Genomic DNA, 54,089 nt, shown 5'->3' with positions numbered 1-54,089 from the left:
TCATCGAGGTGACTCCCATCGCTGAGCGTCGTCACGGAGTTCGTCGAAGACCGATGTCAGACGAGTCAACGCGGTTCGCACCTGCGGCAGTTCCAGGGGGTCGGGTGACCGCAGCCCTTCCGCGCGCAGGGCTGGGGTGCCGCCCAGCAGCGGGGCGGTGCACAGCCGCACGCGCGGCGCCGCGAGGCCGTCGCCGAAACGGTGACCGCCCGCCGCGGGCATGCCGAGCCGGGCGGTGAGGAAGTCCTCCAGCTCCTGCGCGTCCCCGACGCCCCGCGCGGCGAGCGCGGGGGCCAGGGGCGTGAGGTCGGCGTACAGGTGCCGGCCGCAGGACGGGGGCCGGGCCAGGGCGCCTGCGGCGACGACGGCGTGGTGCGCGGCGGCGGCCACGCGCGCGTGCAGCCGTACGGTGCCGGCGACGCGCGCGGTGACCGCTGCGGGCTCGGACAGGGCGTACGCCGCCGCGGCGGCGACGGGGGCGGCGACCCGCGCGTCGAGCGCGGTGAGCACGTCGAGCACGCGCGCGTGGAGCGCGTCCCCGTCCGCCCCCGCCGGGAAGCGGGCCGTCGCCGCCGGCCAGCCCGGCGGGAGCAGGGCACCGGCCAGGTCGGTGACGACGGTGACCCGGTCGGGCAGCATCTCGGCGGGACTGAGCAGCACGGTGTCGTGCGGGTTGTGCACGGTGTCGCGCCAGGTCTCGTCGCTGACCAGGTGCAGCCCTTCGCCCACGGCGGCTTCGAGGGTCTCGTGCAGCAGTTCCGGCGGGGTCACGGTGGCGGTGGGGTCGTCGGCGACGGAGAGCACCAGCAGGCGCGGGTCACCGCCCTCGCTACGCAGCCGGCGCACGGTCTCCAGCAGGGCGTACGGATCGGGGACGCCGCCGCCGTCGGCCGGCGTCGGCACGTGGAAGGCGCGCCTGCCGAGCAGGCGGGCGTAGGGGGCCCACCAGGCGGCGCAGGGTCTGGGCACCAGGATGTCACCGCCGAGGGCCGCGGTCAGGGCCACCAGCAGGACGGGCGCGCCGGGGGCGGCGGCCACCCGGTCGGGGGCGGCGGGCAGTCCGCGCCGGTCGCCGTGACCGCAGGCGGCGTCCAGCAGCGCGGAACCCCCGCCGACCGGCTCGGCGTCGGCGCGGGAGGCCGCCGCGGCGAGTACCGCGGACAGCTCGGGCAGGACGGGGAGCCCGTCCTCGGGTACCGGCGGCCCGAAGCGGACGGGGCCGTGGCCTTCCGGGTCCGTCCGCCGCATCCCTACCTCCGCGCAGTCCCTGGTGCCCGGGCACCGTGCCCCGGCTCCCGACTCGTACCCCGGGCGAGCCAGTACCCATCGTGCCGCGTGCCATGGATGCCGGGGCGGGTCGCGCAGTTCACGGCATGGGCGGCGGTGGCCGGGGAAGAGGGCGCGTCAGCCGTCCGTGCGGGCGGCCCGGTCCCGGTCCCGGTACAGCCGGTGCGCGGCGGCGCCGAGGGCACCCGCGATCAGCAGGCCGCCGGCGGCCAGGGCGGGCACGGAGTCGGTGAAGACACCGCCCTCACCCGCGTGGACGCCCCGGTGCACGGGCGCGTCGGCGCAGTGGGAGTCCTTCGGATCGCCCTCCCCCGGCTCGGGGCCCTTGGACGCGTGGTCCGTGGGCCCTGTGTGCTCGGGCCCTGTGTGCTCGGGCCCTGTGTGCTCGGATGCCGTGTGCTTCGGGTCCGGGGCGCTCGGCTGCGCGGTCCCCGGGGCGGTGGGTCCGCCCGCCCCGGGAGCGGGGATCTCCCCCGCGCCGCCCTCGGAGGCGGGAGCGTCCGGAATGAGTTCGTCCAGTGACGTTCCCCCGGGTACGGCCGCCCCGGGCTCCAGGGCCCCGGGTTCGAGGGCCTCCGGTTCGGGGGTCTCCGTGGCGAGTGTCTCCGGTTCGCCGGCCTCCGGTTCGGGGGTCTCCGTGATGAGCGCCTCCGGTTCGCCGGCCCCGGGTTCGCTGCTCCTCGTCTCGTGCTCCTGCCACTCCTGTCCCTCGGGTTGCGGACAGGGCGAGGAGGAGGCGGTGCCCCACGAGGACCCGCCGGCCGGGACGTCCTCCGCGAACGCGGCCGGTGCGCAGACGACGCCGATGACGGTACCGGCGACGGCGGCGAGGGACAGGGCACGGGCGGTGCGGCGCATGGTACGGGCTCCTTCGAGCGACGGCGGGGGCACGGCGATCGGCCGCGCTCCACAGCCATCACAGCCCGCCCGCCGCCCCGCCGCGCGCGGTCGGACACCATTGGCGGGACCGGACGCGCCCGAGCGGGTGACGGGCGGCTACGCCTCCCCCTCCCGCATGACCTGCTCCCGCACCCGGCCGCAGCAACGGCTGATCAGACGGGAGACGTGCATCTGCGAGAGGCCCAGTTCCTCGGCGATGCTGCTCTGCGTCATGTCGCCGAAGAAGCGCATGTGGAGAATGGCCCGTTCCCGCTCCGGCAGCGCGGCCAGCCGCTCCTTGACGGCTTCGCGGCCGACCACGGTGTCCAGCGCCGGATCGGGTGCTCCGAGGGCATCGACGAGCGAGTAGCCGTCGTCGCCACCGGGCGGTGCGGCGTCGAGGGACAGCGCGGAGAAGCTTTCCAGCGCCTCCTGCCCCGCGCGGACGTCGTCCTCGCTCAGGTCGGTGTGCTCGGCGATCTCGGCCACGGTGGGACGGCGGCCGGGTGTGGTCCCGGAGAGGTCCTGCGCGGCGTACCGGACACGGTTGCGCAGCTCCTGGACCCGGCGCGGTACGTGCAGGGCCCACATGTGGTCGCGGAAGTGCCGCTTGATCTCACCGGTGACGGTCGGCACGGCGTAGCTCTCGAAGGCGTTGCCGAGTCCGGGCTCGTACCGGTCGACCGCCTTGACCAGGCCGAGGGCGGCGACCTGGCGCAGGTCGTCGTAGGTCTCGCCGCGGCTGCGGAACCGTCCCGCGAGACGGTCGGCCATGGGCAGCCAGGCCTCGACGATCTCGTCGCGGAGCACGCCGCGCTCGGGGCCGGGCGGCAGTGCCGCCAGCCTGCGGAAGGCGGCCGCGGTGTCGGGAGCGTCGTCGTGCGGATGGCGCCTCGCGGCCGCTCGGATATGCATGGTGCCTCGCAGCTCCCTGAGGTGGGGACGGACGGTCACCGTGGCGGGCGCACCGGCCGGGGACGGGTACGTCCGGAGCGGCGTGCGCCGCTGTCACGGACGTGCCTCCGGTCCGAAGCACTGAGCCTGCGCCTGCCCCCGTTCCACCGGCCCAAACCCCTCGGCGGACCCGGCCCGGATCGCCCTCGGGCGCGGGCGGCGGCAGCAGGAGGTCCTCGTAGCGGCCCGGCGTCAGGATCACGCCGGGCATGAGCGGTGGTACGAGCACGGCGGGCACCGCCATGGCCGGTCCCTTTCACCGGAGGCACGTGGGGGGCGTGCGATGCAGGTCTCCCGCCGTCCGGCGGTCCAACCGGTGCGGTGGCGATCCGGCGTCACGACCCCGTGTCGGCCTCCGCTCCCCGGGTACGCGGTGCGCACCCCCGAAGCATCTGGAGGGAGACATGCAGCGAGGCAGTGACCGGCTCAGCGTCCACCGCGACGACGAGATGAAGCACGAACTGCAGGGCCTGCTGAGGTCCGGCCACCCCACCCGTACCGAGGAGTGGCACGACCCGGAGCCGTTCGCCGACGACGACCCGGAGGTCGCCCGCGGCCCGGTGACGCCGGGCCGCGGACCGACGTCGCTGGAGTCGGTGCGACTGGAGCTGGCCAGGATCCTGGGCCGGGGCGCGTTCCCCGCGGGTCCGCGCGAACTGATGCGGGCCCTGGACCGGCGGTACGCGCCCGACGCGCTCATCGAGGCGCTGGAGCGGTTGCCGCGCCAGGCCCGTTACGACAGCGTCCAGGAACTGGCCGAGGCGCTGACCCGGTCCCGGGAGTCGGAGACCGCGTGACCGGACCGTGGGCGCCGCGTCCGGCCGGTTCCGCGGACGACCGGGCGCGGCGGCCCACCGGCCGGCACCGGAGGGAGGGCGTTCAGTCATGGCCGAGTTCGTCAAGGACGTGATGACACCGGGCGTGGTCGCCGTGCGTCCGGACGCCTCGATCGTCGAGGCGGCGCGGCTGATGCGCAGCCAGAACATCGGCGACGTCGTGGTGGCCGACGGCCGCCGGGTCGTCGGTGTGCTCACCGACCGCGACATCACGGTCCGGGCGGTCGCCGAGGGGACGGACCCGCTCGGCGTGAGCGCCGGGTCGGTGTGCACCCCCGACCCGGTGACGCTGGCCCCGGACGATCCGGTGTCGGCGGCCGTCGCGCTGATGCGCGAGCACGCGATCCGCCGGATCCCCGTGGTCGAGGGCGGTCTGCCCGTCGGTCTGGTGAGCCTCGGCGACCTGGCCGAGGCACGGGATCCGGGATCGGCGCTGGCCGACATCAGCCGCGCGGAGCCGGACGACGGCGGCGGAGCGGAACGACAGCCACCGAAAGCAGACGAAGGGATGTAGGACCACCATGCGCATCGCATTTCTGACCGCTCCCGAGGGCGTGGAGCAGGTCGAGCTGACCGAGCCGTGGAAGGCGGCCGTGGACGCCGGTCACGAGGCCGTGCTGGTGTCGACGAGCCCGGGGACCATCCAGGCGTTCGACCACCTCGACAAGGCGGACACCTTCCCCGTGCAGGAGGTGGTCGGCGAGACGTCGGCGGCCTCCTTCGACGGGCTGGTGCTGCCGGGCGGGGTGGCCAATCCGGACTTCCTGCGGATGGACGGGAAGGCCGTGGCGTTCGTGCGGGACTTCTTCGAACGGGGCCGGCCGGTCGCCGCGATCTGCCACGCCCCCTGGACGCTCGTCGAGGCCGATGTCGTACGCGGCCGGGAGCTGACCAGCTGGCCCAGTCTGCGGACCGACATCCGCAACGCCGGCGGGACGTGGGTCGACGAGCAGGTGAAGGTCTGCGACCACGGGCCGAACAAGCTGGTCACCAGTCGCAAGCCGGACGATCTGAAGGCGTTCTGCGAGACCTTCGTGGACGTGTTCGCGACGGAAGGGGCCGGGCAGGGGGCCTGACGTCCGGATGCGGGGGCGGGCGCCGGGCCCGCCCCCGCACACAGCGCCTTTTCGGGGCCCGCGCGAACGCGGGCCCTGTTCGCGTGCGCGGGCTGACGCCGCCGCGCGGGCGGGCCGTGGGCGGGCGGGGCGTACAGGGGTCCGGGGCTCGCGGCGTCCGCGGGCCGGGGATGCGCCGGCTGCCCGGCTCGGGCGCCGGAGAGGCGCGGGGCCGGGGCCGGTGCGCGGGGGCCGGGTTCAGGTGCCCGGTGTCGTGGGGGTCGTGGTGTCCGCGGCGTCCCGTTCGCGGGCCCCCTCGCGGGTGCGGCCCGGGGCCACCGGACGGCGCGGGTTGCGGCGCAGGTACTCGCCCTCGAGCTGCGCCATGCGCTCGTTGTGGGTCCGCAGCGCGTCGTTGGAGCCGTACAGCAGCGTGTCGTGGCGCGTGCGGTGGATGGTCTCCAGCTCCTTCATGAGCTGCTGGTCGTCCAGGCGGTTCGGCTCGACTCCGGTCATCGTGGGCCCCGCTCGTCGTGTGCGTCCATGCGGCCCGGGTACCCGCCCGGTCGGCACCGGCACTACCCCGAACGGCAACCGGGAGGGAGCCATGGAACTCGCTTTCCTGCATCCACTCTACGAACGTCCCGGTCCTTGGGCCTCCGTCTACGTCGACACCTCCCGGCACGACGAGCACACCCCCCGGGAACGGCTGCTGACGGCCCGGGCCATGGCCGGGGAGCTGGCCGGCCAGGGCGCGGACGAGGCGACCTGCCGGGCGGTGCGCCACGCGCTCGAAGAACTGCGGCACTCCGCCGAACCGCACGGCCGCGCCCTGTTCGCGCGTGACGGCGAGGTGGTGCTCGATCCGCCGCTGGCCCGTTCCCCGCAGCGCGACCGGGCGCAGTGGGCGCCGCTGCCCAGGGTCGCGCCGCTGCTGGAGCTCGCCGGCGAGGATCCCGTGTGCGTGATCGCCTACGTGGACCGCAAGGGCGCGGACTTCGAGCTGCGCAGCGCCCTGGGGCGGGACGACACCGGCGGCGTCGGCGGACGCCAGTGGCCGCTGCACCGGACGGGCACCGTCGACTGGTCGGAGCGCCATTTCCAGCTGCGGGTGGAGAACACCTGGGAACACAACGCCGCGGAGATCGCCGACGCGCTCGCCGTCTGCCAGGAGGAGACCGGGGCCGATCTGCTCGTCCTCGTCGGTGACGACCGTGAGCAGCGCTCCGTTCACGAACGGCTGCCGCGGCGGCTCGACGATCTCGTGGTCGAGGCCTCGCGCGGTGCCGACAGCAGGCTGCTCGACGACGACGTCGAGCGGATCCGCGCCGGGCACATCCGCGATCGCGCCGCCGCCGAGCTGGAGCGGTTCCTCGCCGCCCGGAACCCCGACGACGAGGGCCGGGCGGGTGCCGTGGAGGGTGTGCCCGCGCTGGTCGGGGCCGCTCGCGAGCACCGGATCGACGAGCTGCTGATCCGGCCGGACGGGCCGGACGCACGCCGTGAGGTGTGGATCGGCGAGGATCCGGACCAGCTGGCGGTGCGGCGTACGGATCTGAAGGTGCTCGGTGAGCAGAACTCGTGGTCGGCGCGGGCGGACGACGCGCTGATCCGGTCGGCGGTCGCGACGGACGCGCCCGCACTGGCGGTGTCCCTCGCGCCGGGCGCGCCGCAGGACGCGCCGGTCGGCGGACTGGGTGCGCTGCTGCGCTGGAAGTGAGCCGGGGACGCCCTCCGGCGCACGGCACCGGAGGGCGTCGGGACGGGCCGGTCACCGCGCCCGTTCCACCCGGCGTTCGTCCCACACCGGCTCCGGGGTCTCCCTGACCCTGCCGTCACCGCCGAAGACCAGGAAGCGGTCGAAGGAGCGGGCGAACCAGCGGTCGTGCGTGACCGCGAGGACCGTCCCCTCGAAGGCCTCCAGGCCCTCCTGCAACGCCTCCGCCGACTCCAGGTCGAGGTTGTCCGTCGGCTCGTCGAGCAGCAGCGCCGTGACGCCCTGGAGTTCGAGCAGCAGGATCTGGAAACGGGCCTGCTGGCCGCCGGAGAGCCGCTCGAAGCCCTGCTCGGCCTGGCCGGTCAGCTCGTAGCGGCGCAGCCGGGACATGGCCGCGCCCCGGTCCTGGGCGTGCTCCTTCCACAGGATGTCCAGGAGTGTGCGCCCCTCGAGTTCGGGGTGCGCGTGCGTCTGTGCGAAGTGCCCGGGCAGGACGCGTGCGCCGAGCCGCCATTCGCCCGTGTGCGCCACGTCGTCACCGGCGAGCAGGCGCAGGAAGTGCGACTTGCCGGAGCCGTTGGAGCCGAGCACGGCGACCCGTTCCCCGTAGAACACCTCCAGGTCGAACGGCTTCATCAGGCCGGTGAGTTCGAGCCGCTCGCAGGTGAGCGCGCGCACTCCGGTACGGCCGCCCCGCAGGCGCATGGTGATGTTCTGCTCGCGCGGCGGCTCCGGCGGGGGGCCCGCCTCCTCGAACTTGCGCAGCCTGGTCCGCGCGGCCTGGTAGCGGGAGGCCATGTCGGGGCTGTTCGCCGCTGCCTGGCGCAGGTTCAGGACGAGCTTCTTGAGCTGGGCGTGCTTCTCGTCCCAGCGCCTGCGCAACTCCTCGAAGCGGGCGAAGCGTTCGCGGCGGGCCGCGTGGTAGGTCGCGAAACCACCGCCGTGCACCCAGGTGTCGGCGCCGGTGGGGCTCGGTTCGAGGGAGACGACGCGCTGGGCGGCACGGGCGAGGAGTTCGCGGTCGTGGGAGACGAACAGCACGGTCTTGCGGGTCTCCGCGAGCCGTTCCTCCAGCCAGCGTTTGCCGGGTACGTCGAGGTAGTTGTCGGGCTCGTCGAGGAGCAGGACCTGGTCGGTGCCGCGCAGCAGCGCCTCGAGGACCAGGCGTTTCTGCTCGCCTCCGGAGAGGGTGCGCACCTGGCGCCACTGCGCCTTGTCGTACGGCACGCCCAGCGCGGCCGTGGTGCACATGTCCCACAGCGTCTCGGCCTCGTAGCCGCGGGCCTCGGCCCAGTCGGAGAGGGCCTGCGCATAGCGGAGCTGGGCGGCCTCGTCGGACGGGGACGCCTGCCCGGCCGTCGAGGCACCGGGGGAGGTCATGAGGGCGTGCTCGGCGTCGTCGACGGCCCGGGCCGCCTCCCGGATACGGGGCGCGGCCACGGAGACGAGCAGGTCACGCACGGTGGTCTCGTCGCGCACCGAGCCGACGAACTGGCGCATGACGCCGAGGCCGCCGGTGACGGTGACGGATCCGCCGTGCGGCTTCAGCTCGCCGGCGAGGAGGCGCAGCAGGGTCGTCTTGCCCGCTCCGTTGGGCCCGACCAGGGCCATCACGGCGCCCTCGCCCACCCGGAAGGACACATCGCCCAGGAGGGCTCTCCCGTCGGGGAGGTAGTACTCCAGGTGTGCTGCTTCCAGGTGGCCCATGAGTGGATTCTGCGGGGTCGCCGGCGCGGCGGGCAAACCGGTTTCGGACGGGCGACCCGATGTCCAACATGCGATACGAGTATCTCATCATCCGGTCGACGCGCGTAACGTGGGGGTCCTACGGAAGTGGAAGGGGTGGGCCGGTCATGCCGGAAGCGCGGGAGACCGCCGTCTACACGCACGGACACCACGAGTCGGTGCTGCGGTCGCACACGTGGCGGACCGCCGCGAACTCGGCGGCGTACCTCCTCGGGGTGCTCGAGCCCCACATGAGGATCCTGGACATCGGGTGCGGCCCCGGTACCATCACCGCCGACCTGGCCGCACACGTCCCCGACGGCCACGTCACCGGTCTCGACCGGGAACCGGCCGTCCTGGAGCGGGCCCGGGCGGTCGCCGGCGAGCGGGGACCGGGGAACGTCGGCTTCACGGTGGGGGACGTGCACGCGCTGGACTTCCCGGACGGCACGTTCTGTGTGGTCCACGCCCACCAGGTGCTCCAGCACGTGGGAGATCCGGTACGGGCGCTGCGGGAGATGCTGCGGGTGACCCGGCCGGGCGGCTTCGTCGCCGTCCGGGACGCGGACTACGCGGCGATGACCTGGTACCCGGCGTCACCGGGCATGGAACGGTGGCGGGATCTGTACCGGCGGGTGGCCCGGTCCAACGGGGGCGAGCCGGACGCCGGGCGGCGGCTGAAGGCCTGGGCGCTCGCCGCGGGCTTCACGGACATCACCGCGACCTCGGGCACCTGGACCTTCTCGACCGCCGAGGAGCGGGCCTGGTGGAGCGGCCTGTGGGCGGACCGCACCGTGGCGTCGGCCTATGCGGGGCGCGCCGTGGACGGGGGCCACACCACCCGCGAGCAGCTGCGGGAGGCGGCCGGGGCCTGGCGGGAGTGGGGCGCGCGGGACGACGGCTGGTTCAGCGTCCTGCACGGAGAGATTCTCTGCCGCAAGGAAGCCTGATCCGCGTTGAACGGGCAACCAGAATTTCAGGAGGTTGACATTATGGTTCCCATTCTGCTCGTTCTGCTCCTGGCGCTGATCCTTTTCGGTGCCGGATTCGCGGTAGAGGTTCTCTGGTGGGTGGCCCTGGCGGTTCTGGTCGTGTGGCTGCTGGGATTCTTCATGCGCAGCACGTCGGCAGGCGGGGGCAGGGGCCGCTGGTACCGGTGGTGAGATGACGGGAATTCCCCGGGACTCAGTCCCGGGGAAGCAGCGGTCCGAGCGGCCCGAGGTCCAGATTGAGGTCCTCGGGCCGCAGTCCGTACCGGTCCCGCAATTCCGCCATACGGTCCTCGAGCAGCATGAGGGTCAGCCCGATCCGCTCCTCCTGCTCCTCGGTGAGGTCGCCCTCGTCGAACCGGCGCACCGCCTGCCGCTCCATGAGCTGGCGCAGCAGCTCCACGACCGTGAGCACCAGCTTGACCAGGTCGCGCTCGACCGTGTCGGGCTCCAGGTCGAGCCGCTTGCGCCGGCTGTCGTGCGGCTCCACGGGCCGGTCGTCCGGACGGGTCGTCAACGCGACTCCTCGAAGGGGGAGGGGACTTGTGCGTTCACCGAGCTGATGAGCGCGTTCAGATCGATACGGACCAGATCGACGTCCGCGATACGCAGCGTGACGTCACCCGTGATGACGACCCCGCCGGCCAGCAGCCGGTCGAGCAGGTCCACCAGGGCTATCTCACGGCGTTCGACGACGGTCACGGACCCTCCTCCTCCGCCGTTTCCTCACCGGCGAACGAATAGGCCGCCCAGGGGCCGGTGAGTTCGACGCGTATTCCGGGAACTCCGTCCTTCGTCCGGTCCACCTTCTCGACGAATTCCTCGGATTCCGCGCGCGGCACGAGATAGGCCGCATTGAGCACGTTGCGTCCGGAGGCGCCGGAGAGCGTGGGGTTCTGCGGCGCGTGCAGCCGGGAGTCCTCGGCGCTCTCCGCGAGGGTTTCGTGCAGCCGGGTCGCGAAGGACTCGGCCCGCTGCCAGAGGTCGTCCTGCGCCTTCGTCCGCATGCGCCGCTGTCGCAGGTAGTCCCGGCCGGACGTCGGTTTCGGGGCGGGGGCGGCGGGCCCCTGCGGGGTCTCCTCCTGCTCCAGGTAGACCTTGACGCCCCACTCCACCCGGCCCTGCAGCCGGTCCAGGGTCCGCAGGAAGCTCGCCTCACGCGCCTCGAGCATCATCCGTACACCGCTGTCGTCGCGGAACACGGTGCCCAGCCGCAGCGGCAGCGGGGTGGTGACGGTGGTGAGCGCGTCGATCACGCCCTGGTGGGCGCGGGCGACCGCGGTCAGCCAATCGAGATCCTCCAGACGCGCGCGCAGCGGTTCCTCGGCGAAATCCGCCTCGGGTACATGACTGACCACGGCCACCAGGTCGCGGTGGGGCAACAGCCGGGGCGGATCGCCTCCGACTCCGGTCAGCTGGGCCTGCAGCGGCGTCCCGAAGGGACGGCAGACCGCGTAGACGTACCGCAGTCCGGTCACGGTGTCTCCTCCTGTGCGCGGCGCGGCTCCAGCTCCTCCAGCCGGGCCAGCCGCTCACGCAGCTCGGCGTTCTCCCTGGCCAGTTCGTCACGACGGGCGCCCGAGGACAGCGCCGGGTCGGACTCCCACCAGTCGATCCCCATCTCCTTCGCCTTGTCGACCGAGGCGACGACGAGGCGGAGCTTGATGGTGAGCAGCTCGATGTCGAGCAGGTTGATGCGGATGTCGCCGGCTATCACGACGCCCTTGTCGAGCACCCTCTCCAGGATGTCAGCGAGATTGGCGCCGCCGTTCTGGCCGTACGTATCGGGAAGCCGGCTCGGGGTGGTCATCGGCGGCTCCGGCTCTCGGCGTGCTCGGCGTCAGTGTCGGCGTCGGCCTCGTACTCTTCGTCCGGGTACTCGTCCTCCTCGTACTCGTCGGCGCTTTCCTCCGGCGCCTCGTCCTCCTCGTACTCCTCGGCAGGCTCCCCGGCCTCCTCGGCCTCCGGGTCCTCCGCGTACTCGTCGGCGGCCTCCTCGTGTTCCCCGGCCTCCGGGTCCTCCGCGTACTCGTCGGTGGGCTCCTCGGCCTCCGCGTCCTCGTCGTAGGCCTCGTCCTCGCCGCCGGATGCCTCGTCCTCTTCGGCCGAGGCGTCCTCGTGGCCGCGGACGACCTCCCCGTCGCGTATCTCGCCCCGCCAGCTGTCCTCGGCCTCGCCCTTGAGGGTGATGAACCGGGCGAAGTTTTTCAGGTCGAGCCGGGCGCGGCGGCCCTGGGCGCGCCAGATGTTGCCGGTCTTCTCGAAGAGCCCCGTGGGGTAGTACTCGATGACCAGCAGGACCCTGGTGAGGCTGTCGGCGAGGCGGTGGAAGGAGACGACGCCCTTCGTCGTCCCCTTGGCGCCCTCCGAGGACCAGGCGATGCGGTCGTCGGGTATCTGCTCGGTCGTCCGGGCCCGCCAGCTGCGGCTGGACCAGAACACCTTCACCTGCCAGTCCGAGGTGGTGTCGTCGGCCCTGTCGACGCTCTTGACACCCTTGGCGAAGGTGCTGAAGTCCTGGTACCGCGTCCACTGGTCGTAGGCCGTGCGCAGCGGGACCCCGACGTCGACGTGCTCGATGATGACGGTGGGCTTGCGGCCGGCCGAGCCCTTGCGCCTCCCGCCCGGGCCCACGCCCTTCAGCGTGCCCTTCACCTTGTCCTTGGCCCGCGAGGCACCGAGTTCGACGGCGCTGCGCAGCGGGCCCTTGCCCTCGGCGAGCTTGCGGCCGCCGGCGGCGGCGAGTTCGGCGAAGCCCGGACTCCTGCCCTCGGCGATGTCGCTCAGTTTGTTCGTGGTCTCGCCGAGCTTGTGGCCGAGGCCGGTCAGCAGGCTGGCGGCCCGGGCCGCGAGGTAGTCCTGCAGTTCCGCCTTGAGCCGCTCGGCGGCCTCGCTGTGCGCCACATCGGCGAGCGGGTTCTTCGTAGTCCCGGAAGTCCCGGTCATCGCTCGCCGCCCCTCTTCGAGACCGCCTTCTTGGCAGCGGTCTTCTTCGCCGGCACGGCCTTCTTCGCCCTCGCCGTCCTCTTCTCCGGTGCCGCCCTCCTGGCCGGCGCCTTCTTGGCGGTCCTCCTGGCGGTCGCCCCGGTGGGTGCCTTCCCTGCCGTCCGCTCCGCGGGCGTTTCCTCCTCCTCTTCCTCGGCCTCGTCCTCCTGCGGGCCGGCACCCGCCGACCGGCCGCGCAGCTCGGCGGTACGGCCGTGCAGCCGGTCGGCGAGGGAGGCGAGCCGCCGCTCGACCAGGGCCCCGGAGGCCGCCTTGCCGACGCCCCGCAGGTCGCCGCGGAGCTGGTCCCCGATCTCCTTGAACTGCGGGTTGTCCCGCAGCTGCTGGGACACCAGCTCCGCGACCATGCGCGGGCCGAGGTTCAGCTTCTTGCCCGCCACCAGGCCGCCGACGGCGACCGCCAGCTTCAGTTTCCTGGTCCGTCCGAGGAGGTATCCGGCCCCGATCGCGAGGCCCAGTCCCGTGCGGTTCATCGTCGTGTCGTCCCGTCCCCTGTGCCCGCGCCGGTGCGCGTTGCGGTCTCCAGCCGGTCGAGGAGTTCGTCCTCCTGTCGGTCGAACTCCTCCTCGGTGATCTCTCCGGCCTCCAACTGCTCCTCGAGCCGGGCCAGTTCGGCCCGGACGGTGGCGGGGTCGTAGTAGATGCGCTCCGCCTCCTGGAGTACCTGCCGGATGGCCCAGGCGCTGCCGCGCACCGGTGCGAACGGCAGCAGCAGCACCTCCGAGATCAGGCCCATGCCGTCACCCCGCTCCGGCGTCCGCCCCGCCCGCCGCGGTACCCGCCGGCTCGGCCGGGCCGGGCTCGACGAAGCTGTACGGCGGGAGCGGCCCGTTCAGGCGCACCTCCAGGTGCGGCATGTCCTTGCGGACCTGCTCCACGGCGGCCAGGAACTCCTCGGCCGTCTCGCGCTTCACCAGGTAGGAGACGTTGGCGAGCCAGCCCGTGGACTCGGGGCCCACGCTCACGGCGTCGGCCGCCGGTTCCAGCGCGCGCTCCAGCGCGGTGCCGTCCTCGGCCTCCTTGTCCTTGACCGCCGCGGCGACCATCTCGCCGAGCCGGATCTTGTCGTCGTAACTGCCGCCGCCCGCCTGCCGGTTGGCCTCGGCGAGGGCGCGGATCTCGGGGCTGCCGGCCATGACGTGGTGCAGCACGGCCTCTTCGACGTGGTTGGCCTTGACGTTGTACTCGACCCGGCCGTCGAGCGCCCGCAGCCGCTCCTGGTAGTGCTCGGCGCGCTCGGCGAGGACACCGGTGACGGCCTCGTCGCCGGGCGCGACGCTGCCGAAGCGCATGGGCAGTATGCAGCCGGCCGCGCCGGCCTCGCTGAGCACGTTCTGGTGGGCGAGCAGTTCGCGGCGCTTGGGCCGCAGCCCTTCGGGGGCGTCGCTGACGAGGGCCGCCAGTTCGCCCGCCCGCAGGACGCGCACCGGGCGCGAGGGGTCGCCGACCCCGCCCATGCCCTCGGGGAGGGCGGGGTGCGAGGCGGCGGTGATGCCGTAGACGTAGGTGCTCACTCCTGCTCCTCCTTCCGGCGGGCGGTGGTGCTCTTGCGGGCGCGCGGGCGGGACTCGGTCTCGCGCTCGGAACCGCCCTCACGGGCCTGCTTGAACGCGTCGGAGATGGTCTCGGCGGCACCCGAGAGCGCCCCCTTGGACTTGCCGCGGGCACCGGACTCGGTGACCTCGCCCACGATCTCGGGCAGGCCCGGGCTCTTGCGGGGCCCGGACTCCAGGTCGAGTCGGTTGCACGCCTCGGCGAAGCGGAGATACGTGTCGACGCTGGCGACGACGACACGGACGTCGATCTTGAGGATCTCGATGCCGACCAGGGACACGCGCACGAATGCGTCGATGACGAGCCCCCTGTCCAGAACAAGCTCAAGCACGTCGTAGAGGCCGCTGCTGCCGCCTCCACCGCCGGTCTGCTGTGCCGGTACGACTGTCATGCCGGCTGTACCTCCTTCGTCTGTCGATGGTGGATGGGAATGTGGGACGTGGCCGCGGTTGCGCAGGCGTCCGCCCGGTGTCCGCGGGTGCGGTCCGGCCGGGCGGCCTAGCGGCCGCCGGGCCGGTGTGCGTCGGCCCGTCCACGCTCGTAGCGGCGGACGCGCCGGTAACCGGTGAGCTGGCCGTCGGGGTCCAGTTGCACCTGGTAACTCGCCATCAGGCTCATCGTGTCGGGCACGCGCTCGAGTTCGAGCACCTCGACCTCCAGCGCCCAGCCCTCCTCCGTCTGTTCGAAGGAAGACACGGACTCGGCTTCCATTCCGGTGAGCTCGGCGAGCTGTCCGCGCGCCTGACGCAGCACCTCCATCGGGCCCGGCCGCTTGGTGGCTGTGGTGTTGTCCGTGACGTCGTCCGTGGTGTTGTGGGAGTCGGAAGAGTTCTGGGAGTTCTGTGAACTCTGTGATTCCTTGGCGTTGTTCGTGTTCGACATGTCCACCTCCCCCTTCGTGTGGCCGCAAGTCTGTTCGCCAAACCTCCCGGTGCTCACCCGGTGCGTCACTCGGGGCCCAGGGGGCTCCGCGTCCTCAGCCCCGCAGCGCCGCCAGCCGGCGGCGCGCCGGCCCCAGGGCGCGTCCCCGACGCGGCACGCCCTCCCACGGGTCGCGGCGCGCCTGCCCGAGGGCGTCGGCGACGGTCCAGCGGCGTGCGTGCAGGTCCGGATCGTCCAGCTGGTCCCAGGAGACGGGAGCGGCGACGGGCGCGCCGGGCAGGGCGCGGACGGTGTAGGGAGCGACCGCGGTCTGCGCGTAGGCGTTGCGCTGCACGTCGAGGTAGAGCCGGTCGCCGCGGTCCTTCTTGCGGGCGGCGGTGGTGAGCCGGTCGGGGCGGGCCGCGACGAGGGTATCGGCGACGTCCCGGGCGAATGCGCGTACGCCGTCGAAGTCCTGGTCGCCGCTCAGGGGCACGATCACGTGCAGGCCTCGGGAGCCGGTGGTCATGAGCGCCGAGGGCAGGTTCAGTTCGCCCAGCAGTTCCCCCAGGAGCCGTGCCGCCCCGCGTACCGCCTCGAAGTCGTCGTCCGGGGGGTCGAGGTCGAACACCAGGCGGTCGGGACGGTCGACCCGGCCGGCGCGGGACAGCCAGCGGTGCAGGGTGATGCTCGCCCGGTCGACGAGGTGCAGGAGGGTGGCGGTGTCGTCGCACACGGTGTGCGTGACGGTGCCGCCCTCCTTGGCGACCTGGACGCGGGTGATCCAGTCCGGGTAGCCGTCCGGGGTGTTCTTCTGCATGAACGCCGGTCCGTCGATGCCGTCCGGGCGGCGGTCCAGCATCAGCGGGCGGCCCCGCAGGTGCGGCAGCATGAACGGGGCGACGGCCCGGTGGTAGTCGACGAGGTCGCCCTTGGTGTACTCCTCGGCGTGCGCGCCGCCCGGGAAGAGCACCTTGCCCGGGCGGTGGATGCGCACCGTGCGGCGGCCGGCCCGCACGGTGCGCACGCCGTCGTCGCTCACGCCACGATCGCCTCCCCCACCAGCAGCCGGGCGGCCGCCGCGATCGACTCGGCGTCGATGCCGGCGGCGTGCAGCTGCTCCTCCGGGGAGGCGGAGCCCGGCATGTTCCGGACGGCCAGGCGCACCAGGCGCGGTACCGGACGCCCGTCGGCGAAGGCGTCCAGCACCGCGTCCCCGACACCGCCCTCCGGGTGGTGGTCCTCCACGGTCACCAGGCAGCCGGTCTCCTCGGCGGCCGTGCGCAGGGTCTCCCGGTCGACCGGCTTCACCGAGTACAGGTCGATCACGCGTACGGCGATGCCCTCGCCCTCCAGGGCGTCCGCGGCGGCCAGTGCCTCGGGCACGGTGACGCCGGCGGCGACGAGGGTGAGCCGGTCGCGGCCGGAGGAGCGCAGCACCTTGCTGCCGCCGACCGGGAACTCCTCGTCGGGTCCGTAGATCACCGGGCTCTCGCCGCGCGAGGTGCGCAGGTAGCGGATGCCGTCGAGGTCGGCCATCGCGGCGACCAGCCGTGCGGTCTGGTTGGCGTCGCACGGGTACAGCACGGTCGAGCCGTGCACCGCGCGCATCATCGCCAGGTCCTCCAGACCCATCTGGCTGGGACCGTCCTGGCCGATGGCGACGCCCGCGTGCGAACCGACGAGATTGATGCCCGAGCCGCTGACCGACGCCATGCGGACGAAGTCGTGGGCGCGGGTGAGGAAGGCCGCGAAAGTGGAGGCGTACGGCGTACGGCCGCGCGCCGCGACGCCGACCGCCGCCGCCACCATCTGCTGCTCGGCGATGTAGCACTCGACGTAGCGCTCGGGGTGTTCCTTGGCGAAGAACTCCGCGCGCGTGGAGTCGCCGACCTCTCCGTCCAGGGCCACGACGTCGCCGCGCGCGCTGCCGAGGGCGGTCAGCGCCTCGCCGAAGGCGTTCCGGGTGGCCACTTCCTCGCCCTTGTCCCAGCGGGGCAGTTCGAGGTGTCCGGTGCGCCGGTCGGGCGGCGCGGTGGTGCCGGACGGCTGCCGCACCGGGATGCGCAGGTCGCGCGGGCCGCCGAGTTCGGCGATCGCCTCCTCGGCCTCCGGCAGCGGCTTGCCGTGCAGGCCCTCCCGGTCCTGGACCGCCTCGACGCCCTTGCCCTTGAGGGTGCGGGCGAGGATCGCGGTGGGCTGGCCCCTGGTGGAGGCCGCCTCCCCGTAGGCACGGTCGACGGCGTCCACGTCGTGGCCGTCCACCTCGACGGTGTGCCAGCCGAAGGCCTGGAAGCGGCGGGCGTAGGCGTCGAGGTCGTGGCCGTGCCGGGTGGGGCCGCGCTGACCGAGCCGGTTGACGTCCACGACCACCGTGAGGTTGTCCAGGTTCTCGTACGCGGCCTGCTCGGCGGCCTCCCACACGGAGCCCTCGGCCAGTTCGCTGTCCCCGCACAGCACCCACACGCGGTAGTCGGCGTGGTCCAGCCGCTTCCCGGCCAGCGCGATGCCGACGCCGACGGGGAGTCCCTGGCCGAGCGAGCCGGTGGCCGTCTCGACCCAGGGCAGCTGCCGCGGGGTGGGGTGCCCCTCGAGGCGGCTGCCGTTCTTGCGGAAGGTGAGCAGTTCCTCGTCGTCGATGGCGCCGGCGGCCTTGTAGGTGGCGTACATCAGCGGCGAGGCATGGCCCTTGGACAGGACGAAGCGGTCGTTGCCCGGGTGGTCGGGCCGCTGGAAGTCGTAGCGGAAGTGGTGCGCGAACAGGACGGCCATCAGGTCCGCGGCGGACATCGACGACGTGGGGTGCCCGGAGCCCGCGGCGGCCGCCGCGCGGACACTGTCCACACGCAGCTGCTGCCCGAGCTCGACGAGTTCACCGGTGTTCATGAGTCTCCTTCTCCTGGGTGGTCGGTGCGCTGCACGGGGCCGGGCGCGACACCCGGGCCGGGCGGCGGCTGATCGGGGGGCGGAACCACGGCGGCCTGCTCCCTCGCGGGCTCACCACCGGGCTGCTTCTTCGCGGGCTCACCGCCGGGCTGCTTCTTCGCGGGCTCACCGCCGGGCTGCTTCTTCGCGGGCTCACCGCCGGGCTGGTTCCTCGCGGGCTCACCACCGGGCTGGTTCCTCGCGGGCTCACCACCGGGCCGGTTCCTCGCGGGCTCACCGCCCCCGCCCTTGCCTGCGTCCCCCTCCCGGGACGGCCGTTCCGGTCCGGAGCCGCCCGGCACCCGGGCCAGTTCCGGGGACGATGTGTCCAGGGGAACCGACCAGGACCGTACGAGCCCCAACTGGACCGCCTGGCGCGGCAGTACCGCGTCCAGGAGCCAGTCGGCGGCCACCCGCACGCGGTTGCCCGGCATCGCCGCGAGGTGGTAGCCGCGGGTGACCGCTCCCGCCGCCGGTCCGGACAGGTTCACACCGAGCGGATTGGCGGCGGCCTTGACGCCGCCGAGGTCCACCACGAACCCCATGTCCTTGTGCCGGTAGGCGCGCCGCTCACCGTCGCCGAACGACGCGGCGATGTTCCGCGCGCACACCTTGCCCTGCCGCCAGGCGTGCTGCGCGGTCATCGGGGTGTACTGCCCGGGCTTCTCCAGGTCGGGCACCGCGGCCGCGTCACCGCAGGCGAACACCTCCGGGCGGCCCGGGACCTGCAGGTGCGGGTCGACGAGCAGCCGGCCGCGTTCCATGGGCAGCCCGAGGGACTCGGCGAGCGGGTCGGGGCGTACGCCCACGCACCACACCAGGGTGTGCGTGTCGACGAACTCCCCGTCGGTCAGCAGCACCCCGTCGTGCGTGGCCTCCTTCACCGAGGTGCCCATCCGCACGTCCACACCCCGCTCGCGCAGCACCTTGTCGGCGGTGCGGGAGAGCCGTTCGTCCAGTTCCGGCAGGACCCGGTCGGCGATGTCCAGCAGCATCCAGCGCGGTCGCACACCGGTCCGCGGGGGATTCCCACCCACCTGGGCGTCGGTGAACAGCTGCCCGTGCGCGGCGACTTCGGTGCCGGTGTAGCCGGCGCCCACCACGACGAAGGTGCACCGGGCGGCGCACCGCTCGGGGTCGTCGGTGGCCGCTGCGAGCTCCACCTGCCGGGTCACGTGGTCGCGCAGGTACAGCGCCTCGGGCAGGCCGCGGAAGCCGTGTGCGTGCTCGGCGACGCCGGGGATGGGCAGCAGCTTGTTCACGCTGCCGGCCGCGAGCACCAGCCGGTCGTAGGCGAGGGTGCCGCCCTCGCCCTCGGGGCCGGTGTAGTGCACCTGCCGCTCGTCCAGGTCGATGCGGTCGGCCTCCCCCAGCACCAGACGTACGTGCGGCAGCGTGCCGGAGAGGGACACGGTGACCCGGCGCGGCTCCAGGACGCCCGCGGCGACCTGGGGCAGCAGCGGCAGGTACAGGAAGTAGTCGGTCGGGTTCAGCAGGACGACATCGGCCCGCCCCTTCGCCAGCCGGGACAGGGTCTGGGCGGTGCGGTACCCGGCGAAGCCGGCACCGACGATCACTGTGCGGGGTCGACTCACGGTTCGCCTCCGGCGCTGTCGCGTACGTCGGGAGACTTCCGCGTCCCCCTGGTCGGGGCCGTCAAACGTCCGCCGGTTTCCGGCGGACCCCCCGGGTACCCGGTTCCGGACCCGAACCGCCCACGTCACGGAGGCGACCCCCATGCCCGAGTACGGCTATTTCCTCTCGTGCGAGCAGTACGGTCCCGCCGAGCTGGTCGAGCAGGCCCGGATGGCCGAGCAGGCCGGTTTCCAGGCCCTGTGGATCTCGGACCACTACCACCCGTGGAACGACGAGCAGGGGCAGAGCCCGTTCGTGTGGTCGGTGCTCGGCGCGCTGTCCGAGGCGGTGTCCCTGCCGGTGGGGACGGCGGTGACCTGCCCGACGGTGCGGACGCACCCGGCGGTGGTGGCGCAGGCGGCGGCCACGAGCGCGGTGATGGCGCGGGGAGAGTTCCGGCTGGGCGTGGGCACGGGCGAGGCGCTGAACGAGCACATCCTCGGTGACGCCTGGCCGCCCGCGCACGTACGGCTGGAGATGCTGGAGGAGGCCATCCAGGTGATGCGCCGGCTGTTCACCGGTGAGGAGGTCAACCACCACGGCACGCACTACACGGTGGAGAACGCCCGCCTGTACACCGTGCCGGACGAGCCCGTCCCGGTCGACATCTCCGGTTTCGGGCCGGCGGCCACCAGGCTCGCGGCCCGCGTCGGCGACGGCTACATCACGATGACGCCGGACACCTCCATGGTGGAGCAGTACCGCAGGGGCGGGGGTGGCGGAAAGCTCGTCAGCGGCGGCACCAAGGTCTGCTACGGCACCGACCGCGAGGAGTGCGTGCGCACCGTGCACCGGCTCTGGCCGAACGAGCTGCTGCCCGGGGAGCTGGGCCAGGTGCTGCCCTCGCCGAAGCACTTCGAGCAGGCGCAGACCCTGGTCACCGAGGACATGGTGCGGGAGAACCGGGTGTGCGGCGACGACGTGGACGAGCACGTCGCCGAGCTGCGCCGGTTCGCCGAGGCGGGCTTCGACCGGATCTACGTCAACCAGATCGGCCCCGATCTGCGCGGCTTCTTCGACTTCTACCGCACGAAGGTGCTGCCGCAGCTCCAGCAGGCCGGCTGAGCGCGGGAAGGACGGGCCGACGACGAGGCCGCGCCGGCCCGGCTTCTCCGTCCACACCGTGCCGGCCGACGGTGCCGAGGCGGACGGCACGCCGGCCCGGGAGTCCACAACGGTGGTGATCGCCGAGGTGTCGGCGGGCGACGCGACCGGCACCGGCTGGACGTACGGTCCCCCGGTGATCGGCGGCTTCCTGGACGGGTACCTCGCGCCGCTCGTGGAGGGAAGGAGCGCGCTGGACATCCCGGCCGTGCACGACGCCATGTGCCACTCGGTCCGCGACACCGGCGGCACGGTCGCCCCCGGAGCGGGCCCGGGTCACGGTCCGACGCTGCGGACGGAGGACGTCGCGCGGTACCGGGTCGGCTGATCCGGCGCCTCCCCGGGTCGCCGGCCTCCCGCGGACGCCAGGTCCGGTGGTGAGGTGCGTCGGGGGCGGGGTCCCGGGGCGCGTGACGCCGGCGGGCACGGGGTGGGGAGATCGTCTGCGCCTCCCCCCTGCTCCCGGCGGTCCCAACTAGGCTCCTCCCCATGGAGATTCTGGGTGCGACACTGCGCGTCTGCGTCGACGACATCGAGACCGCCATCCCCTTCTACGAGCGGCTGGCGGGCGGCCGGGCCCTCCGGTTCGAACGGGCCGGCGTCCAGGTCGCCGCGGTCGGCTGCTTCCTGTTGATGAGCGGTCCCGCGGCCGAGCTGGACGTGCTGCGCAAGGTCGCGGCGACCATCGCCGTGGGGGACGTCGAGGAGGCCGGTCAGGTGCTCGCGGAGATGGGCGCCGACATCATCGCGGGTCCGCTCCCCACGCCGGTGGGCCGCAACCTCATCGCGCGGCACCCGGACGGGGCGGTCTACGAGTACGCGGACCGCCGCGCCTGACACGTCCGTTCGGCGTGGGCCGCCTCCGCGAGGCGCACCGCCGCGGCAGCGGTTCGCCGGCCGGCCCGGTCCACAGCCGGCCGACGACCTCCTCCCCCGGCCGTCCGCCCCACCCGCCTCGCGCACATGGGCAGGGGCGCGCGCCGGTGTGCGGAGGGAGCGGCCGCCGCCGGGGACGACGGCCGGGTCACCGGCGCGCGCGGGCCGTCGTCATCTCGCTGGTGATCGCCCAGCGTTGGTGGTCGCGCCAGGCCCCGTCGATGAACAGCATGTTCGGCGAGAAGCCCTCCAGGCGGAACCCGCAGGCACGGGCCAGCGCGATGGACGCGGCGTTGGCCGGCTGCACGTTGATCTCCAGCCGGTGCAGCCGCATCGGGCCGAAGGCGTACCGCACCACCAGGTCCAGCGCCTCGCGCATCAGCCCGCGCCCCGCCGCGTGCGCGAAGGCGCCGTAGCCCAGCGCCCCGCACTGGAAGCCGCCCTCGACGATGTTGTTGATGTTGACGAATCCGGCGAGGGCGCCGTCCGCGTCCTTCTCGCACACCAGGAATCCCGCCTTGGCGGGGTCCTCGATCAGCCGTGCCGCGTACGCGGCGTACGCCGCGGCGCTGTCCGGCGGGAACAGCCAGGGGTGGTGCAGGTCCTTGCTCTGCCTGGCGCGGGCGGTGAACTCGGCGCCGTCCGCGTGGGTGAAGTGACGCAGCCCCACGCGGTGGCCTTCGGCGAGGTAGCGGGAAGCGGTGTGCGGCATCCCGCCACCCTACGACGGGCCCGGCGGCCCCGCGCGGCACCGGACCGCTCTCCGTACCCGGCACCGGGCCGCTCTCCGCACGCGACCGGCGGACGGCTCAGCTCAGCGCCGGTTCGTCCAGGGTCAGCGTGCCCGCGTCCGCGTCGAGTTCGGCCGCGACGCCGAAGGGGACGGTGAGCGCGTCCTCGCAGTGCCCGAACCCGAACTGCTCGGCCACCGGCACGCCGAGGCCGCCGAGCCGGTCGGCGAGCATCGCCCGCACCCCGTGGTACGGCTCGCACCGGGCCCAGGAGCCGAGCAGCAGCCCGCGGACCCCGTCCAGCCAGCCGGTCCGCAGGAGCTGGGTGAGGCAGCGGTCCAGGCGGTAGGTCTCCTCCCCCACGTCCTCCAGACACAGCAGCCCGCCGCGCGCGGAGGGCCGGGCGTGCGAGGTGCCGAGGCCGGCGGAGAGCAGCGAGAGGCAGCCGCCGAGCGTGACTCCGCGGGCCCGTCCCGGGACCAGCGCGGTGCCGTCGGAGTGGAGGGTGCGGACCGTCTCGGGCGTGAAGAGGGTGGACCTGAGGTGGTCCTGCGCCCGCGCGCTCTTCACGAAGTCGATGCCGGCCGCCATCGGCCCGTGCAGGGTGACGAGGCCGAGCCGGACCGCGAACGCCTCGTGCAGCGCGGTGATGTCGCTGAACCCGACGAACACCTTCGGCCCCGCCGCCCGCATCGCCGGCCAGTCCAGCAGGTCGACCATGCGCTGGGCGCCGTAGCCGCCGCGGGCGCAGAGCACCGCGTCGACGTCCGGGTCGCACCAGGCGGACTGCAGGTCGGCGGCCCGGTCGGCGTCGCTGCCCGCCAGGTAGCCGAACTCGTCGTGCCGGTCCAGCGCATGGGGGGCCACCACCGGGTCGAGGTCCCAGCCGCGCAGCACGTCGAGCCCGGCCCGGAGCCGCTCCTCGGGCACCGGGCCGCTGGGCGCGACGACGGCCACCCGGGCGCCGGGGGCCAGCCGGGCCGGCCGGCGCAGCGGCTCCGTCCCGCTCATCCGCCGAGTTCCAGGGCCGGGACGCCGGGCGGTTCCATCCCGAACACCTGGGCGTACAGCGAGAGTTCCGCTTCGAGGGCGCGCGCCATCGTCTCCGCCCGCCGGAAGCCGTGCCCCTCCCCCTCGAAGGTGAGGTACGCGTGCGGGACGTTCCGGCCTGCCAGCCGGGCCAGGAACCGCTCGCACTGCACGGGCGGGCAGATCACGTCGTCCAGCCCCTGGAGCAGCAGGAAGGGCACGGTGAGCCGGTCGGCGTGCGCGGTGGGCGAGCGCTCCGCGTAGCGCCCGGGAACCTCGGCAAGGGGGCCGATCAGGCTCTCCAGGTACTGGGACTCGAAGTCGTGCGTCTCCCCGCTGCCCCAGCCGGTGAGGTCGAGCACCGGGTAGCTGATGGTGCCGCAGGCGTAGACGTCGGTCGTGGTGAGCGAGGCGGCCGTGGTCCAGCCGCCCGCGCTGCCGCCCCGGATGGCGAGCCGCTCGCGGTCCGCGGTGCCCTCGTCGGCGAGGGCCCGCGCGACGGCGGCGCAGTCCTCGACGTCGACCACCCCCCACTGTCCGCGCAGCCGGTTGCGGTACTCGCGCCCGTAGCCGGTGGAACCGCCGTAGTTGACCTCGGCGACGCCGATGCCGCGCGAGGTGAAGTAGGCGACCTCCAGATCGAGCACCAGCGGGGCCCGGCCGGTGGGACCGCCGTGCGCCCGGATCACGTACGGGGGACGGGCGTCGGCGGGTCCGGCGCACGCGGGGTTGTGCGGCGGGTGGACGTGGGCGTGGATCTCACGGCCGTCCGGGCCGGTGAACGTGCGGGTCTCCGGCACGGGGTAGTACGCGGGGTCCACGGCGTCCTCGTGCGCGGCTCCGATCACGCGGGACCGGCCCGTCCTGGTGTCCAGTTCCACCACCTCGTGGGCGCTGCGCGGTCCGGCGCCGACGGCGACGACCCGTTCGCCGTGTGCCGCGAGGCAGGGGGCGAACTCGCTCCAGGGACCGGCCACGTCGACGACCTCGCGGGTCTCGGGGTCGAGTACGCCGAGCACGGGTGCGCCCCGGCCGTGCAGCACGGCGATCAGTCCGCTGTCCAGCGCGGCGAACCAGCGCAGACCCAGTTTCCACAGCGGCCCGCCGAACTCCTCCTCGCGCGGGCAGACCGCCTCCCCGTCCCGGTAGAGGTTCCACCAGCCGGTGCGGTCGCTGGCGTACAGCAGCCGGCCGTCGTGGGTCCAGTCGGCCTGGGCGATGGACTCCTCGGGTCCGCCGGCCACCGTACGGGCGTCGCGCAGGGTGCCGTCGGGGGCGACGTCGGCGACGAGCAGTTCGGTGCCGTCCCACGGCATGCGCGGGTGGTCCCAGCCGAGCCAGGCGGCGCGCCGCCCGTCCGGCGACAGGCGCGGCCCGGTGACGAACCGGTGCCGTCCGTCGCTCAGTTCCCGCACCGCGTCCCGGTCCTCGGCGGCGGAGCCGTCCAGCGGTACGGCGGCCAGGACGCGGCGCACGTCGCCGGGACCGTCGCCGGTGAACTCCTCCAGGACGCACCACACCTCGCCGCGCTCCGGCAGCGGGGTCGGCTCGGCCCAGCGCAGGCCCTGCCCGAGAGTGGACACGGGGGTGAGCGGGCGCGGCTCGCCGCCCGGCTCGTACCGGTACAGGCGCTGGTCGTCGAAGTTCACGAACACCACGAGCGGGCCGCCGCCGTCCGGCACGGTGCCGGCCCACGGCCGGCCGCCGTACTCGATGACCCGGCTGCGCACGTTCCACGGCGGGGGCAGGACGGACTCCTCGGTGCCGCCCGCCCGTCGCCCGCCGCCTCCCGTCCCGGCTTCGCGCCCCGGTTCCTCGACGCGCCGCCGCACCAGGGTGCGCCGGCCGCCCTCGGCGGGCCGGGGTTCGGTCCACCACACCTCGTCGCCGACGAAGCCCACGAACTCGGGGCTGCCGTCGTGGGCCGCCGCCGTGGCCGCGTCGATGGGCGAGGGCCACTCGCCGTACGCCAGGGTCCGCACCGTCTCCCCCATTCGTTCAGGCCGTCCGCAGGAACCGGTCGAGGACGCGCACCCCGAAGTGGAGCGCCTCGACGGGGACCCGCTCGTCGACGCCGTGGAAGAGGGCCTGGTAGTCGAAGCCCTCCGGCAGCTTCAAAGGGGCGAAGCCGTAGCCGGTGATGCCGAGCCGGGAGAACTGCTTGGCGTCCGTGCCGCCGGACATGCAGTACGGCACCACGTCCCCCTCGGGCGCGAACGCCTCGACGGCGGCCCGCATCCGGGCGAACGTCGGCGAGTCCACCGGCGACTGGAGCGCCACCTCGCGGTGCGCGAACTCCCAGTCGACGTCCGGCCCGGTGAGCCGGTCCAGGGTGGCGCGGAACTCTTCCTCGGCACCGGGCAGATACCGGCCGTCGACGTAGGCCACGGCCTCCCCGGGGATCACGTTGAGCTTGTAACCGGCGTCCAGCATGGTGGGGTTGGCGCTGTTGCGGACGGTCGACTCGACGAGCCTGCCGGCCGTGCCGAGCTTGTCCAGCAGCGCGTCCACATCGCTCAGGTCCGTCTCGATGCCGTACACGGCGGCGAGTTCGGTGAGCGCGGCGCGCACCGTCGGGGTGAGCCGCAGCGGCCACTCGTGCTCGCCGATGCGGGTGACGGCCGCGGCGAGGCGGGTCACCGCGTTCTCCCGGTTGACCTTGGAGCCGTGCCCGGCCCGGCCGCGCGCGGTGAGCTTCAGCCAGGCCGTGCCGCGCTCGCCGGCCGCGATCGGGTAGATCTCCCGCCCGCCGCCGTCGTGGAAGGTGAACGCGCCGGACTCGCTGATGCCTTCGGTGCAGCCTTCGAACAGGTGGGCGTGCCGGTCGGCGAGGAATCCCGAGCCGTCCTCGGCGCTGGCCTCCTCGTCGGCGGTGAACGCGATCACCACGTCGCGCCGGGGCCGGACGCCCTCGCGGGCCCAGGCCCGCACCACGGCGAGGATCATCGCGTCCATGTTCTTCATGTCGACGGCGCCGCGCCCCCAGACGACCCCGTCGCGGACCTCCCCGGAGAACGGGTGCACGCTCCAGTCGGCGGCCTCGGCCGGTACGACGTCCAGGTGCCCGTGCACCAGCAGCGCGTCGGCCGACGGGTCGCTGCCCTCCAGGCGGGCGACGACGTTGGCGCGGCCCCGGGTGCGTTCGAGGAGCACCGGCTCCAGTCCGGCCTCGGCGAGCCGCGCGGCGGCGTACTCGGCGGCGGGCCGCTCCCGGCAGTCGCCCCCGCCCCTGTTGGTCGTGTCGATCCGGATCAGGTCCGACGTGAACGTGACGACCTCGTCCATGGCCCGCTCGTCAGCCATACTGCTCCTCCACCGCGGCCGAGGCGATCGTGGTGACCGCCTTGAAGGTGCGGATCCCGTCGTACATGGTTCCGCTGGTGTACGCCACCTTCCGTTCACCGGTCCGGGTCACGCCCGGGACGACGGTGACGGCCATCGCCAGGTGCTCGGCGTCGAACTCCACCGCGACGGTGAACGGCCCGGCACCGGCCGGCTCCCGGCGCACCGCCAGCGCGGCCGCCTCCTTCGCCGCCGCGCGGATGTCGGCGGCCGTACGGGCCGGGGTGCGGCACACGGCCGCGTACCGCGACACATGGTCCTTGACGGCGACCTTGAGCGCCCCGGGCGCGTAACCGAGGGCGTCCTCGCAGGCGACGTCGTCGCCGGTGACCAGGATCACCGGCACTCCGTACTCGGCGGCCACGTGCGCGTTGAGCAGGCCTTCGCTGGCCCGTACGCCGTCGACCCACACCCCGGTGATGGAGTTGGCGAGGTAGGTGTGCGCGAGGACGCCCTCCATGCCGGCTCCGGCGTGGTAGCCGATGAACGCGATGCCGTCGACGTCACCGTGCTGCACGCCCTCGACCATGGACAGGGACTTGTGCCGGCCGGTGAGCATCTGCGCCCGCTCGTCCAGTCGCTCCAGGAGCAGGTTGCGCATGGTCCAGTGGGCCTCGTTGATGAGCACCTCGTCGGCGCCGCCGTCGAAGAAGCCCTGAACGGCGGCGTCGACGTCCGAGGTGAACATCGACCGGCACCGTTCCCACTGAGGGGTCCCCGGCAGCACGTCGGCCGGCCAGGTGACGCCGGTGGCGCCCTCCATGTCGGCGCTGATGAGGATCTTCATGCGGCACACGCTACGTGGTCCCGCCCGACCGCGGCCAGCCTGTGGACAACTCCCACCGGTCCAGACCGGTGAAGGACCCCCGGCACCGCCTCAACCCCTCTGACCTGCGCACACCGCTGGCGGCACCCTCTGCGCGGCGCGCCCCGACACGTCACCCGCCCGGCCGGACCGGCGCCGCGGGCACGGTCCGGGGCGGCCGGGCAGCAGCGCGAGGAGGACCGGCCGGACCCGGCGCGGGCCCTGACCCGGACCCGGACCGGCGACCGGTGCCGGAACCGGATCGTCCCGCGCCGGAGTGCTCCCGCCCACGTGCCGTTCCCCCAGCCGCACCGCGGGACGATCCGCACAAGGCGACAACTGCCGGCACGTGCGGCGGGTCACGGGACGGAACACAGGGGGTCCGCGGGGAGATCACGCGAACCGGTGCGGAGCCGTCTCCGCACCGGTTTCGCGCGCCTTGGACCGGGCGGGGCCCGTCTACTTCTCGACCTCGGCGGCCAGCCTGGCCAGCAGGGCGTCGTAGATGCGGGCGAGGCCCCTGGGCGCGAAGGTCCTCTCGAAGAAGCCGCCGATGCCGCCCGCGCCGTTCCAGACGGTGGTCACGACGACCCGGGAGCGGCCCTCGCCGGCCGGGGTGACCCGCCAGGTGGTGACCATGGAGGAGTTGCGGTCCTTCTCGACCAGGTCTCCGTCGGCCGGCTCGGTGACCTCCAGCAGGCAGTCGCGGACGCGCTTGCTGGTGGCCTGGAGCTTCCAGTGCACCAGGGTGCCCTCGCCGTCGCCGCCCTCGCGGACCTCGTACTCGCTGAACTGCTCGGGCAGCAGCTTCGCGCGGGTGCCGCTGTAGTCGGCGAGCGTGTCGAACACCGTCTCCGCGTCCGCCGCGACGATCCGCTCCGTAGTGGCCTCGACCTGCGCCATCGCTTTCCTCCAGGACATGGGTTCTCGGGGTCGGGGCAAGCCAACCACCCCCGTGCCCGGCCGCCCAAATCGGGGTTCCGCAAGTGACCGAGGATGACACCCGCACGATCAAGGGAACACGTGTTCTATTCTGTGCGACAGCGACACCGAGGAGGCGTCATGCGCTGGGAGAACCTCACCCAGGACCCCGGACACGGCAGGGCCGATGCCGCGCTGTTCGGCGCCGAGTCGGTGACCACCCGCACCTTCGGCACGCCGGAGTTCCACGGCATCACCTTCCACGAGATCCGGGCCCGCTCGATCGTCGACCGGGTGCCGGGGGCCTCCCGCATGCCGTTCGAGTGGACGGTGAATCCCTACCGCGGCTGCACCCACGCGTGTGTCTACTGTTTCGCGAGGAAGACGCACAGCTACCTGGACCTCGACACGGGCCTCGGCTTCGACAGCCAGATCGTGGTCAAGGTGAACGCGCCCGAGCTGCTGCGCCGCCGGCTGGCCCTGGGCAGCTGGCGGGGCGAGCACCTCGCGGTGGGCACGAACGTCGACTGCTACCAGCACGCGGAGGGACGCTACCGGCTGATGCCGGGCATCCTGGCCGCCCTGCGCGACCACGCCAACCCCTTCTCGATCCTCACCAAGGGCACGCTGATCCTGCGCGACCTCGAGCTGCTGAAGCAGGCCGCCGAGGTGACCGACGTCGGCGTCTCGGTCTCGGTCGGCTTCACCGACGAGGGGCTGTGGCGCACGGTCGAACCGGGCGCGCCGGCACCCGAGCGGCGGCTGGACGTGGTCCGCGCGCTCTCCGGGCAGGGCATCGGCTGCGGAGTCCTGATGGCGCCGGTGATCCCGTTCCTGGGCGACCGGCCGGAGCAACTGCGCGCGACCGTGCGGGCGATCGCCGCCGCGGGCGCCACCTCCGTCACGCCCCTGGTGCTGCACCTGCGGCCCGGCGCCCGCGAGTGGTTCGCGTCCTGGCTCGCACGGCACCATCCGCACCTGGCCGACCGCTACGCGCGGCTGTACGCGGAGGGTGCCTACGCCCCGAAGTGGTACCAGCGCCGGATCACCCGTCAGGTGCACGAGCTGGCCCAGGAGTACGGCATCGGCCCCACCCGCGCGGGGGCGCCGCGCCGGATCCGTGCCTGCGAACCCGCCGGGCCCCCGGTGACCGGGCCGGCCCGGCCGACGCCCCCTCAGACCCCGTCCGGCGGCTCCCTTCCGCCCGGCGACGCCGTGCGCGCACGCGCTCCGCACCGGGCACGGCCGGCACCGGGGGCTGCGTCCGACACGCCGAGGGCGCACACCTGACGCCGCCGGGCCGCCCGGGCGACGAGGGGAGGGCCGGACAGGACCGGGGCGCGTTCGAGCGCATCCGGCAGTCCAATCGGGTCAAGAACCGGGAGAAGACGTTCGCGCGGGACCGCTTTGCCGGGACGATGCCGCGTGGGCCGTGAGCCCCGCGGTCCGCAGCACCTCCGTCCTGGGAGCACCCATGAGAAAACGCGCAGCCGTGCTGTGCGGTGCCGCCGTCGTCGTGGCCGCAAGCCTCACGGCCGCGCCCGCCGAGGCCGGCGCACCCCGCTCCGCGGAGCCCTCGCACGCCGTGCGGCCCGCGTGGAGGGAGTGCGGGACCGACGACTACCCGACGCTCCAGTGCGCGTCCGTCGAGGCGCCGCTCGACCACGCCGACCCCGCCGGGCGGAAGATCACGCTGGCGCTGTCCCGTGTCCCGCACACCGCGGCGAAGTACCAGGGTCCCCTGCTGGTGAACCCGGGTGGCCCGGGCGGCAGCGGTCTGACGCTCGCCGGGTTCGTCGCGTCGTCGCTGCCCGCGGAGGTGGCGGCCCAGTACGACGTCATCGGCTTCGACCCGCGCGGGGTGGGCGCGAGCGAGCCCGCGCTGGACTGCGCGCCGGACCACTTCGATCCGGTACGCCCCGACTCCGTGCCGGCCACGCCCGCGGTGGAACGGGCCAACCTCACGCGCGTGCGGTCCTTCGCCACGGCCTGCGCCGAGAAGTACGCCGATCTGCTGCCGCACATCGACACGACCAGCGCGGTGCGCGACATGGACGTGATCCGGCGGGCGCTCGGCGCCAAGAGGATCAGCTACTTCGGCTACTCCTACGGCACCTATCTGGGCGCCGTCTACGCCAAGCTCTTCCCGGAACGGGTGCGGCGTCTGGTCCTGGACTCGGTGGTCGACCCCACCGAGGTCTGGTACGACGCCAACCTGAACCAGGACCACGCCTTCAACGACCGCCACCGCGCCTTCATGGCCTGGGTCGCCGAACACGACGCGGCGTACGGGCTCGGCACCGACCCGGAGAGGATCGAGGCCGCCTGGTACGCGATGCGCGCGGCCCTCGGCAAGAACCCGGCCGGCGGCAAGGTGGGCGCCGCCGAACTGGAGGACACCTACGTCCCGGGCGGCTACTACAACGGCTACTGGCCCTACCTCGCGGAGGCGTTCTCGGCGTACGTGAACGACGGCGACGCCGAGCCGCTGGTCGAGGCGTACGAGAACTTCGGCGCCGTCGACGCCGCGGGCGGCAACGGCTACAGCGTCTACACCGCCGTGGAGTGCCGGGACGCCGCATGGCCGCGTGACTGGCGGCAGTGGCGCAAGGACAACTGGGAGGTGTACGAGCGGGCGCCGTTCATGACCTGGAACAACGCCTGGTACAACGCGCCCTGCGCGTTCTGGCCGACCGGTTCCCTGCGGCCGGAGCGCATCCGCAACAGCAAGCTGCCCCCGGCGCTGCTGTTCCAGGCGACGCGGGACGCGGCCACGCCGTACCAGGGCGCCGTCACCGTGCACCGTCTGCTGGACCGCTCCCGCCTGGTGGTGGAGTCGGGCGGCGGCAACCACGGCATCACACTGAGCGGGAACTCCTGCCTGGACCGGCATCTGACCGCCTATCTGGCGGACGGGACCGTGCCGCGCGGGGGGCAGGGCGAGGCCGACGCGGTGTGCGCGGCGCTGCCCGGCCCCAAGCCGCGGACGTCGAAGGCGGCGCCGTCCACGGCACGCGGCTCGACGCTGCACGGTCTGCTCGGCTTCCGCGGCTGAACGGCCGGCCGGCCGCCGGGGGCGGGGCCGGCGGACCCATGGTCCAAGATGGGTCCATGGACGTTCCGATCGTGTCTCCCGCGCCCGCAGACGCGGGCGCGTCCCCGGCGGTCGTGGCCGTATGACCGGGGTTCGGCTGCGCGCCATGACCGCGGACGACTGCGCACGCGTGGCCGGGATACGGGTGCGCGGCTGGCAGCACGCCTACCGGGGCCTCGTCCCGCAGCCGTATCTCGACGGCCTCGACGTCGGGGCGGACGCCGAGCGGCACCGCACCCGCCTGCTGCGGGGCGACGGCAGCGTGGTGAACCTGGTCGCCGAGACCGAGGGCGGGGATCTCGCCGGCTGGGCCGCGTTCGGCCCGTACCGGGACGGCGATGTGCGCACCGGGGACGCCGAGTTGTACGCCCTGTACCTGCGCCCCGAGCACATCGGCCGGGGCGTGGGACGGGCCCTGCTCACCGAGGTCACCCACCGCTGCGCCGCCGCCGGCCACCGGGACATGTACCTGTGGGTCCTCAAGGACAACGCCCGTGCCCGCCGTTTCTACGAGCGCGCGGGGTTCGGCGCGGACGGCGCCGAGGAGTCCTTCGAGGTGGGCGGCACCGAGGTGCCCGAGGTGCGGTACGCCAGGACGCTCGCCGCCCGACCGCGCTAGCCGTCCTGTCCGGGGACGCGGCGCCGGGAACCCCGTTGCCGGGGGATGCGGGCCAGCGCGCGTACGGCGGCCTCGGCGAGCGCGGGGTGGGCGAGCGCCTCGGTCAGCACAGGTTCGGCGCGCGGGTCGCCGAGTTCGCCCAGGCCCTCCACGCAGGCGAGGGCGACCCGCCGGTACGGATCGTGGGGGCGCAGACGGCGCCGCAAGGTGGTGATCAGGGCGGGCACCGCCTCGGGGGCGCGCAGCTCGGTCAGCAGGCGGACCGGGTGCAGGGCGTAGGCGACGCGGAGTTCGTTGGTGGCGAGGGCGGCGGCGGCGCGGGCGGTGCGCGGGTCGCCGAGGCGGGCGAGGGCGTGGGCGGCGGCGGCACAGCGCGGCGGGTCGCGGTGGTTGAGGAGCAGCACCAGTGCCTCGAAGGCCCGCCGGTCCCCCGCCAGTCCCAGCCGGAACGCGGCCAGTTCCCGGGCCCACAGCGGCTGTCCGGGTTCGGTGAGGACGGTGGCCAGGGCGTCGGGGCCGTCCGTGGCCAGGAGACGGTCGTACGCCGCCGATCCGCCCGACTCCGTCCGTAAGCGCTCCGTGAGCGATCGCAGCTCTTCGTCCATGTCCCCGAGGTTAGGGGTCCGGCGGGCCGCCCGGGACGCACATCACGAAGCCGGGGGCTGGCGCGCTCCTTACCCGCCGGTTAAGCTCAGACGAGCGAGTTACCCACTCGCGAACCTCCTCGCGGCGGTCTGGTGACGCGGCCGTCGTGAGTCGCAGTCGGTTCGGTGCCCCGTGTACCGCAGTACGGCTCGGCCCCGGGACAGGGCAGGCCGGATCCGCCGTCGCCGCGTCGACGGCACCGGGCGTGTGCGCTCGCAGCCCGGCAGCACCCGCATCCCGCACGCACCCGGTGCGCCTTCGGCGCACCCGGGCGTGCTCCCCGTCGTCACCCTCATTCCTGGAGTCCCGCGATGGCCACTCCCCTGTCCGACACCCCTCTGTCCCCGCTGAGGACCATCGCCGTGGTCGGCCTCGGCACGATGGGCACCGGCATCGCCGAGGTCCTCGCCGGGGCGGGCCGCGACGTCGTCGGCATCGACATCAGCGAGGTCCAGGCCGCCCGGTGCGTCGCGGCCCTGGAGTCCTCGACCGCCCGCGCCGTGCGGCGCGGCCGGCTCACCGAGCGGCGGCGCGCGGACCTGCTCGCCCGCGTCACCGTCTCGACCGACCTCACGGCCGCGGCCGACGCCGATCTGGTGATCGAGGTGGCGCCGGAGTCGTACGAGGTCAAGCAGCAGATCCTCCGTGAACTGGACGGCATCGTGCGGCCGGAGACCATCCTCGCGACCGGCACCAACGCCCTGTCGGTCACCCGCCTCGCCGCCGACTCGGCCCGCCCCGAGCGGGTGCTGGGCATGCACTTCTTCAACCCCGCCCCGGCGATGAAGCTGGTCGAGGTCGTCTCCTGCGTGCTGACCGCCCCCGCGGCCGTCACCGCGGTCACCGACCTCGCCCTGGACCTGGGCAAGGAGCCCGTCGCGGTCGGCGACCGGCCCGGATTCGTCGCCGACGGGCTGCTGTTCGGCTACCTCAACCAGGCCGCCGCGATGTACGAGGCGAGCTACGCCTCCCGGGAGGACGTCGACGCCGCGATGCGGCTGGGCTGCGGGCTGCCCATGGGCCCGCTGGCGCTGCTGGACCTGATCGGCGTCGACACCGCGCGCACGGTCCTGGAGGCCATGTACGCCGAGTCACGCGACCGGCTGCACGCCCCGGCCCCGATCCTCAAGCAGCTCAGTGAGGCGGGCCTGACGGGCCGCAAGTCCGGACGCGGCTTCTACACGTACGAGGCGCCGGGCAGCGGGACGGTCGTGCGGGACGCGCTGACCCCGCCGGAGGGCGGTTCCCCCGACACCGGGCGTCCGGTGCGTTCGGTGGGCGTCGCGGGCTCCGGGACGATGGCCTCCGGCATCGCCGAGGTGTTCGCCAAGGCCGGCTACGAGGTGGTCCTGGCCGCCCGCAGCGAGGAGAAGGCGGGGGCGGCCAGGGCCCGGATCGGGAAGTCCCTGGCGCGCTCCGTCGACAAGGGCCGGCTGACCGCCGAGGCCGCCGCCCGGGCGCTGGAGCGGGTGCGTCCGACGGGCACCTACGACGACTTCGCCGACGTCGATCTCGCGGTCGAGGCGGTCACGGAGGACCTGGAGGTCAAGCGGCAGCTGTTCGCGACGCTGGACAAGGTCTGCAAGCCGGGGGCGGTCCTCGCCACCACCACCTCCTCCCTCCCGGTCGTCGCCTGCGCCCGCGCCACCTCGCGGCCGCAGGACGTGATCGGCATGCACTTCTTCAACCCCGCCCCGGCCATGAAGCTGGTCGAGGTGGTGCGCACGGTGCTGACCGCCGACGACGTGCACGCGACGGTGCGCGAGGTCTGCGGCACGATCCGCAAGCACGCCGTGGACTGCGGCGACCGGGCCGGGTTCATCGTGAACGCGCTGCTGTTCCCGTACCTCAACAACGCGATCAAGATGGTGCAGGAGCACTACGCCTCCCTGGACGACATCGACGCCGCGATGAAGCTGGGCGGCGGCTACCCGATGGGTCCCTTCGAGCTGCTGGACGTCGTCGGGCTGGACGTCTCGCTCGCCATCGAGAAGGTGCTGCACCGCGAGTTCCGCGACCCGGGACTGGCCCCGGCGCCGCTCCTCGAGCACCTGGTGGCCGCGGGCTGCCTCGGCCGCAAGACCGGCCGTGGCTTCCGCGAATACGCCAGGCGCTGAGCCGCGTCCCGGCGACCGGTTCCCCGGCGGCGCCCGGTGGGGCGGGCTGCTCGGCCCCGGCCGGTTCCCGCCCCCCGCCCGCGACGCCCCTCCCCCGCCCGCCGAGGGCGGGGGAGCCCCCGCTCATGCGCGTCGAGCTGCGCACATGCAGTACGTTCAGGGCATGTCCCAGCCCGCCAAGTCCGTACGTACACCCGCCACGACCGAGTCGCCGGAGAGCGCCGCAGGCTCCCGCGCCGCCGCCCAGCGGCTGAAAATGCGCCGGGAACTGGCGGCCGCCGCGATGGAGCTGTTCGCGACCAAGGGGTACGAGGCGACCACGGTCGACGAGATCGCGGCCACCGCCGGGGTCGCCCGCCGCACCTTCTTCCGCCACTTCCGTTCCAAGGAGGAGGCGATCTTCCCCGACCACGACGACACCCTGGTCCGCGCGGAGGCGGTGCTCAACGCCGCCCCCGCGCACGAGCATCCGCTCGACACGGTGTGCCGTGGCATCAAGGAGGTCATGAAGATGTACGCGGCCCGGCCGGAGATCTCGGTCGCCCGCTACAAGCTGACCCGCGAGGTGCCCACCCTGCGGGAGGCGGAGATCGCTTCGGTGGCCCGCTACGAGCGCCTGTTCACCCGCTACCTGCTCGGGCACTTCGACGAGCACGCGCACGACGACGACGCCAACGACGACCCGCTGCTGGCGGAGGTTGCCGCGTCCGCCGTGGTCACCGCTCACAACCACGTGCTGCGGCGCTGGCTCAGGGCCGGGGGGCAGGGCGATGTCGAGACCCAGCTGGACCACGCCTTCGCCATCGTCCGCAAGACCTTCGGCACCGGGATCATGGCCGGCCGGCGCACCGCGCCCCCCAGGCCGTCCGCGGTCTCGGCAGCCGCGCACGGCGAGGTGCTGGTGACCGTCGCCCGGACCGACGCCCCGCTGGACGAGGTCATGCGCGCCATCGAGCAGGCACTCAAGGAGCGCTGAACCAGACCGCTCCGCGTGTCGACCGCTGTGCCGACGGCCACCCCACCGGGTGGCCGTTCTGCCATGTCAGGGCCCCTTTTCGCACCGCTTCCGGGGCCCGTTCGATCGATCATCGCTCATCTGATGAGTAAAGATTTCACCTGAGCTCAATTTCTGGCACGCAGTGCCTTGCCCAGTGACACGGCGTGCCATACGTTGAAGAGGTCCGGGCGATTGTCCCGGCGGGCCCACCGCCCGCGCGTCCGGACGCCTGCGTCACAGGCACCCTTCCGCGCACACCCAGCGCCGCCGAAGCACCACCGCCGGACCGACGGCACCCGCCCGACCCCCAGCAGCACACCCGACGTAACCCTCGGCGCCCCTCCCTCAGGGCGCTCATCGCCGGAGGCAACACCGTGACCGTGAAGGACATCCTGGACGCGATCCAGTCGCCCGACTCCACGTCGGAGGACTTCGCCGCCCTGCCGCTCCCCGAGTCGTACCGCGCGATCACCGTGCACAAGGACGAGACGGAGATGTTCGCGGGCCTTCGGACCCGCGACAAGGACCCGCGCAAGTCGATCCACCTCGACGACGTGCCGCTGCCCGAGCTCGGCCCGGGCGAGGCCCTGGTGGCCGTCATGGCCTCCTCGGTCAACTACAACTCCGTGTGGACCTCGATCTTCGAGCCGGTGTCGACCTTCGGGTTCCTGGAGCGCTACGGCCGGCTCAGCGAACTCACCAGGCGGCACGACCTGCCGTACCACATCATCGGCTCCGACCTCGCGGGCGTCGTGCTGCGCACCGGCCCCGGCGTCAACGCCTGGCGGCCCGGTGACGAGGTCGTCGCGCACTGCCTGTCCGTCGAACTGGAGTCGTCCGACGGCCACAACGACACCATGCTCGACCCCGAGCAGCGCATCTGGGGCTTCGAGACCAACTTCGGCGGCCTCGCCGAGATCGCGCTCGTGAAGTCCAACCAGCTGATGCCGAAGCCGGACCACCTGAGCTGGGAGGAGGCCGCCGCACCGGGCCTGGTCAACTCCACCGCCTACCGCCAGCTGGTCTCCCGCAACGGCGCCGGCATGAAGCAGGGCGACAACGTGCTCGTCTGGGGCGCGAGCGGCGGACTGGGCTCCTACGCCACCCAGTTCGCGCTGGCCGGCGGCGCCAACCCGATCTGCGTCGTCTCCAGCGAGCAGAAGGCGGACATCTGCCGGGCGATGGGCGCCGAGGCGGTCATCGACCGCAACGCCGAGGACTACAGGTTCTGGAAGGACGAGCACACCCAGGACCCCAAGGAGTGGAAGCGCTTCGGCAAGCGCATCCGCGAACTCACCGGCGGCGAGGACGTCGACATCGTCTTCGAACACCCCGGCCGCGAGACCTTCGGCGCCAGCGTCTACGTGACCCGCAAGGGCGGCACCATCGTCACCTGCGCCTCCACCTCCGGCTACCACCACGAGTACGACAACCGCTACCTGTGGATGTCGCTGAAGCGCATCATCGGCTCGCACTTCGCCAACTACCGCGAGGCCTGGGAGGCCAACCGGCTGATCGCCAAGGGCAGGATCCACCCGACGCTGTCGAAGGTGTACTCCCTGGAGGACACCGGCCAGGCCGCCCACGACGTGCACCGCAACCTCCACCAGGGCAAAGTCGGCGTGCTGTGCATGGCACCCGAGGAGGGTCTGGGCGTGCGCGACCACGAGAAGCGCGCGAAGCACATCGACGCCATCAACCGCTTCCGGAACATCTGAGGACACCGAGGTCATAGATGACTGAGCGTCAGAAGGACCGGCCGTGGCTGATGCGCACGTACGCCGGCCACTCCACGGCCGAGGCGTCCAACGAGCTGTACCGGCGCAACCTCGCCAAGGGCCAGACGGGTCTGTCGGTCGCGTTCGACCTGCCGACGCAGACCGGTTACGACCCCGACCACGTCCTCGCCCGCGGCGAGGTCGGCCGCGTCGGGGTGCCCGTCGCCCATCTCGGCGACATGCGCCGGCTGTTCCAGGACATCCCCCTGGAGCAGATGAACACCTCGATGACGATCAACGCGACCGCCATGTGGCTGCTGGCGCTCTACCAGGTCGTCGCTGAGGAGCAGGGCGCGGACGTCACCCGGCTCCAGGGGACGACCCAGAACGACATCGTGAAGGAGTACCTGTCCCGGGGGACCCATGTCTTCCCGCCCGGGCCGTCGCTCCGCCTCACGACGGACATGATCGCGTACACGGTCTCCCGCATCCCGAAGTGGAACCCGATCAACATCTGCAGTTACCACCTGCAGGAGGCGGGCGCCACACCGGTGCAGGAGATCGCGTACGCGATGTCCACCGCGATCGCCGTACTGGACGCCGTGCGGGACTCCGGTCAGGTGCCGCGGGAGCGCATGGGCGATGTGGTCGGCCGCGTCTCCTTCTTCGTGAACGCGGGCGTCCGCTTCGTCGAGGAGATGTGCAAGATGCGCGCGTTCGGCCGCATCTGGGACCGGATCACCCGCGAGCGGTACGGCATCGAGGACCCCAGGCACCGCCGCTTCCGCTACGGCGTCCAGGTCAACTCCCTCGGCCTGACCGAGGCGCAGCCGGAGAACAACGTCCAGCGGATCGTGCTGGAGATGCTGGCCGTGACCCTCTCCAAGGACGCCCGCGCGCGTGCCGTGCAGCTGCCGGCCTGGAACGAGGCCCTCGGGCTGCCCCGCCCCTGGGACCAGCAGTGGTCGCTGCGCATCCAGCAGGTGCTCGCCTACGAGAGCGACCTGCTGGAGTACGACGACCTCTTCGAGGGCTCGAAGGTGATCGAGGCGAAGGTGGAGCAGCTCGTCGCGGACTCGTTCGCCGAGATCGGGCGGATCGAGGAGATGGGCGGCGCGCTGGCCGCCGTCGAGTCCGGCTACCTCAAGGCGCGACTGGTCGCCTCGCACGCCGAACGCCGGGCCCGGATCGAGTCGGGCGAGGAGAAGGTCATCGGGGTCAACGCCTTCGAGGGCACCGAGCCGAACCCCCTCACCGCCGACCTGGACACCGCGGTCCACACGGTCGACCCCGCGGTCGAGGCCCGCGTCGTCGCGGCGCTGCGGCACTGGCGCGACACCCGCCACCAGCCGCCCTTCAACCACCCGCGCCCCGGCAAGGCGCTGGAGAAGCTGAAGGAGGCCGCGAAGGGCACCGACAACCTGATGGAGGCCACCCTGGAGTGCGCCCGCGCCGGGGTCACGACCGGCGAGTGGGCCGGGGCGCTGCGCGAGGTGTTCGGCGAGTTCCGCGCGCCCACGGGAGTCTCCTCGGCTCCGGTGGCCCTCGCCGCCGAGGAGGGCTCGGCCCTCTGCGGGGTCCGCCGCAAGGTGGAACTGACCGCCCGTGACCTCGGCGTCGGCAAGCTGCGCTTCCTGGTCGGCAAGCCGGGTCTGGACGGGCACTCCAACGGCGCGGAGCAGATCGCCGTGCGGGCCCGCGACGCCGGGTTCGAGGTGGTCTACCAGGGCATCCGGCTCACCCCGGAGCAGATCGTGGACGCCGCCCTCGCCGAGGACGTCCACGCGGTGGGCCTGTCCGTCCTCTCCGGCTCCCACGCGCGGCTCGTGCCGGACGTGCTCGAGCGGCTCCATGTGGCCGGTGCCACAGATATACCGGTGATCGTCGGTGGCATCATCCCCAGCGGTGACGCCGAACAGCTGCGGGCCGCGGGAGTGGCCGCGGTCTTCACCCCGAAGGACTTCGACATCACCGGGATCATCGGCCGCATCGTCGACGAGATCCGCACAGCGAACAAGCTCGACCCCTTGGAGGTCCCCGCATGACCGCCCACCCGTCGCCCGCCGCCCCCGCCACGGGCGGCTCCGCCGCGCACCCCTCCTTCGACCGCCTCCGCCCCCGGCGTTCCTGCCTGGCGGTGCCGGGCTCGAACCCGCGCTTCCTGGAGAAGGCCCAGGGCCTCCCCGCGGACCAGGTCTTCCTGGACCTGGAGGACGCGTGCGCGCCGCTCGCCAAGCCCGAGGCGCGGCACACCATCGTCAAGTTCCTCAACGAGGGCGACTGGACGGGCAAGACGCGGGTCGTGCGGGTGAACGACTGGACGACCGAATGGACGTACCGGGACGTCGTGACGGTGGTCGAGGGCGCCGGCCAGAACCTCGACTGCGTCATGCTCCCGAAGGTGCAGGACGCCCGCCAGATCGTGGCGCTGGACCTCCTCCTCACCCAGATCGAGAAGACGATGGGCTTCGAGGTCGGCCGGATCGGCATCGAGGCGCAGATCGAGAACGCCCAGGGCCTGAACAACGTCAACGAGATCGCGCAGGCCTCCCCGCGGGTGGAGACCATCATCTTCGGCCCGGCCGACTTCATGGCGTCCATCAACATGAAGTCGCTGGTCGTGGGCGAGCAGCCGCCCGGCTACCCGGCGGACGCCTACCACTACATCCTGATGAAGATCCTGATGGCCGCCCGCGCCAACAACCTCCAGGCGATCGACGGCCCCTACCTCCAGATCCGCAACGTGGAGGGCTACCGCGAGGTCGCCCGGCGCGCCGCCGCCCTGGGCTTCGACGGCAAGTGGGTACTGCACCCCGGTCAGGTCGAGGCGTCCAACGAGATCTTCTCCCCCTCCCAGGAGGACTACGACCACGCCGAACTGATCCTGGACGCGTACGAGTACCACACGTCCGAGGCGGGCGGCAGGAGGGGCTCCGCGATGCTCGGCGACGAGATGATCGACGAGGCCAGCCGCAAGATGGCGTTGGTCATCGCGGGCAAGGGACGCGCCGCCGGCATGCGGCGCACCGGCACGTTCGAGATCCCGGAGGCGTGACGGCCATGCAGTTCGGACGGACCTACGAGGAGTTCGAGGTCGGGGCGACGTACAAGCACTGGCCCGGCAAGACGGTCACCGAGTACGACGACCACCTGTTCTGCCTCCTCACCATGAACCACCACCCCCTGCACATGGACAGCAACTACGCCGAGAGGAGCACGGACTTCGGCAGGAACGTGGTGGTCGGGAACTACGTCTACTCCCTCCTGCTCGGCATGTCCGTACCGGACGTCTCCGGCAAGGCGATCGCCAACCTGGAGATCGAGTCGCTGAGGCACGTGGCGCCGACCTTCCACGGGGACACCCTCTACGGCGAGACGACCGTGCTCGACAAGTGGCCGTCGAAGTCCAGGAACGACCGCGGCATCGTCCACGTCGAGACGAAGGGCCACAAGCAGGACGGCACGCTCGTGTGCGTGTTCCGCCGCAAGGTGATGGTGCCGACCCGGACGTACATCGAGGAGCGCGGCGGCGAGCAGCCGGGCCGCCCCGAGCCCAGGGAGCAGGAGAAGTAGCCATGGCCCGTCTCGCCCGGACCGCCGGTCTCACGGACGTCCAGCAGGAGATCCTGTCCACCGTCCGGGACTTCGTGGACAAGGAGATCATCCCGGTCGCGACCGAACTGGAGCACCGCGACGAATACCCGCAAGCGATCGTCGACGGCCTGAGGGAACTGGGCCTGTTCGGTCTGATGATTCCCGAGGAGTACGGGGGGCTGGGCGAGTCGCTCCTCACCTACGCGCTGTGCGTAGAGGAGATCGCCCGCGGCTGGATGTCGGTGTCCGGCATCATCAACACCCACTTCATCGTGGCGTACATGCTCAGGCAGCACGGTACGCGGGAGCAGAAGGACCACTTCCTGCCGAGGATGGCGGCCGGCGACATCCGGGGCGCCTTCTCCATGTCGGAGCCGGGGCTGGGCTCCGATGTGTCGGCCATCACGTCGAAGGCCGTGAAGGACGGCGACGCGTACGTCCTGAACGGCCAGAAGATGTGGCTCACGAACGGCGGTACGTCGTCGCTGGTCGCCGTTCTGGTACGGAGTGAGGAGGGTCACTCCGCCTCGGAGACGGCTGCCGCGCCCCACAGGTCGATGACCACCTTCCTGCTGGAGAAGGAGCCCGGTTTCGGCGAGGTCCGCCCAGGGCTCACCATTCCGGGCAAGATCGACAAGATGGGCTACAAGGGTGTCGACACCACCGAGCTCATCATGGATGACCTGCGCGTTCCCGCCGACCGGGTGCTCGGCGGGGTCACCGGCCGGGGTTTCTACCAGATGATGGACGGCGTCGAGGTCGGCCGCGTCAACGTGGCGGCACGCGGTTGCGGCGTCGCCCTGCGCGCCTTCGAACTGGGTGTCCGGTACGCCCAGCAGCGTCACACCTTCGGCAAGCCCATCGCCCAGCACCAGGCCATTCAGTTCAAGCTGGCGGAGATGGCTACCAAGGTTGAGGCCGCGCATGCGATGATGGTCAACGCAGCACGCAAAAAGGACTCGGGCGAACGAAACGACCTTGAGGCAGGGATGGCGAAGTACCTCGCCTCCGAGTACTGCAAAGAGGTCGTGGAAGACGCCTTCCGGATCCACGGCGGCTACGGCTTCTCCAAGGAGTACGAGATCGAACGCCTCTACCGGGAGGCGCCGATGCTGCTGATCGGTGAAGGCACCGCCGAGATCCAGAAAATGATCATCGGCCGGCGACTGCTCGAAGAGTATCGATTCCAGGGCTGAATGCCCGGATACGGAGTGTTTTCTTGGAGAAGAGGATCACACCCCGTACACACTCTTCGGCCGCCGACTCGACTGCCCGGCTTACCCAGTTGTCACCCGAAGCCGCTACGATCGCCGGAAAGCCGCCGTCCCCCGCAAGTGCGCGGCATCATCCGCTACGAAGGTCATCCATGCCCCACAGCCAAACCTCTGCACACCGCGACAGCCTCGCCGGCGTACGCCTCGCGCGCGGAGCATCGCCGTGGCTTTTGCCGACCGTCGCCACCGCAGCCGTCAGCCTGCTCCGCGCCCGCCGCTCGGGTGCCGCCAAGGCCGTCGCCGTTCCCGCCACCGCCCTGGCGGCGGGAATGCTGTGGTTCTTCCGCGACCCCGAGCGCGAGATCGCCCAGGGCCGGGTCATCTCGCCCGCCGACGGTGTGGTGCAGAGCATCATGCCGTGGAAGGACGGGCGCACCCGCGTCGCGATCTTCATGAGCCCGCTCAACGTGCACGTGAACCGGGCCCCGCTGGCCGGCACGGTGACGTCGGTCGAGCACGTGCCCGGTGGCTTCGTTCCCGCCTTCAACAAGGAGAGCGAGAACAACGAGCGCGTGGTGTGGCACTTCGACACCGAGCTCGGTGACATCGAGATGATCCAGATCGCCGGCGCGGTGGCCCGCCGCATCGTCCCCTACGTGCCCCGGGGCACCAAGGTCGAGCAGGGGGAGCGCATCGGTCTGATCCGGTTCGGCTCGCGCGTCGACATCTACCTGCCCGAGGGCGTGGAGGTCGCGGTCGAGGTCGGCCAGAGGACCGTGGCTGGGGTGACTCGCATTGACCATGGCTGATCCGGAGACACAGACCGGCTGGGTTCCGGAGGCCGAGGAGGCGGACGACGACGAGGAGATGCCCCTCTCGCTCCGCCTGTCGATAGCGGACACCCTCACCCTGGGCAACGCCACCTGTGGCTTCATGGCGGTGTACTTCACCACCACCGGCATCCTGATCCCGCATCTGCAGGGCAGCCAGGAGACCGGCATGGCCCGCCACAGCGCGGCCACGGCCGTCATCCTGATGCTGTGCGCGGCGGTCTTCGACCTGTTCGACGGCCTGGTGGCGCGCAAGCTGCGCTCCTCCCCCATGGGCGCGGAGCTGGACAACCTCTCGGACCTGATCAGCTTCGGTCTGGCGCCGGCGTACTTCGTGCTGGTGTACGGCATGGTCGCGGACGACGCGCACCAGAGAGTGGCCGCGGTCGGGGCGATCGTGGTGCTGCTGGCCGTGGTGCTGAGGCTGGCGAGATTCTCCTGCGTCACGGTGAAGGACGGCACCTTCCAGGGCATGCCGTCGCCGTTCGGCGCGCTGACCGTCGTCTCGATCGTGCTCCTCGAGCTGCCGTTCGTGGCGACGCTGCTGGCGATCATCGGCACGGCGTGGCTGATGGTGAGCCGGGTGGAGTACCCGAAGCCGCGGGGGCGTCTCGCGGTGGCGATGCTGTCGTGGATCGTGCTGTCGATGGGACTTCTGGCGGCATGGGCGTTCGACGCGCCGAGCGGTCAGCTGCTGCTGCAGACGGGCTGTGCGCTGCAGCTGGTGATGGGGGCGGTGATCCCGCTGTTCGCCACGGCGCGGCGGGTGAACAACTTCCGCGACAACCGGCGGGAGGCGCGGACGGCGCAGCTGCCGTAGCGCGCACCGACGAAGGAGCCCCGGACCCGGGATGGGTCCGGGGCTCCTTCGTCGGTGCGCCCGGCGCGGGCACGGGCCGGAGGGCGGGAAACGGGAAACGCCCCGCGTCAGCTGAGGAAGTCCCGGGCGAGGCGTTCCGCCGTACGCTCCAGGAGCGGCCCCGCCTCCGCGACGCACGTCGCCACGTCCGGCTCCAGATCCGTCAGCGCGTACGCCCGCCGGATCCCCGCCCGCCCCAGCACCTCCGGCGCCAGCGCCAGCCTCCCGCACACCGCGACGACCTCCTTGCCGGCCGCGCGGGCCGCCGCCGCGACGCCCGCCGGCGCCTTGCCGTGCAGCGTCTGCCCGTCCAGCGATCCCTCGCCGGTGATCACCAGATCGGCCCGCTCCAGCGCCGGCCCGAAGCCCAGCACGTCCAGCATGACCTCGATCCCCGGCCGGAACCCGGCCCCGAGCAGCAGCGCCCCGTACCCGATGCCGCCCGCCGCGCCCGCACCGGGCGCGGCGGCGTACTCGGCGGCCCTGGACCCGGCCACCCCCTCCAGCACCTTCGCGAAGTGCGCGAGCGCCGCGTCCAGCCGCTGCACGTCCTCCGGCGACGCGCCCTTCTGCGGGCCGTACACCGCCGGCGCGCCCCTCGGGCCGGTCAGCGGGTTGTCGACATCACTGGCGAGCACGAACTCGACCGAGCCGAGCCGCGGATCGAGACCGGACAGGTCGGCCGAGGCCAGCTCCGCCAGCCCCGCACCACCCGGCGCCACCGGCTCGCCGTCGGCCTTGAGGAACCGGGCGCCCAGTGCCGACAGCATGCCCGCGCCGCCGTCCGTGGTGGCGCTGCCGCCCACCCCGAACACGAGGGTGCGCGCCCCCGCGTCCAGCGCGGCCCGCAGCAGCTCACCCGAGCCGTACGTCGACGCCGTGAGCGGCGCGAAGACCCCCTCGGGCAGCCGCTGCAACCCGCTGGCCTCCGCCATCTCCACCACGGCGGTGTCACCGCGCAGCGCGTACGCCGCGCTCACCTCGTCGCCGAGGGGGCCGGCGACCCGTACCTCGCGCCGTGCGAAGCCGGCCGCGACCGCCGCGGCCACGGTGCCGTCGCCGCCGTCGGCCACCGGCAGCGCCTCGACCACCAGGTCCGGTACGACCCGGCGCAGCCCGGCCATGACCCGCTCGGCCACCTCGACGGCCGTCAGCGATCCCTTGAACTTGTCCGCGGCGACGAGCACCCGCTGTGCCGACTGCGCCGTAGGAGTGCCGCTCGTTGCAGCGTCCGCCACTTGCATTCCCCTCGCTCTGCGGGCCCCACGCGCACGCGTCGGGGCCGGTCGCGCCGCTGTGACCCTAACCCCGCGGGGCACCGTCGCCGCCATGCCGCGCCCGGCCCGTGGAACGGCGCGCCGGGGGCGCGGTACCCCGCGGAAGCGGGTACACCGGTTCCATGACCGCTGTGGGCACGGAACCGGGGCTCGCCGACCGCATCCTGGGAGGCTGGCTGGGCCGGATCGCGGGCAACATGCTCGGCAAGCCGGTGGAGCAGGGCGAGGTGTGGACGCGGGAGCGCATCGACCGCTATCTGCGGCGGACCGACGCCCTCCCGCTCACCGACTACCTGCCCGAGCCGCCGAGCGAGCGCGACAGCCTCGACATGCGCCCGGAGTGGCGCTTCTGCGTCCGCGGCCGCGTCGACGGCAGCTGCCGCGACGACGACATCGACTACGCCATCCTCGGCCTGGACCTGCTGGAGACGTACGGCTTCGCCTTCAGCACCGAGCAGGTAGGCGACCTGTGGCTGCTGCGGCTGCCGTACCTGCAGACCTTCACGGCGGAGCGGGCGGCCTACCGGAACCTCGCGAACGGCCTGCGCCCACCGCTCACCGCCACCTACGACAACCCGTACCAGGAGTGGATCGGCGCCCTCATCCGCGCCGACATCCACGGCTGGACCTCCCCGGGCGCCCCGCGCCGGGCCGCCTCGCTGGCCCGCAGGGACGCGGTGCTGTCCCACACCGGCAACGGCGTCTACGGCGCGATGTGGGCGGCGGCGCTGATCTCGGCGGCGTTCACCGCGTCCACGGTGCGGCAGGCGGTGGACGAGGCGCTGGCGGTGATTCCGGCGGGCAGCCGTCTGGCCCGCACCGTGCGCCGGGTGACCTCCCTGCACGACACCGGGCTGGCCTGGGAGGACACGCTCACGACGCTCGCGGAGGAGACGGCGGGCCTCGGCTGGATCCACACGGTCCCGAACGCGGCCGTGCTCACCGCCGGCCTGCTGTACGGCGACGGCGACTTCACCCGCACCATCGCCCTGACCGTGCGCGGCGGGCTCGACACGGACTCCAACGGCGCGACGGCGGGCTCGGTGGCGGGTGTCCTGTGCGGCGCCCCGGCCGTCCCTGACCAGTGGACGGCCCCCCTCCGGGACCGGGTGCGCAGCGCGGTCTTCGGCTTCGACGGGGTACGGATCAGCGAGCTGGCGGAACGCACCCTGCGGCTCGCGCGGACCGAGGGGTGAGGCCCCCGGGACGGGCCGGGATTCGCGGCCCGGGGCCCGGGACCGACGTCGTGGGCCGGATGGTGCACGGCGGCCGTGGCCGCGGTCCGGGACGACGACGGCCGCGCGTGTCCCGGCCCCCTCGGGACGGGGCACGCTGGACGGGCACCGGCTGCGCGCCGGCCCCCCGCGGGTCACGGGGGCCCGGGCACGCTCTTCCTGTCCGGCGACGGCGCGGGCGTCGGGCCGGCGAGACCTACAGGGACGCCCCGACGAGCAGTGCCAGATCGACGAGGCGGTTGGAGTAGCCCCACTCGTTGTCGTACCAGCCGACGACCTTGACCTGCGGGCCGGACACCCGGGTGAGCCCGGCGTCGAACACGCAGGAGGCCGGGTCGCCCACGATGTCGGTGCTGACCAGCGGAGCGTCCACGCAGGAGAGCAGGCCCTCGTACGGTCCCGAGGCCGCCGCCGCGTACGCCTCCCTCACCTCGTCCACGGTGGTGCCGCGGCGGGTGGTGACCGTGAGGTCGGTGACCGAGCCGGTCGGGACGGGGACCCGCAGGGCGTAGGCGTCCAGCTTGCCGGCGAGCTCCGGCAGGACCAGACCGATGGCCTGGGCGGCACCACTGGAGGTGGGCACGATGTTCAGGGCCGCGGCCCGGGCCCGGCGCAGGTCCTTGTGCGGGGCGTCCTGGAGGTTCTGGTCCTGCGTGTAGGCGTGGACCGTGGTCATCATGCCGCTCTCGATGCCGACGGCGTCGTGCAGCACCTTGGCCAGGAGGGCGAGGCAGTTGGTGGTGCAGGAGGCGTTGGAGATGATCGTGTGGCGCTCCGGGTCGTAGGCGGCGTCGTTGGCGCCGAGCACGATCGTGATGTCCTCGCCCTTGGCCGGTGCGGCGATCACGACCTTCCTCGCGCCTCCCTCGACATGCGCGCGCGCCTTCGCGGCGTCGGTGAAGACACCGGTGGACTCGATCACGATGTCCACGCCGAGGTCGCCCCAGGGCAGGGCTCCGGGGTCGCGCTCGGCGAGGACCTTGACCTCCCGGCCCCCCACGCGGATCGCGCCCGGCTCGGCGGCGATCTCCTCGGGGAAGCGCCCCAGGACCGAGTCGTGAGCGAGCAGATGGGCCATCGTGGGCACGTCACCCAGGTCGTTGACGGCGACGATCTCGAGTTCCGGACCTCGCTCGGCTGCCGCACGGAAGACGTTGCGTCCGATGCGCCCGAAGCCGTTGATGCCGATTCGCACGGTCATGGAGTGTTCCTCACCTAGCGCTCTTGAAGTCCGTCGACGCGCCGTCGCGCCGGGGCCCGACCAGCCACACGCCGGGGCGAGAGGCCCGGCGGACGATCGATCAGGAGCTTATATAAGCGTGCGATACATTTCCAGGGTGACTTCTACGCAGCGTGCCGACCTCGACACCGACTTGGACGTCGGTGACCTCACCACGGCGATCGAGCACTTCAACCGCTACTACATCCGGCTTCCCACCGTGCAGAAGCTGTCGTTCACGACGCTGTCCGTGCTGGACACCCTGGCCTCCAGCGGTCCGAAGCGCCTGACCGAGCTGGTCAGGACCGAGCAGATCAGCCAGCCGGGGCTCACCCAGCTGGTCACCCGGCTCGAGCGGGACGGTCTCGTGGAGCGCCGCCGCGACCCGGCCGACGGGCGCGCCGTCCTCGTCCACATCACCGACGACGGCCGGAGGATCCGCCAGGCCCGGCGCGAGGACCGGGGCCGCCACCTGCTCCCGCTGATCGCCCGGCTGACGCCCGCGGAACGACAGGCGGTCGCCGCGGCCCTTCCCGTCCTGTCCCGGATCGCGGATCTCGGGACCCGGGCGGGATCGTAGGCCCGTCCCCGTCCCGCACCTGATGACGGCACGTCCGGCCGGGCGGCCGCCGGCTCGCGGAACACGTCCCGCGCCGCCGTTACCCTTCCCGCATGACCTCCACTCAGGACACCCAGGACTACGCTGCGTACATCGCCTCCCTCCCCCGTGTTCTCGCCGGAGCCTCCGTCCTCTTCCGGGACCGGGAGGGACGGGTGCTGCTCGTCGAGCCGAACTACCGGGAGGGGTGGGTGCTGCCCGGTGGCACGGTCGAGTCGGACGACGGCGAGAGCCCGCGCGAGGGCGCCCGCCGGGAGACGGCCGAGGAGATCGGACTGGACCGGGAGCCGGGCCGGCTGCTGGCGGTGGACTGGGTGCGCGGGCCGGGGAGGCCGCCGGTGGTGGCGTATCTGTACGACGGCGGGGTGCTCGGCGAGGACGACCTGCGGGCGATCCGGCTGCAGGAGTCGGAGCTGCTGTCCTGGCGGCTGGTGCCGCGCGAGGACCTGACCGGGTACCTGCACGGCTCCCTGGGCCGCCGGGTGCCGGCCGCGCTCGACGTCCTCGCCGACGGCTCGGGCACCGCGGAACTGGAGGACGGGCACCGGGTGCACTGATCCGGCGCCGGAGCATCCGCCGACCGCCGGCGGGGATGTCGCCGGCCGGGGTCCGCCCCTCGAGGAGCGGCGTCCGGTGCGTGCCCTCGGCGTGCCGGCCGGAAGCCCTCGTACGGGGCGTACCCGGGCTTCCGTCCGGTGCGGCGGGAGTGCGTGCCGGGCGTCGCGACGGGGCGGACCCCGGCCGGCGCGGCACTAGAACAGGGCCGTTCCCCGTTCGAAGTCCAGCAGGCGTTGTTTGCGCTCCAGGCCGCCGCCGTAGCCGGTGAGGCCGCCGGACGCGCCGATGACACGGTGGCAGGGGACGATGATGCCGATCGGGTTGCGGCCGTTGGCGAGGCCGACGGCGCGGGAGGCCCTGGGGTTGCCGAGGGCCTCGGCGAGTTGGCCGTAGGTGCGGGTCTCGCCGTAGGGGATGCGGGTCGGCCGGTCCCAGACGCGGCGCTGGAACGGGGTGCCGTTCAGGCGCAGTTCGACGGTGAACTCCTTCGACTCGCCCGCGAAGTACGCCGCCAGCTGCTCCCGGGTCCCGGCGAAGGGGGTGTCGTCGGGGTCGCCGAAGGTCTCCTGGGGTGGGCGGTGGCGCTGGTCGGTCATGTAGAGGCCGCACAGGACCCCGTCGTCGGCGACGAGCGTCAGCGGGCCGTAGGGGCTGTCGATCACGGTGTGCTGCTTCATTGCCTGGCTCTTCTTCTCCTCAGACCGGAAGGAAGTTGATCGGGTGGCTGTCCGTCGCCCACAGGTACTGCACCGCGTACGCCCGCCAGGGCCGCCAGGCCGCGGCGCGCGCCGTGAGCGCGGCCGGGGTGGACGGCAGTCCCAGCTCCCGGGCGGCGCGGCGGATGCCGAGATCGGTGGGGAGGAAGGCGTCGGGGTCGCCCAGGGCGCGCATGGCGATGACGTCGGCCGTCCAGGGGCCGAAACCGGGCAGGGCGAGGAGCCTCGCGCGGGTCTCGGGCCAGTCGCTCTCCACGCCCAGGCGGAGGTCGCCGTCGGCCAGCCGGCGGACGAGGGTGGTGAAGGTGGCGCGGCGGGCGCGGGGCATGGCCAGGGTCGCGGGGTCGAGGGCGGCCAGTTCCCCGGGGGACGGGAAGAGGTGGGTGAGGCCGCCCTCGGGGTCCTCGACCGGTGTGCCGTGCGCGGTGACCAGGCGGGCCGCGTGGGTGCGGGCGGCGGCCGTGGACACCTGCTGGCCGAGGACGGCCCGTACGGCGAGCTCCGCCTCGTCGACCGTGCGCGGTACGCGGCGGCCGGGTGCCTTGTCGACGAGGGGGGCGAGGACCGGGTCGGCGCGCAGCTGGTCGTCGACGGCGACCGGGTCGGCGTCGAGGTCGAGCAGGCGGCGGCAGCGGCTGATGGCGACGGTGAGGTCGCGCGGGTCACCGAGGGTGAGGCGGCAGGCGATGTGGTCGGGCCGTGGGGCGAGGGACACGATGCCGTGCCCGTACGGCAGCCGCAGCGTGCGCCGGTAGGCGCCGACGGAGGTACCCCCCATGTCCTCGAGACAGTGGGGGAGCCACTCCTCCACCCCGGGTACGGCGGTCGCCGCGAGGTGGCCGAAGAGGTTGTCGGGGTTGAGCGGGGCGCGGAACGGCAGCCGCAGGGAGAGCCCCCCGGGCGTGCCGTGGGCGGCGTTCCTCGGGGCCCGGGCGCGCAGGTCGCCCGGGGAGAGCGCGAAGACCTCGCGCACGGTGTCGTTGAAGGTGCGGACGGAGGAGAAACCGGCCGCGAAGGCGACCTCCGCCATCGGCAGGGTCGTCGTCTCGATGAGCGTCCGCGCGGTCTGGGCGCGCTGGGCACGGGCGAGCGCGAGGGGGCCCGCGCCCAGCTCGGCGAGCAGCTGGCGTTCGACCTGCCGGGTGCTGTAGCCGAGCCGGGCGGCGAGACCGGTCACGCCCTCGCGGTCCACCACGCCGTCGGCGATCAGCCGCATGGCGCGGGCCACCGCGTCGGCGCGGTGGTTCCACTCCGGTGAGCCGGGGCTGGTGTCGGGGCGGCACCGCTTGCAGGCCCGGAACCCGGCCTGCTGGCAGGCCGCCGCGCTCGGGTGGAAGACCATGTTCCCGGGCTTCGGCGGCACCGCCGGGCAGCTGGGCCGGCAGTAGATGCCGGTGGTCAGGACGGCGGTGAAGAACCAGCCGTCGAACCGCGCGTCCCTGGACCGTACGGCGCGCACGCAGCGCTCGGTGTCGGTGTGCATCCCCTTCTGCATGCCTCAAGGATCGGGCACGGGCGGCGCCGGGTCCGGCGGGAATCCGACATCGACCTCAGGTGTCCTGGGCCTGTCCGGATCGCCAGGCCGATTCGCGCAGCAGCCGCAGCCCGTTCAGGCCGACCAGCACGGTCGATCCCTCGTGGCCGGCGACGCCGAGCGGGAGCGGGAGGTGGCCGACGAGGTCCCACAGGACGAGGCCGGTGATGGCCGTGCCCGCGATGACGAGGTTCTGCAGCACCAGCCGGCGGGCGGTGCGGGACAGCCGTACGACCGCGGGCACGGCCGCGAGTTCGTCGCGCACGACGACCGCGTCCGCCGTCTCCAGGGCCAGGTCGGAGCCCGCGCGGCCCATGGCGATGCCGGCGTGGGCGGCGGCGAGGGCGGGCGCGTCATTGACGCCGTCGCCGACGAAGAGCACCTTGCGGCCGGCCTCGTGCAGGTCCCGTACCGCGTTCACCTTGTCCTCGGGCAGGAGACCGGCGCGGATGTCCGTGAGGCCGGTGGCGGTGGCGACCCGTCCCGCGGCGTGCGCGTTGTCGCCGGTGAGGAGGACGGGTGCGGTACCGGTGAGCCGTGTCAGGGCGGCGGTGGCGGCCGGGGCGTCGGCGCGGAGGCGGTCGGTCAGGGCGAGGGTGCCCACGGGGGTGCCGTCGCGAGTGACGCGGATGACGGTCTCGCCGTCGGCGGCATCCGCGGCCCGGGCCCGTCCGACGGTCACCACGTGTCCGTCCACGGTCGCGGTGATGCCGCGGCCGGGCAGGGCGGTGAAGTCCGTGGCCGGTTCGAGGGGCAGGGTGCGGGCGTGGGCCGCGGCCACCACGGCCCGGGCCAGCGGGTGCTCGCTGGGGTGTTCGGCGGAGGCCGCCAGGGCGAGCAGGGCGTCCTCGTCGAGGCCGGAGCCGGGCAGCGGGCGTACGGCGGTCACCTCGGGGGTGCCCTCGGTGAGGGTGCCGGTCTTGTCCAGGGCGGTGGCGTCGATCTCGCCGAGGCGTTCCATGGCGACGGCCGACTTGACCAGCACGCCGTGCCGGCCGGCGTTGGCGATGGCGGACAGCAGGGGCGGCATGGTGGCGAGGACGACCGCGCACGGCGAGGCGACGATCATGAAGGTCATCGCCCGCAGCAGGGCGTCGGTGAGGTTCCCGCCGAAGGCGAGGGGGATGCCGAACACGGCGAGGGTGGCCACCACCACGCCGACCGCGTAGCGCTGTTCGATCCTCTCGATGAAGAGCTGGGTCGGCGCCTTGGTGCGGGAGGCCTCCTCGACCAGGGCCACGATGCGGGCGATCACCGAGTCGCCCGGGTCGCGCTCGACCCGGACGCGCAGGGCGCCGGTGCCGTTCAGGGTGCCGGCGAAGACCTCGTCGCCGGGGCGCTTGACCACCGGCAGGGACTCGCCGGTGATGGTGGCCTGGTCGGCCTCGCTGACGCCCTCCAGGACGGTGCCGTCGCCGCCGACGCGCTCGCCGGGGCGGACCAGCAGGACGTCGCCGACGGCGAGGGCGGCGGTGGGCACGCTCTCCTCGCCGTCCTCGGTCAGCCGGGTCGCGGTGGTGGGCGCGAGGTCGAGCAGACCGCGTACGGAGTCGGCGGTGCGGGCGGTGGCGAGGGCTTCCAGGGCGCCCGAGGTGGCGAAGATGACGATGAGCAGGGCCCCGTCGAACACCTGCCCGATCGCGGCGGCGCCGAGTGCGGCGACGATCATCAGCAGGTCGACGTCGAGGGTCTTCCCGCGCAGTGCGCGCAGCCCTTCGAGGGCCGGTTCCCAGCCGCCGCTCACATAGGCGACGGCGTACAGGACGCCACTGGTCCAGGACGGGGCACCGCCGAGATCCGCGGCGAGCCCGAGCAGGAAGGCCACGAGCGCGGTGAGCGCCCAGCGCGCCTCGGGCAGGGCCAGCACCCGGGTGCGGCGGCGGGCCGCGGGGACACCGGTGGACGACGGGGACGAGGGAGCGAGAGTCACGGACACGCGGCCACCATACAGGAACACATGAAGATTCGTTCATCTGTTCATATGCGATGAGTAGGATGTTCCCCATGGGTCATGGAGCCGTCATCGCCGCGCAGGAAGACGCCGGGCGCGTGCGCCTGGACGCGGACAACGTCGCGAAGGTCGCCACCACCCTCCAGGCCCTGTCCACCCCCTCACGCCTGCTGATCCTCGCCCGGCTGCGCGAAGGCCCGCTGCCTGCCACGGAGTTGGCGGCGGAGGTGGGCATGGAGCAGTCCGCCTGCTCGCACCAGCTGCGCCTGCTGCGCAATCTGGGACTGGTGGTCGGCGAGCGGCGCGGCCGCCGCGTCGTGTACGCGCTGCACGACCACCACGTCGCCGAACTGCTCGACCAGGCCGTGTACCACGTGGAGCACCTGCGCCTGGGGATCAGCGACACGGCGGGGTGAGCAGCCCCCGCATGGTCTCGGCGGCGCGCACGGCGGCGTCCGCGCAGCAGTTGTTGAACAGCACGTGCAGCTCGTCCGTCTGCCGCGCCGCGCGCCGCAACCGGGGCACCCACGCGGCGAGTTCCGCCACGTCGTAGTCGTACCGGAAGCGGTCCTCCTTGCTGCCCCTCCCCCAGGCCCTGCTGCGGCCGTGGAACCGTACGACGGCGAGGGCGGGCCGGCTGACGGGCACGAGCGGCGGCAGGGAGCCGGTGAGCCCCTGGGCCATGTCCACCCCCACGGCCGTCGCGCCCAGCCCGGTCAGCAACGCGCGGGTGTCGTCGGCCCGTTCCGCCTCCCACCACGCGGGATGGCGGAACTCGACGGCGACCGGCCAGCCCGCCGTGCGCTCCGCGCAGTCCTCCAGGGCCCGCTCGGCGGGGGCTCCGGGCGCGAACCAGGGCGGGAACTGGAACAGGACGGTGCCCAGCCGCCCGGCCGCGCGCAGCGGTTCGACGGCCTCCGCGAACCGCCCCCACACCTCGTCCAGCAACGCGCCGCTCACCGGCCCGCCCCGCCGCGCGCCGCCCGCCTCGTCCGCCGCCCGGGTCCGCAGGTCGGCGGGCAGCGCCTCCGGGCGCGTGGGGTGGCCGGTCAGCAGCGAGAA

56 protein-coding genes and 1 pseudogene (2 of these 57 only partly in view) are annotated in these 54,089 nt (G+C 73.1%); 25 read left to right on the top strand and 32 right to left on the bottom strand.

The annotated features are described in order from the left end of the window. A protein-coding gene (locus tag ACF07S_RS24005) for an MBL fold metallo-hydrolase (RefSeq protein ID WP_391975050.1) crosses the window boundary here: on the bottom strand, window positions 1–4 show its beginning. 1,091 nt of this gene lie to the left of the window's left edge; the window shows 4 of its 1,095 coding nt (coding positions 1–4); the start codon lies at window positions 2–4; its stop codon lies off the left edge, out of view. Beyond that, a complete protein-coding gene (locus ACF07S_RS24000; RefSeq protein WP_391975049.1) occupies window positions 1–1,248 on the bottom strand; it encodes an aminotransferase class I/II-fold pyridoxal phosphate-dependent enzyme in 1,248 nt (415 codons plus the stop codon). Before ACF07S_RS24000 ends, ACF07S_RS24005 begins: the two co-directional genes overlap by 4 nt. Window positions 1,249–1,404: 156 nt before the next feature. Further along, on the bottom strand, window positions 1,405–2,145 hold the full coding sequence (locus ACF07S_RS23995) for a hypothetical protein (protein WP_391975048.1): 741 nt from the start codon (window positions 2,143–2,145) through the stop codon (window positions 1,405–1,407). A gap of 138 nt (window positions 2,146–2,283) precedes the next feature. After that, window positions 2,284–3,081 carry an RNA polymerase sigma factor SigF gene (locus ACF07S_RS23990; protein ID WP_391975047.1) on the bottom strand — a complete coding sequence of 266 codons (798 nt, stop codon included), beginning with the start codon at window positions 3,079–3,081 and terminating at the stop codon, window positions 2,284–2,286. Window positions 3,082–3,524: 443 nt separating this feature from the next. On the opposite strand from ACF07S_RS23990, the gene ACF07S_RS23985 reads away from it, so the two are divergent. The 3 genes from ACF07S_RS23985 (at window position 3,525) to ACF07S_RS23975 (ending at window position 5,032) form a co-directional block, all read left to right on the top strand. Then, on the top strand, window positions 3,525–3,917 hold the full coding sequence (locus ACF07S_RS23985) for a DUF2795 domain-containing protein (RefSeq protein ID WP_391965671.1): 393 nt from the start codon (window positions 3,525–3,527) through the stop codon (window positions 3,915–3,917). Window positions 3,918–4,005: 88 nt separating this feature from the next. After that, window positions 4,006–4,470: a CBS domain-containing protein gene (locus tag ACF07S_RS23980; protein WP_391965670.1), complete on the top strand. Its 465-nt coding sequence runs from the start codon at window positions 4,006–4,008 to the stop codon at window positions 4,468–4,470. 7 nt (window positions 4,471–4,477) lie between these two features. Continuing rightward, window positions 4,478–5,032 carry a type 1 glutamine amidotransferase domain-containing protein gene (locus tag ACF07S_RS23975; RefSeq protein ID WP_391965669.1) on the top strand — a complete coding sequence of 185 codons (555 nt, stop codon included), beginning with the start codon at window positions 4,478–4,480 and terminating at the stop codon, window positions 5,030–5,032. Window positions 5,033–5,269: 237 nt separating this feature from the next. On the opposite strand, the pseudogene ACF07S_RS23970 reads toward ACF07S_RS23975, so the two are convergent. Continuing rightward, window positions 5,270–5,556 (bottom strand): annotated as a pseudogene (locus ACF07S_RS23970) (DUF6158 family protein). A 62-nt stretch (window positions 5,557–5,618) separates the two neighbouring features. Here ACF07S_RS23970 and ACF07S_RS23965 point away from each other — a divergent pair. Then, window positions 5,619–6,731 (top strand): Vms1/Ankzf1 family peptidyl-tRNA hydrolase, encoded by a 1,113-nt coding sequence (locus ACF07S_RS23965; RefSeq protein WP_391975046.1) that lies wholly within the window; start codon window positions 5,619–5,621, stop codon window positions 6,729–6,731. Window positions 6,732–6,782: 51 nt separating this feature from the next. On the opposite strand, the gene ACF07S_RS23960 is transcribed toward ACF07S_RS23965, so the two are convergent. Beyond that, a complete protein-coding gene (locus tag ACF07S_RS23960) occupies window positions 6,783–8,435 on the bottom strand; it encodes an ABC-F family ATP-binding cassette domain-containing protein (protein WP_391965667.1) in 1,653 nt (550 codons plus the stop codon). Between the two features lie 146 nt (window positions 8,436–8,581). Between ACF07S_RS23960 and ACF07S_RS23955 the strand changes: the two genes are divergently transcribed. Both ACF07S_RS23955 and ACF07S_RS23950 read left to right on the top strand, forming a co-directional pair. Then, window positions 8,582–9,403 (top strand): methyltransferase domain-containing protein, encoded by an 822-nt coding sequence (locus tag ACF07S_RS23955; protein WP_391975045.1) that lies wholly within the window; start codon window positions 8,582–8,584, stop codon window positions 9,401–9,403. Window positions 9,404–9,445: 42 nt separating this feature from the next. Continuing rightward, window positions 9,446–9,616, top strand: coding sequence for a hydrophobic protein (locus ACF07S_RS23950; protein ID WP_391965665.1), 171 nt, complete (start codon window positions 9,446–9,448; stop codon window positions 9,614–9,616). 22 nt (window positions 9,617–9,638) lie between these two features. On the opposite strand, the gene ACF07S_RS23945 is transcribed toward ACF07S_RS23950, so the two are convergent. The 13 genes from ACF07S_RS23945 to ACF07S_RS23885 form a co-directional block, all read right to left on the bottom strand. Further along, entirely contained in the window at window positions 9,639–9,959 is a 321-nt protein-coding gene (locus ACF07S_RS23945) for a gas vesicle protein K (RefSeq protein WP_391965664.1), read from the bottom strand. Continuing rightward, window positions 9,956–10,144, bottom strand: a complete 189-nt coding sequence (locus ACF07S_RS23940) for a gas vesicle protein (protein ID WP_391965663.1) — start codon at window positions 10,142–10,144, stop codon at window positions 9,956–9,958. Before ACF07S_RS23940 ends, ACF07S_RS23945 begins: the two co-directional genes overlap by 4 nt. Next, window positions 10,141–10,920, bottom strand: coding sequence for a GvpL/GvpF family gas vesicle protein (locus ACF07S_RS23935; RefSeq protein ID WP_391965662.1), 780 nt, complete (start codon window positions 10,918–10,920; stop codon window positions 10,141–10,143). Before ACF07S_RS23935 ends, ACF07S_RS23940 begins: the two co-directional genes overlap by 4 nt. Next, a complete protein-coding gene (locus tag ACF07S_RS23930; RefSeq protein ID WP_391965661.1) occupies window positions 10,917–11,252 on the bottom strand; it encodes a gas vesicle protein in 336 nt (111 codons plus the stop codon). Before ACF07S_RS23930 ends, ACF07S_RS23935 begins: the two co-directional genes overlap by 4 nt. Next, window positions 11,249–12,388: an SRPBCC family protein gene (locus tag ACF07S_RS23925; protein ID WP_391975044.1), complete on the bottom strand. Its 1,140-nt coding sequence runs from the start codon at window positions 12,386–12,388 to the stop codon at window positions 11,249–11,251. Before ACF07S_RS23925 ends, ACF07S_RS23930 begins: the two co-directional genes overlap by 4 nt. Then, window positions 12,385–12,921, bottom strand: a complete 537-nt coding sequence (locus ACF07S_RS23920) for a DNA primase (protein ID WP_391965659.1) — start codon at window positions 12,919–12,921, stop codon at window positions 12,385–12,387. Before ACF07S_RS23920 ends, ACF07S_RS23925 begins: the two co-directional genes overlap by 4 nt. Continuing rightward, on the bottom strand, window positions 12,918–13,184 hold the full coding sequence (locus ACF07S_RS23915; protein WP_391965658.1) for a gas vesicle protein GvpG: 267 nt from the start codon (window positions 13,182–13,184) through the stop codon (window positions 12,918–12,920). Before ACF07S_RS23915 ends, ACF07S_RS23920 begins: the two co-directional genes overlap by 4 nt. Window positions 13,185–13,188: 4 nt before the next feature. After that, entirely contained in the window at window positions 13,189–13,962 is a 774-nt protein-coding gene (locus ACF07S_RS23910) for a GvpL/GvpF family gas vesicle protein (protein ID WP_391965657.1), read from the bottom strand. After that, on the bottom strand, window positions 13,959–14,393 hold the full coding sequence (locus ACF07S_RS23905; protein WP_391965656.1) for a gas vesicle structural protein GvpA: 435 nt from the start codon (window positions 14,391–14,393) through the stop codon (window positions 13,959–13,961). Before ACF07S_RS23905 ends, ACF07S_RS23910 begins: the two co-directional genes overlap by 4 nt. Before the next feature lie 107 nt (window positions 14,394–14,500). After that, a complete protein-coding gene (locus ACF07S_RS23900; RefSeq protein ID WP_391965655.1) occupies window positions 14,501–14,884 on the bottom strand; it encodes a gas vesicle protein in 384 nt (127 codons plus the stop codon). 94 nt (window positions 14,885–14,978) lie between these two features. Next, a complete protein-coding gene (gene ligD, locus ACF07S_RS23895) occupies window positions 14,979–15,905 on the bottom strand; it encodes a non-homologous end-joining DNA ligase (RefSeq protein WP_391975043.1) in 927 nt (308 codons plus the stop codon). Beyond that, the gene (locus ACF07S_RS23890) at window positions 15,902–17,749 is read right to left on the bottom strand and encodes a transketolase (RefSeq protein WP_391965653.1); all 1,848 of its coding nucleotides are present in this window, start codon (window positions 17,747–17,749) and stop codon (window positions 15,902–15,904) included. Before ACF07S_RS23890 ends, ligD begins: the two co-directional genes overlap by 4 nt. After that, window positions 17,746–19,383 (bottom strand): NAD(P)/FAD-dependent oxidoreductase, encoded by a 1,638-nt coding sequence (locus tag ACF07S_RS23885; protein ID WP_391975042.1) that lies wholly within the window; start codon window positions 19,381–19,383, stop codon window positions 17,746–17,748. Before ACF07S_RS23885 ends, ACF07S_RS23890 begins: the two co-directional genes overlap by 4 nt. A gap of 142 nt (window positions 19,384–19,525) precedes the next feature. On the opposite strand from ACF07S_RS23885, the gene ACF07S_RS23880 reads away from it, so the two are divergent. The 3 genes from ACF07S_RS23880 to ACF07S_RS23870 all read left to right on the top strand — a co-directional run bounded on the left by ACF07S_RS23880 (window position 19,526) and on the right by ACF07S_RS23870 (window position 21,364). Next, window positions 19,526–20,488, top strand: coding sequence for an LLM class F420-dependent oxidoreductase (locus ACF07S_RS23880; protein WP_391965651.1), 963 nt, complete (start codon window positions 19,526–19,528; stop codon window positions 20,486–20,488). 58 nt (window positions 20,489–20,546) lie between these two features. Then, window positions 20,547–20,855: a hypothetical protein gene (locus ACF07S_RS23875; RefSeq protein ID WP_391965650.1), complete on the top strand. Its 309-nt coding sequence runs from the start codon at window positions 20,547–20,549 to the stop codon at window positions 20,853–20,855. Between the two features lie 161 nt (window positions 20,856–21,016). Continuing rightward, window positions 21,017–21,364, top strand: coding sequence for a VOC family protein (locus ACF07S_RS23870; protein ID WP_391965649.1), 348 nt, complete (start codon window positions 21,017–21,019; stop codon window positions 21,362–21,364). A gap of 187 nt (window positions 21,365–21,551) precedes the next feature. On the opposite strand, the gene ACF07S_RS23865 is transcribed toward ACF07S_RS23870, so the two are convergent. From ACF07S_RS23865 to ACF07S_RS23840, 6 genes are all read right to left on the bottom strand, one after another. Beyond that, window positions 21,552–22,115, bottom strand: a complete 564-nt coding sequence (locus ACF07S_RS23865) for a GNAT family N-acetyltransferase (protein ID WP_391965648.1) — start codon at window positions 22,113–22,115, stop codon at window positions 21,552–21,554. A 97-nt stretch (window positions 22,116–22,212) separates the two neighbouring features. Further along, window positions 22,213–23,145: an LD-carboxypeptidase gene (locus ACF07S_RS23860; protein ID WP_391975041.1), complete on the bottom strand. Its 933-nt coding sequence runs from the start codon at window positions 23,143–23,145 to the stop codon at window positions 22,213–22,215. Further along, window positions 23,142–25,157 carry a prolyl oligopeptidase family serine peptidase gene (locus tag ACF07S_RS23855; protein WP_391975040.1) on the bottom strand — a complete coding sequence of 672 codons (2,016 nt, stop codon included), beginning with the start codon at window positions 25,155–25,157 and terminating at the stop codon, window positions 23,142–23,144. The genes ACF07S_RS23860 and ACF07S_RS23855 overlap by 4 nt, the downstream gene beginning before the upstream one ends. 4 nt (window positions 25,158–25,161) lie before the next feature. Further along, on the bottom strand, window positions 25,162–26,466 hold the full coding sequence (locus ACF07S_RS23850) for a M20/M25/M40 family metallo-hydrolase (RefSeq protein WP_391965645.1): 1,305 nt from the start codon (window positions 26,464–26,466) through the stop codon (window positions 25,162–25,164). After that, window positions 26,459–27,292 (bottom strand): M55 family metallopeptidase, encoded by an 834-nt coding sequence (locus ACF07S_RS23845; protein WP_391965644.1) that lies wholly within the window; start codon window positions 27,290–27,292, stop codon window positions 26,459–26,461. The genes ACF07S_RS23850 and ACF07S_RS23845 overlap by 8 nt, the downstream gene beginning before the upstream one ends. Before the next feature lie 477 nt (window positions 27,293–27,769). After that, the gene (locus ACF07S_RS23840) at window positions 27,770–28,213 is read right to left on the bottom strand and encodes an SRPBCC family protein (RefSeq protein ID WP_391965643.1); all 444 of its coding nucleotides are present in this window, start codon (window positions 28,211–28,213) and stop codon (window positions 27,770–27,772) included. Window positions 28,214–28,372: 159 nt separating this feature from the next. On the opposite strand from ACF07S_RS23840, the gene ACF07S_RS23835 reads away from it, so the two are divergent. The 3 genes from ACF07S_RS23835 (at window position 28,373) to ACF07S_RS23825 (ending at window position 31,944) form a co-directional block, all read left to right on the top strand. Continuing rightward, the gene (locus tag ACF07S_RS23835) at window positions 28,373–29,521 is read left to right on the top strand and encodes an Rv2578c family radical SAM protein (RefSeq protein WP_391975039.1); all 1,149 of its coding nucleotides are present in this window, start codon (window positions 28,373–28,375) and stop codon (window positions 29,519–29,521) included. Between the two features lie 184 nt (window positions 29,522–29,705). Next, the gene (locus ACF07S_RS23830) at window positions 29,706–31,286 is read left to right on the top strand and encodes an alpha/beta hydrolase (protein WP_391975038.1); all 1,581 of its coding nucleotides are present in this window, start codon (window positions 29,706–29,708) and stop codon (window positions 31,284–31,286) included. 121 nt (window positions 31,287–31,407) lie between these two features. Then, window positions 31,408–31,944, top strand: a complete 537-nt coding sequence (locus ACF07S_RS23825; RefSeq protein WP_391965640.1) for a GNAT family N-acetyltransferase — start codon at window positions 31,408–31,410, stop codon at window positions 31,942–31,944. On the opposite strand, the gene ACF07S_RS23820 is transcribed toward ACF07S_RS23825, so the two are convergent. Beyond that, a complete protein-coding gene (locus ACF07S_RS23820; RefSeq protein ID WP_391965639.1) occupies window positions 31,941–32,549 on the bottom strand; it encodes an adenylosuccinate lyase in 609 nt (202 codons plus the stop codon). The genes ACF07S_RS23825 and ACF07S_RS23820 overlap by 4 nt on opposite strands. A 351-nt stretch (window positions 32,550–32,900) precedes the next feature. Here ACF07S_RS23820 and ACF07S_RS23815 point away from each other — a divergent pair, with 351 nt between their 5' ends. From ACF07S_RS23815 to pssA, 9 genes are all read left to right on the top strand, one after another. Then, entirely contained in the window at window positions 32,901–34,706 is a 1,806-nt protein-coding gene (locus tag ACF07S_RS23815) for a 3-hydroxyacyl-CoA dehydrogenase family protein (protein ID WP_391975037.1), read from the top strand. Between the two features lie 163 nt (window positions 34,707–34,869). Continuing rightward, complete coding sequence (locus ACF07S_RS23810; protein ID WP_391965637.1) at window positions 34,870–35,682, top strand: TetR family transcriptional regulator; 813 nt, start codon at window positions 34,870–34,872, stop codon at window positions 35,680–35,682. 401 nt (window positions 35,683–36,083) lie between these two features. Then, window positions 36,084–37,421, top strand: a complete 1,338-nt coding sequence (gene ccrA / locus ACF07S_RS23805) for a crotonyl-CoA carboxylase/reductase (RefSeq protein WP_391965794.1) — start codon at window positions 36,084–36,086, stop codon at window positions 37,419–37,421. Between the two features lie 17 nt (window positions 37,422–37,438). After that, window positions 37,439–39,466, top strand: a complete 2,028-nt coding sequence (locus ACF07S_RS23800; protein WP_391965636.1) for a protein meaA — start codon at window positions 37,439–37,441, stop codon at window positions 39,464–39,466. After that, a complete protein-coding gene (locus tag ACF07S_RS23795; RefSeq protein WP_391975036.1) occupies window positions 39,463–40,476 on the top strand; it encodes an HpcH/HpaI aldolase/citrate lyase family protein in 1,014 nt (337 codons plus the stop codon). The genes ACF07S_RS23800 and ACF07S_RS23795 overlap by 4 nt, the downstream gene beginning before the upstream one ends. Window positions 40,477–40,481: 5 nt before the next feature. Further along, window positions 40,482–40,994 carry a MaoC family dehydratase gene (locus ACF07S_RS23790; RefSeq protein ID WP_391965634.1) on the top strand — a complete coding sequence of 171 codons (513 nt, stop codon included), beginning with the start codon at window positions 40,482–40,484 and terminating at the stop codon, window positions 40,992–40,994. 2 nt (window positions 40,995–40,996) lie between these two features. Then, entirely contained in the window at window positions 40,997–42,211 is a 1,215-nt protein-coding gene (locus tag ACF07S_RS23785; protein ID WP_391965633.1) for an acyl-CoA dehydrogenase family protein, read from the top strand. 170 nt (window positions 42,212–42,381) lie between these two features. Next, window positions 42,382–43,038, top strand: coding sequence for a phosphatidylserine decarboxylase (locus tag ACF07S_RS23780; protein ID WP_391965632.1), 657 nt, complete (start codon window positions 42,382–42,384; stop codon window positions 43,036–43,038). Beyond that, window positions 43,031–43,879 carry a CDP-diacylglycerol--serine O-phosphatidyltransferase gene (gene pssA, locus ACF07S_RS23775; RefSeq protein WP_391965631.1) on the top strand — a complete coding sequence of 283 codons (849 nt, stop codon included), beginning with the start codon at window positions 43,031–43,033 and terminating at the stop codon, window positions 43,877–43,879. The genes ACF07S_RS23780 and pssA overlap by 8 nt, the downstream gene beginning before the upstream one ends. A 107-nt stretch (window positions 43,880–43,986) precedes the next feature. On the opposite strand, the gene ACF07S_RS23770 is transcribed toward pssA, so the two are convergent. After that, entirely contained in the window at window positions 43,987–45,162 is a 1,176-nt protein-coding gene (locus ACF07S_RS23770; protein WP_391965630.1) for a glycerate kinase, read from the bottom strand. Between the two features lie 155 nt (window positions 45,163–45,317). On the opposite strand from ACF07S_RS23770, the gene ACF07S_RS23765 reads away from it, so the two are divergent. Continuing rightward, a complete protein-coding gene (locus ACF07S_RS23765; protein WP_391965629.1) occupies window positions 45,318–46,391 on the top strand; it encodes an ADP-ribosylglycohydrolase family protein in 1,074 nt (357 codons plus the stop codon). A 235-nt stretch (window positions 46,392–46,626) separates the two neighbouring features. On the opposite strand, the gene gap is transcribed toward ACF07S_RS23765, so the two are convergent. After that, a complete protein-coding gene (gene gap / locus ACF07S_RS23760) occupies window positions 46,627–47,631 on the bottom strand; it encodes a type I glyceraldehyde-3-phosphate dehydrogenase (RefSeq protein WP_391965628.1) in 1,005 nt (334 codons plus the stop codon). A 136-nt stretch (window positions 47,632–47,767) separates the two neighbouring features. Here gap and ACF07S_RS23755 point away from each other — a divergent pair, with 136 nt between their 5' ends. Together ACF07S_RS23755 and ACF07S_RS23750 are read left to right on the top strand one after the other, a co-directional pair. Then, complete coding sequence (locus tag ACF07S_RS23755; RefSeq protein WP_391965627.1) at window positions 47,768–48,229, top strand: MarR family winged helix-turn-helix transcriptional regulator; 462 nt, start codon at window positions 47,768–47,770, stop codon at window positions 48,227–48,229. A 92-nt stretch (window positions 48,230–48,321) separates the two neighbouring features. Continuing rightward, window positions 48,322–48,825 (top strand): NUDIX domain-containing protein, encoded by a 504-nt coding sequence (locus ACF07S_RS23750; RefSeq protein ID WP_391965626.1) that lies wholly within the window; start codon window positions 48,322–48,324, stop codon window positions 48,823–48,825. A 195-nt stretch (window positions 48,826–49,020) separates the two neighbouring features. Here the strand turns inward: ACF07S_RS23750 and ACF07S_RS23745 are convergent, their stop codons facing one another. The 3 genes from ACF07S_RS23745 to ACF07S_RS23735 all read right to left on the bottom strand — a co-directional run bounded on the left by ACF07S_RS23745 (window position 49,021) and on the right by ACF07S_RS23735 (window position 53,012). Continuing rightward, on the bottom strand, window positions 49,021–49,503 hold the full coding sequence (locus ACF07S_RS23745; protein ID WP_391975035.1) for a methylated-DNA--[protein]-cysteine S-methyltransferase: 483 nt from the start codon (window positions 49,501–49,503) through the stop codon (window positions 49,021–49,023). 19 nt (window positions 49,504–49,522) lie between these two features. Beyond that, the gene (locus ACF07S_RS23740) at window positions 49,523–51,025 is read right to left on the bottom strand and encodes an AlkA N-terminal domain-containing protein (RefSeq protein ID WP_391975127.1); all 1,503 of its coding nucleotides are present in this window, start codon (window positions 51,023–51,025) and stop codon (window positions 49,523–49,525) included. 67 nt (window positions 51,026–51,092) lie between these two features. Beyond that, the gene (locus ACF07S_RS23735) at window positions 51,093–53,012 is read right to left on the bottom strand and encodes a heavy metal translocating P-type ATPase (protein ID WP_391965624.1); all 1,920 of its coding nucleotides are present in this window, start codon (window positions 53,010–53,012) and stop codon (window positions 51,093–51,095) included. Between the two features lie 68 nt (window positions 53,013–53,080). Here ACF07S_RS23735 and ACF07S_RS23730 point away from each other — a divergent pair, with 68 nt between their 5' ends. Next, a complete protein-coding gene (locus ACF07S_RS23730; RefSeq protein ID WP_391975034.1) occupies window positions 53,081–53,443 on the top strand; it encodes an ArsR/SmtB family transcription factor in 363 nt (120 codons plus the stop codon). Here the strand turns inward: ACF07S_RS23730 and ACF07S_RS23725 are convergent. Next, window positions 53,424–54,089: the 3' portion of a DUF72 domain-containing protein gene (locus tag ACF07S_RS23725; protein ID WP_391975033.1), read on the bottom strand. It continues 225 nt past the right edge of the window; the window shows 666 of its 891 coding nt (coding positions 226–891); its start codon lies beyond the right edge, outside the window — the gene reads right to left on this strand; the stop codon is at window positions 53,424–53,426. The genes ACF07S_RS23730 and ACF07S_RS23725 overlap by 20 nt on opposite strands.

It is taken from the genome of Streptomyces sp. NPDC016640, from assembly GCF_043076215.1.
Taxonomy (GTDB): Bacteria; Actinomycetota; Actinomycetes; order Streptomycetales; family Streptomycetaceae; genus Streptomyces.
Note: the sequence above shows the minus strand (reverse complement) of the source record. Positions and strands in the feature narration are given on the sequence as shown.

What these genes read in the sequence shown, in the direction of transcription:
- ACF07S_RS23730 (WP_391975034.1), top strand. Translation starts at nt 53,081, where the DNA reads ATGGGTCATGGAGCCGTCATCGCCGCGCAGGAAGACGCCGGGCGCGTG.
- ACF07S_RS23950 (WP_391965665.1), top strand. Translation starts at nt 9,446, where the DNA reads ATGGTTCCCATTCTGCTCGTTCTGCTCCTGGCGCTGATCCTTTTCGGT.
- ACF07S_RS23865 (WP_391965648.1), bottom strand. Translation starts at nt 22,115, where the DNA reads ATGCCGCACACCGCTTCCCGCTACCTCGCCGAAGGCCACCGCGTGGGG.
- ACF07S_RS23905 (WP_391965656.1), bottom strand. Translation starts at nt 14,393, where the DNA reads ATGACAGTCGTACCGGCACAGCAGACCGGCGGTGGAGGCGGCAGCAGC.
- ACF07S_RS23750 (WP_391965626.1), top strand. Translation starts at nt 48,322, where the DNA reads ATGACCTCCACTCAGGACACCCAGGACTACGCTGCGTACATCGCCTCC.
- pssA (WP_391965631.1), top strand. Translation starts at nt 43,031, where the DNA reads ATGGCTGATCCGGAGACACAGACCGGCTGGGTTCCGGAGGCCGAGGAG.
- ACF07S_RS23920 (WP_391965659.1), bottom strand. Translation starts at nt 12,921, where the DNA reads ATGAACCGCACGGGACTGGGCCTCGCGATCGGGGCCGGATACCTCCTC.
- ACF07S_RS23985 (WP_391965671.1), top strand. Translation starts at nt 3,525, where the DNA reads ATGCAGCGAGGCAGTGACCGGCTCAGCGTCCACCGCGACGACGAGATG.
- ACF07S_RS23785 (WP_391965633.1), top strand. Translation starts at nt 40,997, where the DNA reads ATGGCCCGTCTCGCCCGGACCGCCGGTCTCACGGACGTCCAGCAGGAG.
- ACF07S_RS23815 (WP_391975037.1), top strand. Translation starts at nt 32,901, where the DNA reads ATGGCCACTCCCCTGTCCGACACCCCTCTGTCCCCGCTGAGGACCATC.
- ACF07S_RS23990 (WP_391975047.1), bottom strand. Translation starts at nt 3,081, where the DNA reads ATGCATATCCGAGCGGCCGCGAGGCGCCATCCGCACGACGACGCTCCC.
- ACF07S_RS23880 (WP_391965651.1), top strand. Translation starts at nt 19,526, where the DNA reads ATGCCCGAGTACGGCTATTTCCTCTCGTGCGAGCAGTACGGTCCCGCC.
- ACF07S_RS23915 (WP_391965658.1), bottom strand. Translation starts at nt 13,184, where the DNA reads ATGGGCCTGATCTCGGAGGTGCTGCTGCTGCCGTTCGCACCGGTGCGC.
- ACF07S_RS23835 (WP_391975039.1), top strand. Translation starts at nt 28,373, where the DNA reads ATGCGCTGGGAGAACCTCACCCAGGACCCCGGACACGGCAGGGCCGAT.
- ACF07S_RS23800 (WP_391965636.1), top strand. Translation starts at nt 37,439, where the DNA reads ATGACTGAGCGTCAGAAGGACCGGCCGTGGCTGATGCGCACGTACGCC.
- ACF07S_RS23930 (WP_391965661.1), bottom strand. Translation starts at nt 11,252, where the DNA reads ATGACCACCCCGAGCCGGCTTCCCGATACGTACGGCCAGAACGGCGGC.
- ACF07S_RS23975 (WP_391965669.1), top strand. Translation starts at nt 4,478, where the DNA reads ATGCGCATCGCATTTCTGACCGCTCCCGAGGGCGTGGAGCAGGTCGAG.
- ACF07S_RS23960 (WP_391965667.1), bottom strand. Translation starts at nt 8,435, where the DNA reads ATGGGCCACCTGGAAGCAGCACACCTGGAGTACTACCTCCCCGACGGG.
- ACF07S_RS23740 (WP_391975127.1), bottom strand. Translation starts at nt 51,025, where the DNA reads ATGCACACCGACACCGAGCGCTGCGTGCGCGCCGTACGGTCCAGGGAC.
- ACF07S_RS23955 (WP_391975045.1), top strand. Translation starts at nt 8,582, where the DNA reads ATGCCGGAAGCGCGGGAGACCGCCGTCTACACGCACGGACACCACGAG.
- ACF07S_RS23820 (WP_391965639.1), bottom strand. Translation starts at nt 32,549, where the DNA reads ATGGACGAAGAGCTGCGATCGCTCACGGAGCGCTTACGGACGGAGTCG.
- ACF07S_RS23845 (WP_391965644.1), bottom strand. Translation starts at nt 27,292, where the DNA reads ATGAAGATCCTCATCAGCGCCGACATGGAGGGCGCCACCGGCGTCACC.
- ACF07S_RS23745 (WP_391975035.1), bottom strand. Translation starts at nt 49,503, where the DNA reads ATGAAGCAGCACACCGTGATCGACAGCCCCTACGGCCCGCTGACGCTC.
- ACF07S_RS24000 (WP_391975049.1), bottom strand. Translation starts at nt 1,248, where the DNA reads ATGCGGCGGACGGACCCGGAAGGCCACGGCCCCGTCCGCTTCGGGCCG.
- ACF07S_RS23765 (WP_391965629.1), top strand. Translation starts at nt 45,318, where the DNA reads ATGACCGCTGTGGGCACGGAACCGGGGCTCGCCGACCGCATCCTGGGA.
- gap (WP_391965628.1), bottom strand. Translation starts at nt 47,631, where the DNA reads ATGACCGTGCGAATCGGCATCAACGGCTTCGGGCGCATCGGACGCAAC.
- ACF07S_RS23965 (WP_391975046.1), top strand. Translation starts at nt 5,619, where the DNA reads ATGGAACTCGCTTTCCTGCATCCACTCTACGAACGTCCCGGTCCTTGG.
- ACF07S_RS23980 (WP_391965670.1), top strand. Translation starts at nt 4,006, where the DNA reads ATGGCCGAGTTCGTCAAGGACGTGATGACACCGGGCGTGGTCGCCGTG.
- ACF07S_RS23840 (WP_391965643.1), bottom strand. Translation starts at nt 28,213, where the DNA reads ATGGCGCAGGTCGAGGCCACTACGGAGCGGATCGTCGCGGCGGACGCG.
- ACF07S_RS23830 (WP_391975038.1), top strand. Translation starts at nt 29,706, where the DNA reads ATGAGAAAACGCGCAGCCGTGCTGTGCGGTGCCGCCGTCGTCGTGGCC.
- ACF07S_RS23925 (WP_391975044.1), bottom strand. Translation starts at nt 12,388, where the DNA reads ATGACCGGGACTTCCGGGACTACGAAGAACCCGCTCGCCGATGTGGCG.
- ACF07S_RS23790 (WP_391965634.1), top strand. Translation starts at nt 40,482, where the DNA reads ATGCAGTTCGGACGGACCTACGAGGAGTTCGAGGTCGGGGCGACGTAC.
- ACF07S_RS23855 (WP_391975040.1), bottom strand. Translation starts at nt 25,157, where the DNA reads ATGGGGGAGACGGTGCGGACCCTGGCGTACGGCGAGTGGCCCTCGCCC.
- ACF07S_RS23770 (WP_391965630.1), bottom strand. Translation starts at nt 45,162, where the DNA reads ATGCAAGTGGCGGACGCTGCAACGAGCGGCACTCCTACGGCGCAGTCG.
- ACF07S_RS23825 (WP_391965640.1), top strand. Translation starts at nt 31,408, where the DNA reads ATGACCGGGGTTCGGCTGCGCGCCATGACCGCGGACGACTGCGCACGC.
- ACF07S_RS23850 (WP_391965645.1), bottom strand. Translation starts at nt 26,466, where the DNA reads ATGGCTGACGAGCGGGCCATGGACGAGGTCGTCACGTTCACGTCGGAC.
- ACF07S_RS23900 (WP_391965655.1), bottom strand. Translation starts at nt 14,884, where the DNA reads ATGTCGAACACGAACAACGCCAAGGAATCACAGAGTTCACAGAACTCC.
- ACF07S_RS23870 (WP_391965649.1), top strand. Translation starts at nt 21,017, where the DNA reads ATGGAGATTCTGGGTGCGACACTGCGCGTCTGCGTCGACGACATCGAG.
- ACF07S_RS23810 (WP_391965637.1), top strand. Translation starts at nt 34,870, where the DNA reads ATGTCCCAGCCCGCCAAGTCCGTACGTACACCCGCCACGACCGAGTCG.
- ACF07S_RS23995 (WP_391975048.1), bottom strand. Translation starts at nt 2,145, where the DNA reads ATGCGCCGCACCGCCCGTGCCCTGTCCCTCGCCGCCGTCGCCGGTACC.
- ACF07S_RS23795 (WP_391975036.1), top strand. Translation starts at nt 39,463, where the DNA reads ATGACCGCCCACCCGTCGCCCGCCGCCCCCGCCACGGGCGGCTCCGCC.
- ACF07S_RS23860 (WP_391975041.1), bottom strand. Translation starts at nt 23,145, where the DNA reads ATGAGCGGGACGGAGCCGCTGCGCCGGCCGGCCCGGCTGGCCCCCGGC.
- ACF07S_RS23890 (WP_391965653.1), bottom strand. Translation starts at nt 17,749, where the DNA reads ATGAACACCGGTGAACTCGTCGAGCTCGGGCAGCAGCTGCGTGTGGAC.
- ACF07S_RS23780 (WP_391965632.1), top strand. Translation starts at nt 42,382, where the DNA reads ATGCCCCACAGCCAAACCTCTGCACACCGCGACAGCCTCGCCGGCGTA.